The sequence below is a fragment of the Shimia sp. CNT1-13L.2 genome, assembly GCF_024331145.1.
Lineage (GTDB): Bacteria > Pseudomonadota > Alphaproteobacteria > Rhodobacterales > Rhodobacteraceae > Shimia.
Genome location: NZ_JANDJO010000003.1, coordinates 564,047 through 620,104 on the forward strand (window position 1 = coordinate 564,047; position 56,058 = coordinate 620,104).

Consider the following 56,058-nt stretch of genomic DNA (forward strand, 5'->3'; position numbering starts at 1 on the left):
CCTTAAGGATGTCGAAACGCTGTTCGAAATGGCGCCCGGCTCTTCCGGTGGCCGCCACTTCGGAAGCCGTATCGTCGAATCCCGTGAGGGCCACCTGTTCATCACCATCGGCGAACGCGGTGACCGGCCTTCGGCACAGGATCTCGCCTCGCACAACGGCGCGATTATCCGCCTGAACCGCGACGGATCTGTCCCGAGTGACAATCCCTTTGTCGGCCTCGAAGGCGCGCAACCGGAAATCTGGTCATACGGCCACCGCAACCCTCAGGGCGCAGCACTTGATCTTAGGGGGCAACTCTGGGCCGTCGAACACGGGGCCAAGGGCGGCGACGAGGTAAACCGAATTCGCAAGGGCGCCAACTATGGCTGGCCCATCATTGCCTACGGCCGCCACTATTCGGGGTTCAAGATCGGTGAGGGCACGGCCAAACCCGGCATGGAGCAGCCCGCCTTTTTCTGGGACCCGTCGATTGCGCCGTCCGGCATGATGATCTACTCGGGGCGTCTCTTCCCGGAATGGCGCGGAGATACCTTTATCGGAAGCTTGAAATATGATTATATTTCAAGGCTTTCAGGCGTTACTTTAAAAGAAGTGGAGCAACTGAAGAGCAATCGCACCGCGCGCGTTCGTGATATACGTGAGGCAGCGGACGGAAGCATTTGGTTTATCGCAGAAGATAACGGTTCGGTGTTCCGGATCACGCCCAAAAATTGAACGAAAAGGAGCTTTTGATGAAACTTGGAAAACTCGCCCTCGCGGCGCTTTTGCTGCCACTGCCAGCCCTCGCCGAGGATTCGGTTTTCGACAGCTACGACGCCTATGCAAATTACGTTGACGAAAGCATCATGAGCCGCGATTTTGTCCCATTGGTACAACAGCTTGGCGGGCGGGATGAATACACGCGCGAACAGTTGGCCGAAGTCAACGCCCAGCTTCTGCGCGCCATGCCCTTCGACTTTACCAAGATGGCCGTCCTCAAGCGCGAAGACTATGGCAACGGCTTTTCCAAGGAACTGCGCGCATATTGGAGCGAAGAGCTGAACTACAGCTACTTCTACGCCTTCCTGCATGATCGCGGCGACAAGATCATCGTCCTGCGCTTCGCGCTCAACACCAACGAAGAAGAACTGTTCAAACGGTTCTGAGGATCAGATCGACAGGCGCGTCGCTTGGGTGCCACGTTCGCGATAGGGCGTGGTGTCGTAATGCGCACGGTAGCATTTCGAAAAATGCGAGGGCGACGCAAAACCACAAGCCAGCGCAACGTTGATCACGCTCATGTCCGTCTGCATCAACAGGTTACGGGCCTTCTGCAGCCGCAATTCCATGTAATAGCGCTTGGGTGAACGGTTCAGGTAACGACGGAACAGACGTTCAAGCTGCCGTGTCGACATGCCGACATCCTTGGCCAGAATCGACGGGCTGATCGGTTCCTCGATGTTCTGTTCCATCATCTGGATAACCTGGCTCAGCTTCGGGTGGCGCACGCCAATCCGGGTCGGAACCGAAAGACGCTGGGTATCCTGATCGGTCCTGATCGAGGAATAGATCTGCTGATCGGCGACCCAGTTGGCCAGTTCCTCGCCGTGATCATCCGCGATAACCTGAAGGAACATGTCAATCGAGGAGGTGCCTCCCGCGGTGGTCATGCGCGTGCCGTCAATCGCGAACACCGACTTGCTGAGTTCGACCTCGGGGAATTCCTCGGCAAAACTGTCCTGATTCTCCCAGTGGATCGTGGCGCGTTTGCCATCCAGAAGGCCGGCCTTTGCCATGACGTAAGCTGCCGTGCACAAACCGCCGATTCTGATTCCCTTGCGCGCTTCGCGGCGCAGCCAGGCCAGAACCTTCTTGGTGGTGGCCGACTGGATGTCGAGTCCGCCACACAGGATCACCGTGTCATCGCGGTGCAGGTCGATCAGGTCATCGTCCAGCTTGAATGTCGTGTCGGTCGAGCAGGTCACCATATCACCGCCTTCACCGATCAGCTTCCACTCATAAAGCGGTGTGGTCGTGTGCCGATTGGCAAGCCGCAGGCAGTCCAAAGCCGAGGCAAAGGAAAGAAGCGTGAAATTTTCAAGCAAAACAAAGACAAACCGGCGCGTTTTCGCGTTCTGATCCAACGTGTTGCTGATCCGTTTCACCTGAGACATCTGGCGTGTTCCTGGGGTAGTTGGTTGTGGCCGGGCCGATAGGGTACAATCATAGCGCCAAATTGAACCAGCAGGTCAAGGCCCCTAATTCAGTTATGGCCCTTGCTCAAGTCCTTTTGTATAGAGGGGCTCGCAACTTTTGTTACCGGAGAAAGACAATGGCAGAATGGGTAAAATCTGGCTGGCGGAACAAACCGCGGATCCAGATGCCTGAATATACGGATGAGGACGCGCTGAAGGCCGTGGAAGCCCAGCTTGCCAGCTATCCGCCGCTGGTCTTTGCCGGTGAGGCGCGCCGTCTCAAGGAGAAGCTCGGGGCCGCCTCACGCGGCGAGGCGTTTTTGCTGCAAGGCGGCGATTGCGCCGAAAGCTTTGAGCAATTCAGCGCAGACGCGATCCGCGACACCTTCAAGGTGATGCTCCAGATGGCGATGGTCCTGACCTACGGTGCCAAGGTGCCCGTAGTCAAAGTTGGCCGCATGGCGGGCCAGTTCGCCAAACCGCGTTCGGCACCGACCGAAGTCGTGGATGGCGTGGAACTGCCCAGCTACCGTGGTGACATCATCAACGAGCTGGCCTTCACCGCGGATGCCCGAATCCCCGATCCCAAGAAGATGCTGCAGGCCTACACCCAGGCGGCCGCCACGCTGAACCTGCTGCGCGCCTTCTCGACCGGCGGCTATGCCGACGTTCACCAGGTACACGCCTGGACGCTGGGTTTCACCGAGGGCGAAAAGGCGGCCAAGTACCGTGACATGGCCAACCGCATCTCGAACGCGCTTGATTTCATGAACGCGGCCGGCGTCAACAGCTCGACCGCGCATGCCCTGCGCACCGTGGATTTCTACACCAGCCACGAAGGCCTACTGCTTGAGTATGAAGAAGCGCTGACCCGTCTTGATTCCACCTCCGGCAACTGGCTGGCCGGCTCCGGCCACATGATCTGGATCGGCGACCGCACCCGTCAACCCGACGGCGCACATGTAGAATTCTGCAGCGGTGTCCAGAACCCGATCGGCCTCAAGTGTGGTCCGACCACCACCGCCGAGGATCTCAAGGTTCTGATGGCCAAGCTGAACCCGGAAAACGAAGCGGGCCGTCTCACCCTGATCGCGCGTTTCGGTGCCGGCTCTGTGGGCGAACACCTGCCGCGTCTCATCAAGACCGTTCAGGAAGAGGGCGCCAACGTCCTGTGGACCTGCGATCCAATGCACGGCAACACCATCAAGTCGTCGAGCGGTTTCAAGACCCGCCCCTTCGACAGCGTACTGCGCGAAGTGCAAGAATTCTTCTCGGTCCACAAGGCCGAAGGAACCGTACCGGGCGGCGTCCACTTCGAGATGACTGGTCAGGACGTCACCGAATGCACCGGCGGTGTCCGTGCCGTGACCGACGAAGATCTCTCGTCGCGCTACCACACCGCCTGCGACCCGCGCCTGAACGCGTCGCAGTCGCTCGAACTGGCCTTCCTTGTTGCCGAGGAGCTGTCCTCGCTGCGCGACGAGCGCAAGAAGGAAGCGGTCTAAGGCTCTGACCTTAATGCGATTTCAGAAAGGGCAGCCCGCGCGGCTGCCCTTTTTCATGGGCGATTCACAACCAGCCTGAGATGCGGAACATGGGTGGCCTGCGTGCTGCCGCTCAAGGGCGTTTGCGAGGTGTTGATCGCCCGCCGCTCACTGTTGATCAGCCGCCACCTGTGACTGCGGGGCGCCTGTTCACCGCCAAAAGCAAGCCCGCCAAGGATACGCGTTGCAGCGCCGTCACGACCACCGGCCAGCGGCAGCAGGATCATCTCGCAGGGGCAGGGCGCCTTGCTCTCGTCCTCTAGCCAGAGCCGCGCCGTGACAGGTGCGTCGAACACATCCTTCAGAACATCCCCCATCAGGGCGCGTGACGTCATGCCAAAGCCGAAGGAAAACGGCAGACCCCTGGCCTCGGTCCCGAGGAACGTGTTCAGAACCTGCCCGCCAACCCGCACCCGCGCCACGCTCGGGGCGATCCGCTCAAGGACAAAAGCATGGCTCAGGGCGCGTTCAATCCCCGCCGGATCAACCTCTGCCCGCGCAGGCAGGCGATCCAGCCGGCACAGGCTTTCCCAATAGGTCTGAATATCCCGCAGTGGCTCAGGCAGCGGCGACTGCCCCATGATGCCCTCTGGTTTCCCTTGCCATTCCCCAAACATCCCGGCTCCTTTCCAACCCATCCGATGAACCCTCTCCAAATCATCTCACATTTTCTGCAATTGCCGCGAAAATTCGGATCAATTGGTTAACTCTTACCGGCGCTTGCGGCTGCAAGGCTTGCGCGAAACAGGACAATGGCTTTAGGTGGCGTACCAAGACAAAAGACGGGGGGATTGACGTGCTGCATTCGATGACAGGGTTTGCGTCGCTCAAAGGGGCGGCAATGGGCTTTAGCTGGGTCGCCGAACTGCGCAGCGTGAATTCCAAGGGGCTTGATCTACGCATTCGCGTGCCCGACTGGATCGACGGGCTCGAAGCCGCCCTGCGCACGGCCATTGGCAAATCCGTGAACCGCGGGTCGGCAACCTTTTCGCTACGCATCCAGCGCGACGAGGAAGAAGGTGTCCTGTCACTGAACCCGGCGCAGCTCTCCAATGTTCTCGACGCGCTTGGTACGGTGGAACAGGAAGCCATGGATCGCGGCCTGTCGCTTGCGCCCTCCAAGGCCAGCGACATTCTCGGGTTGCGCGGCGTTCTGGACGTGGCCACGTCTGAGACCGACACCAAGGCCCTGCGCGAGGCGATCATGGCCGACCTGCCGGGCCTGATCGACAGCTTTCTGGACATGCGCCGCAACGAAGGGCAGGCGCTGGATTCCCTGATGAAGGATCAATTGAAGCAGGTCGCCACCCTCACCGATAGCGCCGCCGCCATCGCTGAATCCCGCCGAGACGAGACCGCCGCCACCCTGCGCGCCAACCTCGCGCGCGTGCTGGAAAACACCGATGCCGTCGACGAAAGCCGCCTTGCACAGGAACTTGCCATGCTTGCGGTCAAGAACGACGTGACCGAAGAAATCGACCGCCTGCGCGCCCATGTCACCGCCGCGCGTGACCTTCTGGCCAACGGCAGCCCAGTAGGCCGCAAACTTGATTTCCTGATGCAGGAGTTCAACCGCGAGGCCAACACCCTGTGCTCAAAGTCGCAGTCTGTCGATCTCACCGCAATTGGCCTTGATCTCAAGGCGGTGATCGATCAGATGCGCGAACAGGTTCAAAACGTGGAATAAAGCATGACCGACATGACACAGCGCCGTGGTCTTCTCATCATCCTGTCCTCGCCGTCGGGGGCAGGTAAGTCGACCCTTGCCCGCCGCCTGATGCAATGGGACGAAGGCCTGCGTTTTTCGATCTCTGCCACCACCCGCGCGCCGCGTCCGGGAGAGGAACACGGGCGCGAGTATTTCTTTCTGAGCGTCGACGAGTTCAAAAAGCAGGTATCGGAAGGCGAAATGCTGGAACACGCCCACGTTTTCGGCAATTTCTACGGCTCGCCCACCGGTCCGGTCAAAGACACCATCAATGCCGGGGATGACGTGTTGTTCGACGTCGATTGGCAGGGCGAACAGCAGATCCGGAATTCCGACCTTGGCAAACACGCCTTGTCGATCTTTATCCTGCCACCCTCGATCACCGAACTGCACCGCCGCCTTGTCAGCCGGGGGCAGGACAGCGAAGACGTGATCGACAAGCGCATGCAGAAAAGCTGGGACGAGATCAGCCACTGGGGCGCCTATGACTATGTTCTGGTGAACGACGATCTCGACGCCACCGAAGCCCAACTCAAGACCATTATCACCGCAGAGCGCATGCGCCGCGAGCAACAACCCGCGCTGCAAACCCACGTCCGCACCCTGCAAGCCGAATTCGAGGAGATGTCCTAATGCCGCTTTATGAACTGGACGGGATTGCTCCCGAGATTGCCGAGGATTCCTGGGTCGCGCCGGATGCCAACGTGATCGGCAACGTGCGCGTGGAAGAGGGGGCCTCGGTCTGGTTCGGCACCACCATTCGCGGCGACAACGAACCGATCGTGATCGGCAAGGGATCGAACGTTCAGGAAAACACCGTGATGCACACCGATCCGGGCTGCCCGCTAACCATCGGCGAAGGCTGTACCATTGGTCACAAGGCCATGCTGCACGGCTGCACCATCGGTGAAAACAGCCTTGTCGGCATGGGCGCCACCATCCTGAACGGCGCCAAGATCGGCAAGAACTGCCTGATCGGGGCCGGGGCTCTGATCACCGAAGGCAAGGTCATTCCCGACGGCTCCCTCGTGATGGGCGCGCCGGGGAAAATCGTGCGCGAGCTTGATGAAAATGCCATCAATGGCCTGCGCGGCAGCGCCTTGCACTATCAGGAAAACATGCGCCGTTTCCGGAATGGCCTGAAAGAAATCTGAGCGCATCTTTTGATTTTACATTAGCACACCCAGGTATCCCGTTGTAATTGCGGGATACTTTTAATTGGCTATTTCTTTTTTCTTCCCAGTTTACAAATCGCAACTTCTCGGAAAGCTTTACGCAAAGCCATTCCAGGACGTTGCCCATGTCGACCGATCCGATCCAGTCGTTCCTTGATGCCATCCCGCTGCCTTCGGTTTTCGTGGGCAGGAACGCACGCATTGTTGCTGCCAATTCCCAGGCCAAGGCGCTCAATCCCAAGGCCGGTGAGACGCGCCCCTTCGTGCTGGTCTTTCGCCAGCCTGGGCTAACCGAAGCTCTGGACAAATGCCTTTCGACGCGCAAACCGCAGAAAGCCATCTATCACCACGCTGACGGCCCGCATAGCGTGCGCTATGACGTCACTGCCTCATGGGTCTCGGGTCAGGATTTCGAAGGCGTCCTCTTGTGCTTCACCGACGTCACACACCTTCAGCAGGCCGACCAGATGCGCCGCGACTTTGTCGCCAACGTCAGCCACGAATTGCGCACGCCGCTGACTGCGATCCTGGGGTTCATCGAAACCCTTCTTGGCCCGGCCAAGGGCGATCCCAAGGCCCAGGAACGTTTCCTGACCACCATGTCTGCCGAGGCCAGCCGGATGAACCGCCTCGTCGGCGATCTGCTGTCCCTGAGCCGCGTCGAAGAAGATGCCCGCATGCGTCCGACGACTACGACTGACCTCGATGCGCTGATCCGCTCGGTGATCCGCAACCTGTCGCCGGTGGCCGAGGAAAACGGCGCTACGCTGACATTCAACGTGCCCGACAAGGCGCCACTGGTGGTCGCGGATTCCGACCAGATGATGCAGGTGTTCACCAACCTGATCGAAAACGCGCTGAAATACGGCGGGCAGGGGACAAGCGTCACGATCTCGATCTCCGAATCCCCTCGCGATCATGTCCTGCGCGGTCCGGCCCTGCTGATTTCCATTGCGGACACCGGCCCCGGGATCGATCCGATTCACATTCCACGCCTGACCGAACGCTTTTACCGCATCGACTCACACCGCTCGCGCGAAATGGGCGGCACCGGTCTCGGTCTTGCGATCGTGAAACACATCCTGAATCGCCACCGCGGTCGCCTCAGGGTTGAAAGTGAACTGGGGCAGGGATCAACTTTCACGGTCATTCTCCCCAAAAAGTAGACAAATTCGAGATAAGTCTGCGGGGTTCATAAAACCGTTACATTGGTGTCACAAAAGCTTAGCGCGGAAGCCGTAGCACCCGGCTCCGAGACCGTCGACAAAGATGGTCAACACCAATGGAGTTAAAAACATGTCCGTTAAACTGACTGCCTCGGCGCTGGCCATCGTAGCCGCTGCCACCGCTGCCGACGCCCGTGATCAGCTGCAGATCAAAGGGTCGTCGACCGTTCTGCCCTACGCAACCATCGTTGCCGAAGCATTTGGCGAAAACTTCGACTTCCCGACCCCCGTTGTTGAGGGTGGCGGTTCGGGTGCCGGCCGCAAAGCCATGTGTGAAGGTGTTGGGGAGAACACCATCGACATCGCGAACTCGTCCTCGCGCATCAAGCAGTCGGACATCGACCTTTGCGCCTCGAACGGCGTAAACGAAATCATGGAAGTCCGCTTCGGTTATGACGGCATCGTCTTCGCGTCGGACATCAACGGCCCGTCGTTCGCCTTCACCCCGGCAGACTGGTTCTCGGCAATCGCCAAAGAAGTTGTTGTTGACGGCAAGCTGGTTGCCAACACCAACAAACAGTGGGCAGACGTAAACGCTGCTCTGCCGGCGCAAGACATCCTGGCCTTCATCCCGGGCACCAAGCACGGCACCCGCGAAGTCTTCGACAAGAAGGTTCTGGAAGCTGGCTGTAAAGCAACCGGCGCCTACGACATCTTCAAAGAAGCCAACGGCGGCGACAAGAAGAAAGCCAAGAAAGCCTGTCACGCCCTGCGCACCGACGGCGTTTCGGTCGACATCGACGGCGACTACACCGAGACCCTGGCGCGTCTGGCTGCCAACTCGCAAGCCATCGGCGTGTTCGGCCTGTCGTTCTACCAGAACAACACCGACAAGCTGGTTGTTGCCACCATGGACAACGTAACTCCCTCGACCGAAACCGTTGCTTCGGGTGAGTATCCGGTTTCGCGTCCGCTGTTCTTCTACGTGAAGAAAGCACACCTGGGTGTGATCCCCGGCCTGCAAGAATACATCGACTTCTTCGTGTCGGACGACATGGCAGGCCCCGACGGCCCGCTGGCTGAGTACGGTCTGGTTTCGGATCCGGAACTGGCCAAGACCCAGGACATGGTTGCAAACGGCGTCGCAATGGGCCCGCTGAACTAAGCCACTACCAATAGGGGTGGCGCCTGTTGTGGGCGCCACCTTTCCCTTTTCCGTCATCCAGTTGGATATCCCATGAGCGCCGGTCTCGTTATTCTTGCCGTGGTCGTCATTGCGACACTCGGTTTCTTCCTCGGCCGTTCGCGTGCAATCCGCTCCGCCGAGGGCGATGTTCGCAAACTGCACTCCCTTCCAAACTACTACGGCCAAACGGTTTTCCTGTTTTCCGCCGTACCCGCGCTTCTGGTAACTTTCGCTTGGCTGCTCTTGCAGCCGCTTTACGTTGAAAGCCAGGTCTCCGGCATGATCACCGCCTCGGACATTCCCGAAGGCGGTTCGCTCAGCCTCGTGATGGCCGACGTGCGCCGCATCTCGACCGGCCTTGATCTCGCCGTGTCCTCGGGCAACCTGACCGAAGGCCAATTCAGCGCCATGCGCGCCGATACAACCGACGTTCGTGCGAAATTGGGTGAACTCGGCGTAGCCGTGGCCTCTGAAGTCAAACAGAACGTCTTCGAGGCGGCCAAAGCCTACCGCGCTCAAACGGGCACCCTGCGCATGGCCATGACCGTGGTCGCACTGGTGCTGGCCCTGGGCGGCGCGCTTCTGGCGATGATGCGCATCACGCCCGAATTCCGCGCCCGCAACGTGTCCGAAGCCGCCGTCAAGGCGCTCCTGATCCTGTCGTCGATGGTCGCGATCCTGACCACCGTCGGGATCATCTTCTCGCTGCTGTTCGAAACCTCGAACTTCTTCCGCCTCTATCCGGCCAAGGATTTCTTCTTCAACCTCACCTGGAACCCGCAGTTCACCGGCGGCTCCGACCTCGGCATCGCGCCGCTTCTGTGGGGTACACTCTATGTCTCCTTCGTCGCACTGGTCTTCGCGGTTCCGATCGGCCTTCTGGTCGCGGTCTACCTTTCCGAATACGCCTCGCGGCGCGTGCGCTCTGTTGTCAAACCTGCCATCGAGGTTCTCGCCGGTATCCCGACCATCGTTTACGGTCTCTTCGCGCTGATCACCGTCGGCCCGCTTCTGCGCGACTACTTTGCCGAACCGCTGGGCCTTGGCACCTCGTCGTCCTCGGTGATGACCGCCGGTGTCGTCATGGGCATCATGCTGATCCCCTTCGTGTCCTCGCTGTCCGATGACGTGATCAACGCGGTGCCGCAGGCGATGCGCGATGGCTCTTACGGCCTTGGCGCGACCCAGTCGGAAACCGTGAAACAGGTGATCCTGCCGGCCGCACTGCCGGGCATCGTCGGCGCCATCCTTCTGGCCGCATCGCGTGCCATTGGGGAAACCATGATCGTGGTCATGGGGGCAGGGGCCGCCGCCAAGCTCAGCCTCAACCCCTTCGAGGCCATGACAACGATTACCGTTAAAATCGTCAGCCAGCTGACCGGTGACACGGAATTCGCCAGCCCCGAAACGCTCGTGGCCTTCGCCCTGGGCCTGTCCCTCTTTGTCGTCACCCTGGGTCTGAACATTCTGGCCCTGTATATCGTCCGTAAGTACCGGGAGCAGTACGAATGACCGACGCAACCTCGTCCAACATCCCATCGGGCAAGAAACACGCCACCTCGCTCGTGGCCCAGGATGCACGCACCAAGCGCCGCAACGCGGCCGAGGCTCGCTTCCGCGCCTACGGTGTCGCCGCCATCGTGGTTGCCATCCTCGCCCTGATCGGTCTGGTCAGCTCGATCCTCTACAACGGCTCGTCGGCCTTCCGTCAGACCTTCATCACCATGGAGGTCTACCTCGACCCGGCGAAACTCGACAAGGACGGCTCCGGTAACCTTGAAAAGATCGCCAAGGTCTCGACCTTTGGCTATGCGCCTCTGATCGCCAAGGGCTTCGAGAAAAAGTTCGAAGAAAACCCGAACCTCGTGGTTGAAGGCCTGAACGCCAAGAAGGCCGCCAAGATGATCTCCAAGGAAGGCCCTGCGGAACTGCGCCGCATGGTTCTGGCCAATCCGGCCCTGATCGGACAGACGGTCAAGGTCGAGTTCCTCGCAAACGGGCGGATTGACGGCTACTTCAAGGGCCGTGTAACCCCCGAGACCGCGAAGCTCGACAAGAACGTCTCGCCGGAACAGCTCATGCTGGCCGACAAGCTAAAAGAGGCCGGTCTGCTGAAGACGCGCTTCAACTTTGGCTTCCTGACCCGTGCTGACGCCTCCGAGAACCGCCCCGAAGCCGCCGGTCTTGGCGTCGCGATCCTCGGCTCGTTCTACATGATGCTGGTCGTCCTGTGCCTGACGCTGCCCATCGGCGTGGCCGCTTCGATCTATCTTGAGGAATTCGCTCCGAAAAACTGGATCACCGACATCGTCGAGGTGAACATCTCGAACCTTGCCGCGGTGCCCTCGATCGTCTTCGGTATCCTTGGTCTCGCGATCTTCATCAACTTCGCGGGCTTGCCGCAATCGGCACCCATCGTCGGTGGCCTCGTGCTGACCCTGATGACCCTGCCGACAATCATCATCGCCACCCGCGCATCGCTCAAGGCGGTTCCGCCGTCGATCCGCGACGCAGCGCTTGGGGTAGGGGCCTCGAAAATGCAGGCGGTCTTCCACCACGTCCTGCCGCTGGCCGCCCCCGGCATTCTGACCGGCACCATCATCGGTTTGGCCCAGGCACTTGGCGAAACCGCGCCGCTTCTGCTGATCGGCATGGTGGCCTTCGTGCGCGAATATCCGGCCGCCCCCCCCGAAGGCTTCTTCGATCCCGCCGCCGCGCTTCCGGTTCAGGTCTACAACTGGACCCAGCGTTCGGACCCGGCCTTCGTGGAACGCGCCTCGGGTGCCATCATCGTCCTCCTGGTGTTCCTGCTTGCCATGAACGCCATCGCAATCATCCTGCGCCGTCGCTTCGAGCGCCGCTGGTAAGTAGGAAAAGGTAGAGTAATATGTACGACGCACCGAAACTGGAGGCGAACGTGGAACAGAACGACATCAAAATTAACGCCAAGAATGTGCAGGTCTACTATGGCGCGACCCACGCCATCAAGGATGTGAACATCGACATCGAAGACAAGACCGTAACGGCGTTCATCGGCCCGTCGGGCTGTGGCAAGTCGACCTTCCTGCGCTGCCTCAACCGCATGAACGACACCATCGACGTCTGCCGCGTCGAAGGCGACATCCTGCTGGATGGCGAAGACATCTATGACAAGCGTGTCGATCCGGTTCAACTGCGCGCCAAGGTGGGCATGGTGTTCCAGAAGCCGAACCCGTTCCCCAAGTCGATCTACGACAATATCGCCTATGGCCCGCGCATCCACGGCCTTGCCAAGAACAAAGCTGATCTCGATGAAATCGTTGAGAAATCCCTGCGTCGCGGCGCGATCTGGAACGAGGTGAAAGACCGCCTTCACGAGCCCGGCACCGGCCTGTCCGGCGGTCAGCAACAGCGCCTGTGTATCGCCCGCGCCGTCGCCACGGAACCCGAGGTTCTGCTGATGGACGAACCGTGCTCGGCGCTTGACCCGATTGCCACTGCACAGGTCGAGGAACTGATCGACGAATTGCGCGGCCGCTACTCGGTCGTCATCGTGACCCACTCGATGCAACAGGCGGCCCGTGTCAGTCAGAAGACGGCCTTCTTCCACCTCGGCAACCTGGTGGAATACGACGATACCGCCACGATCTTTACCAACCCCAAAGACGAACGCACCGAAAGCTACATCACCGGCCGTATCGGCTAAGGGAGCAGGACCATGAACGATAAACACATTGTCTCGTCTTTCGATAGCGACCTCGAGCAGATCCAGGCGCATATCATGAAAATGGGCGGCCTCGTCGAAGAGGCCATCCTCGACGCCTCCAAATCGCTCAAGAACCGCGACGAGGAACTGGCGGAAATCGTCCGCAACAACGACAAGGCCATCGACCAGCTGGAACAACTGGTCAACGACGAATGCTTCAAGCTGATTGCCCTGCGCTCTCCCACCGCGATCGACCTGCGTGTCGTGCTGTCGGTGATGAAGATCGCCGGCAACCTCGAGCGTATCGGCGACTATGCCAAGAACATGGCCAAGCGGACCGGTGTTCTGGTGCACATGACACCCGTGGAAGGGGCCCGAGGTGCGCTGCGTCGTATGGCGCGCGAAGTCCAGTTGATGCTCAAGGATGCGCTTGATGCCTACATCCAGCGTGACGCCGAACTGGCGCAGGACATTCTCGAACGTGACCGCGACATCGACCAGATGTACAACGCCTTGTTCCGCGAATTCCTGACCTTCATGATGGAAGATCCGCGCTACATCACGCCCTGTATGCACCTGCATTTCATCGCCAAGAACACCGAGCGCATGGGCGACCATGTCACCTCGATCGCCGAACAGGTCATCTATCTCGTGACCGGCGAGTTGCCCGATGAAAATCGCCCGAAATCAGACCATTACGACCCGGCTCTGCATTCCGCAGAATAATTCGAAGCACCGATTATGGCTACAGATCACCCAACCGTTCTTGTCGTAGAAGACGAACCCGCACAGCGCGACGTGCTGTCCTACAACCTCGAGTCCGAAGGCTTCGAGGTGGTGTCCGCCGCGGATGGCGACGAGGCGCTTCTGCTGGTATCCGAAGTGATGCCCGACATCATCGTTCTCGACTGGATGCTGCCCGGCATTTCCGGCATCGAAATCTGCCGACGCCTCAAGACCCGCACGGAGACGGCGGGCATTCCTGTCATCATGCTGTCGGCGCGCTCGGAAGAGGTTGACCGGGTGAGGGGGCTTGAAACCGGCGCGGATGATTATGTCGTCAAACCCTATTCAGTTCTCGAACTGATGGCCCGTGTCCGCAGTCAGCTGCGCCGCGTCCGTCCTGCGTCCGTCGGTCAGCGCCTTGAATACGAAGGCATCGTGCTGGATGCGGAAACCCACCGTGTGACCCGCGACGAGAAGCCGCTCAAGCTTGGACCAACCGAATTCCGGCTCCTGTCGACCTTCATGGAAAAGCCGGGCCGGGTCTGGAGCCGGGAACAGCTTCTGGATCGGGTCTGGGGCCGCGACATCTATGTCGACAGCCGCACCGTCGACGTACACATCGGCCGTCTTCGCAAGGCGCTGTGCGTACATGGCGGCAATGATCCGCTGCGCACCGTTCGCGGGGCAGGCTACGCCCTCGGGTAAATTCAACGCGGCTTAGTGTTGTTCAAGTTACACAACGCGCCTCCAAACGAGGCGTGTTTCTTGTTTAAGGTCAACGCACTACAGAAACACATTGAACTAACACTCAGAGCTTCTCGGCAGGTCGCTTGATACTCCCATTCAGTACGCGCAGCGGCTCTGGCAGGGATGGCATTGCTCGGGCTATGCTGTCTCTATTACCTCAATCCAAATTTCCCATAATGAATATTATGTTATTATTTCATACTAACGATCACGATACCGTGAGCCCCAACGGCCTTTTTTACTAAATGGACGAATTTGCCTAACAAGTGCAACAAAATAAGCCATTTGTGCCGCTGAATGAAATCAGAATGACGCTAGACAGAGGCAATTCCCTGCCTGTAATGTCGATGGCAACATGGGGACAAAAATGAATTCAATACTCGTTTTGAACGGCCCGAATCTCAACTTGCTTGGGACTCGGCAGCCGGAGGTCTACGGATCGACAACGCTCAAGGACATCGAGGCCGCCTGTGTGGCCCGTGGCGAGGCGCTAGGCTGTGCCGTCACCTGCCAGCAAAGCAACCACGAAGGCGCGCTGGTGGATGCCATTCACGCCGCCAAGGGTGTTCATAACGGGATCATTCTCAACGCTGGGGCCTACACGCACACCTCGATTGCCCTGATGGATGCCATCGCCTCGGTCGAACTTCCGGTGATCGAACTGCATCTGTCGAACATCCACGCGCGTGAGGCCTTCCGCCACAAGTCCTACATCGCCCCTGTCGCGATTGGCCAGATCTGCGGCTTTGGCGCCAACGGTTACATGCTGGCGCTGGATGCCATGAAACAGTACCTGGGCTAACTGCATGTCACTGGATTACATCGAAGCCCTGACCAACGCGCATTCGCTCGAGGCCCTGTGGGACATGCACACGGCCTGCATGGCGGACTATGGCTTCGACCGGCTGATCTACGGCTACACGAATTTCCGCACCGATGCCTCGCTCGGCAGCGAAGACGATTTCATGGTGCTTTCCAACCATGACCGCGATTATCTCGATCGTTTCCTCGGCGATGGCCTGTATTTTTCCGGCCCGATGATGCGTTGGGCGCTCAACAACACCGGCGCCTGTAGCTGGTCCTGGGTGGCAGAACAGATCGAAAACGGCAGGCTCAGCGATCACGAGATGAAGGTGTTTCGCATCAACGCCGAAATGGGTGTGACTGCTGGCTATACAATCAGTTTCCCAACCATTTCCTCGCGCACCAAGGGCGCCATGGCGATGACCGCGCGGCGTGGCATGTCCCAAAAGGACGTCGATGACATCTGGGAGCGTGACGGACGGTTCATCGAGTTGATCAACAACATCGCACACCTCAAGATCCTCTCCCTGCCCTACGAATATCCGAAGCGCGCGCTCACCAAGCGCCAGCGCGAAGTGCTTGAATGGGTCGGAGACGGAAAAACGATCCAGGACATCGCGACGCTGATCGATCGCACCCCCGCGACCGTGGAAAAACACCTGCGTCTGGCCCGCGAAGCGCTGGATGTCGAGACCACGGCGCAGGCCCTGCTTAAAGCGTCGTTTTTGCACCAGATTTACAAACCAGAGAGCGAAGCCTGACGCAACTATGCGTCAAAAGTAGGGTTTACCTGACTTGTTTGACGCTGGGTAAATAAGGCATTGTTATAGTGTTCCGTGAGTGGTGGCTTTAGCCTTGGAACGTTCTGGTTGCTATCCCCGTAATACCGGGGCTCTTGTGGTCAGCCGGACAATCCGGATGCTGGTACCCAAGGCTTATTTCGGCCTTGGGGCTGGCTTTTTCGATTGGACGCCCCGTCATCCCCATGCACTTGGGGCGTACGTATCGAGCGGCGCTGTCTTTTCCCGGGCAGCGCCGCATTTTTTTGCGCACGCCCAATTCTTGAGAAACCGATCAAAAAGAAAACGCCGCCTGCGATGCAGACGGCGCTTCCAATTCAGATATCGAAAGAGCGATTAGCCCTGAGCTGCCTTTGCAACTTCTGCGGCGAAATCTTCTTCTTTCTTCTCGATGCCTTCGCCCACTTCCATGCGGACATAGCCAACGATCTCTGCACCGGCTTCCTTGGCCGCGGCTTCCACGGTCAGGTCGGGGTTGATGACAAAGCTCTGGCCCAGCAGGGTCACTTCGGCCATGAACTTCTTCATGCGGCCAACGATCATCTTCTCGATCACTTGCTCGGGCTTGCCCGATTCACGTGCGATCTCGATCTGAACGTTTTTCTCTTTTTCAACAACGGCCGGGTCCAGGTCAGCTTCCGAAAGCGACTGCGGGTTGGCTGCTGCGATGTGCATTGCAACCTGCTTGCCGAAGGCTTCGTCGCCACCGTTCAGGGCAACCAGAACGCCGATCTTGCCCATGCCGTCTACGGCCGGGTTGTGGACGTAGGACACAACGGTTTCGCCAGCAACCGACGCCATGCGACGGACCGACATGTTTTCACCGATGGTGGCAACCGCGTCGGTGACAACTTCCGAAACCGGCTTGCCGCCCATGTCGGCCGCCAGCAGGGCTTCGGTGTCTTCAACGGTCAGCGCTACGTCGGCGATACCGCCAACCATCGCCTGGAAGTCAGCGTTCTTGCCAACAAAGTCGGTTTCCGAGTTCACTTCAACCGCTACACCTTTGCCACCGTCAACCTTAACGGCCACCAGGCCCTCGGCTGCGATACGGCCGGCTTTCTTGGCCGCTTTGGCCAGACCTTTGGTGCGCAGCCAGTCGATTGCCGCTTCCTGGTCACCGTCGGTCTCGGTCAGGGCTTTCTTTGCGTCCATCATGCCTGCGCCGGTCATTTCGCGCAGTTCTTTCACCATTGCTGCTGTGATCGCCATCTTGGCTCTCCTCATCTCTCTATAGGCGCGATGCTGACAAGGGTCAGGGCACCAAAGGGTGCGATCGCGCGGGGTATTCGGAAAATGTATCCGGGGGCGGGCTTACCCTGCCCCCGTGAAAGAAATGTAACGCTTACGCGTCGGCAGCGGCTTCTTCTGCTACTGCTTCTTCGGCCGGTGCTTCTTCCATTGCACCCAGGTCGATGCCTGCCGCGCCCAGCTGAGCCGACATGCCGTCCAGAGCGGCGCGCGAAGCCAGATCGCAGTACAGCGAGATGGCGCGTGCAGCGTCGTCGTTGCCCGGGATGATGTAATCAACGCCGTCGGGCGAGCAGTTGGTGTCGACAACAGCCACAACCGGGATACCCAGCTTGTTGGCTTCTGCGATGGCCAGAGCTTCTTTTTTCACGTCGATGACGAAGAGAAGATCCGGAACGCCGCCCATTTCACGGATACCGCCCAGCGAAGCTTGCAGCTTCTCGAGGTCGCGCTCCATGTTCAGGCGCTCTTTCTTGGTCAGGCCTTCTGCGCCCGAAGCCATTTTCTCGTCGATCTCTTTCAGACGGTTGATCGACTGCGAAACGGTTTTCCAGTTGGTGAGCGTGCCGCCCAGCCAGCGGTGGTTCATGTAGTACTGTGCGCACTTCTCAGCGGCGTCTGCAACCGGCGCAGCGGCCTGACGCTTGGTGCCAACAAACAGAACGCGGCCGCCCTTGGCGACGGTTTCACGGATCACGTTCAGGGCCGCGTCCAGCATCGGAACGGTCTGGGTGAGGTCCATGATGTGGATGCCATTGCGCGAGCCGTAGATGAACGGCGACATGCGCGGGTTCCAACGTTGGGTTTGGTGACCAAAGTGTACGCCTGCTTCCAGCAGCTGGCGCATGGTGAACTCGGGAAGAGCCATGCTAGTTTTCCTTTTCCGGTTTACGCCTTGGTGGGGAGAAGTGATCCCGACGTTTTCGGGACAACCGGCGGACTGTCCGGGATGTCTCCCCGGAGCAACCCAAACCCCACCTGCGGGTTTGAATGCGCGCGCATATATCGAACCCCTGCCCCCTTGGCAACCCCTGCAATAGGGTCTCCAGAAAATTCTTGGCAAACAACAGTGTCTTTGCTCTGAATGGCCGAAAGATTCGATGTCTGGCGCTGCCCGACGATTTACCGCCAATTGATTGCAAGGACCACATATGATCCCGTTTCGCCGCACGTTTTTCGCCCTCGCGACCACCCTTCTCGCCTGCACCACTGCCCAAGCCGACCAGAAACCGATCTGGGGCCTTCAGGCCTATGGCGATATCTGCCGCGTGAAGTTCGGGCAGAAGGAAATCAAACCGGGCGTCTGGCGTCTTATCAAGGTCGACAAGGGCTGCGATATCGCCAACTTCAAGGGCTATGCCATGCACGGCGACAGCCACATCCGCTTCTACGGCAAACAGAACAGCCTGATCGCCTCGGCCGACAAGGGGGCCGACGGGCAATGGCGCGGTGTGATCGGTGACGGTGATCCCTTCGAAATGGTCTATTTCGGCCCGGCAAAGGGCAATAAACCTGCCAAGACCACCACCAACACCCAAACCTCTGCCGCCGTCGGCAAATGCGTGACCTACATCAACGCCAAGAAGCGTTGTGCCTCTCCCGAAGACACCACCTACAAAGCGTTCGAGACCATCGCGCTCCAGCCCCTCGCCCCGCTCAACCTCTATTTCATGCCCGATGCCGCATCGCGCGTGCAATCCGTGACACCCCGCAACATCTGTTTCCAGGATGTTCGCCACTGCACCGAACGCTACTTTGAAAAGGAAATCTGGTGTCAGGTGCGTGTCGGCAATGAAAGCGGTTGGATCCTGCGCAAGGATGCCAATCACGTCTATGCCTCCAAGGGCTGCGGCTAAGCGCGCGGATTTTCTGTCACCATGCCGTTTTCGGGCCTTCCCTTGAGAAAATTCTCAGGCAAAGTCGTCAGCACAACCTGACTGGAAACCGACGATGCCAGAAAAGTGGCACACCCCGACATTTGCCTCCGTGGCGGTCTTTCTGGCCGCCGCCTTCTGGGGACTCTACTGGATTCCGCTGCGCTATATCGAAGACCTCGGCATCAACGGGACATGGCCTGTTATTTTCCTGAACCTGCCGGCGGCCCTGGCGCTGGGTGGCTATATCCTGGTGCACTGGGAACGCCATCGCCGCCACATGCCGCGCGCCATCCTGATCGGCATCTTCACCGGCGCGGGCTATGGCCTGTTCTCCGTCGGCCTGCTCTACTCCTCGGTCGTGCGCGTCACGCTCCTGTTCTACCTCACACCGATCTGGGGCACGCTGATTGGCATCGTCTGGCTTGGCGATCGCGCCGGCTGGTCGCGCTGGCTGGCAATTGGCGGCGGACTGGCTGGCATGGGCCTACTGTTGTCTGGCGGCGGCTCTGTACCACTAAACATCGGCGATCTGATGGGGTTTGTCTCAGGTGTGGCCTGGGCCATCGGTGGCGCGCTGGTGATGCGCTACGGGGAAATCCCGGTCGCCGCCTCGACGTTCAGCCAGATGCTGATGACAAGCCTTCTGGCGCTGCTCACGGGCCTGTTGGTCGGCGGCATGACAGCCCCCACCCTGCCCCAGATCGCAAGCGCCCTGCCGGTGTCGCTTGTCATGGCCTTCTTCATGATCATCCCGACCCTTCTGGTGGTATTCTGGGCCCAGAAAATCCTGTTTCCCGGTCGGCTCGGCCTCTTGATGATGGCCGAGGTCATGCTGACCGTCCTCAGCGCCAGCATTCTCCTACCCGAAGAAGCCATGTCCCTCGTGGAATGGGGCGGCGCCATCCTGATCGTTGGTGCCTGCCTGATCGAAGTTCTGGCAACGCCGTCCGACGCGAAAAACACTCACGCCTGAAGCAGTGAATGCCCGCCCCGCACCTCAGCCTCGCAATGCGCGGCCAGCGTCTTGCGGTCGGGAAAGTCCGAAACCTTGACCGGCGCATGGTAGATCAATTCGATCCGCCCCTGTTTGCCCGAGGCCAGAACCTTCAGCAGATGGCCGCCGAAATCCATGTCTCCCCACCAGCCATAGAACCGGGAATCAGCCCCATCCGGGGCGTGATACAGCACGGTTACCGGCTGAACCCACAGTTTTTCGCGCAACTCTTCTGTAAAGAAAGCCGCGAAAAGCGTTGTTTTAAATGGCAAAACCCTGATCGCGTCGGTGCTGGTCCCTTCCGGAAAGAACAACAGCTTGTGCCCCGCCAGAAGCCGTTTCTCGAAGACCTGCTTCTGCTTTGCCGCCTCGCGACGGTCGCGATTGATGAACACCGTGCCCGTCGCTTTGGCCAGCCATCCGATCCCGGGCCAGTTCGCAACCTCGGCCTTGGAGACAAAATAGATGCGTTTCCGGGCGTTTAGAGCGAAAATATCAAGCCATGAACTATGGTTCGCCACCACCGCGCCCCGCTCTTTCATCAGGGTGCCCCGCGACGAAAACGGAATGCCCAGAATGCGAAAGGCATTGCGACAGACGAACTGTGTGATCCACGGCGTCCACGGGCGATGCACCCCGTGAATGGGCTTTTCGATCAACCGCACCAGCAGCAGGATACCAAGACAGCCAAACACCAGGGTGCCAAGCACCAGTCCACGCAGCACCACACGCAGCCATCCCATGGGACCAATCTTCTTGTCCTCGGGATAGTCACCATCCCCGCTCCAGGTTGCGCTCATGATTGCAAGCCCTTGGTATAAATCGCTTTTTGTTTTGCGTTCAGGCGTTCGGTATCCATGATCAGACAGACATCCGTCGTGTTGAACGCATGATCCACATAGGCGCCATCCCCGACAAAGCCTCCCAGACGCAGATAGGCCTTGATCAGCGCCGGCACCTCAAGCATCGCTTTGCGCCGGTCGATCTCGCCCTCATCCACAAGGTTCATGCTCTGGTAATGCGCGCTCTGCGCACGCGCCCGCAAATCCTCAGGCGCCAGATGCCGATGATGCAACAGCGACAACGGCTGTTTCAAAGCCTCCACATCCGTGCCATGGAAGCTGGCCACTCCGAACAGGATTTCTATTTCGTGTTCAAAAACATATGCCGCCAAACCGTTCCAAAGGTGGAACATGGCCGATCCCCCGCGATACGCCGGCAACAGGCAGCTGCGCCCAAGTTCAAGCAACTTCCGACCGCTGGCCTTCAGCACCGACAGGTCATATTCGTCTTCCGAATAGAACTGGCCAATCTCTGCCGCCTTGTCATCGCGCAACAGACGATAGACCCCAACCACCCGGTCCATCGGATCGCACTCCAGCGCGTTGTCGATCAGGACAAGGTGGTCGAAAAACGGATCGAACCGGTCTTTCTCAAGCCGCGCCGCATGATCGACAAGCGCCCCGCCGCCCCCCAGTTCCTCCACGAAAACGCGATAGCGCAACCGCTGTGCGGCGGCCAGTTCTTCGGGGGTTTCGACAAGTTTCAGGGTGAAGTCTGGGTCCACGTGCGCCATCTGCTCGGTCTGTTTATGCCATTTCCGGGGTTTTACGTCGCACCAGAAAAATTGGCAACATTGATGCTGGTCAACGTCAGATCACCGCACTACCATTAGTTGTATGAATCACAGTTCACAAACTCATTGATCAAACACTGGAATGAGGACCACCCGAGACCCGTTGATGACAACTTTGCCCGCCTCGCGAAAGTTCACGGTGATCTTGCCACCGATATTGGATTGCACCTGCCCGGTGCCCCAATCCGGTTGCTCCGGGTGCTGCACCAACATGCCAGGTTCGAGGAATGCGTTGAGATCGTCCATAGCTGTTCTTTCAGAAGGGAGTCGCCATGCCCATGTCTAATACGGAAATCGCCGCTCTGGTAGGGTCCCGCATCTGTCATGATCTGATCAGCCCAGTGGGCGCCATCGGCAACGGTGTAGAACTGCTTGGCATGTCAGGTGGCATGACCGGCCCCGAAATGGCCCTGATCACCCAAAGCGTCGGCAACGCCAGTGCGCGCATCCGCTTTTTCCGCATTGCCTTTGGCCTCGCCGGAGACAGTCAGATCGTCAGCGAAGCCGACATACGATCGATCCTGACCGACATCTCCACGGGCAACCGCATCACCATCCTCTGGGAGGTCGAAGGCGGCGTGCCCCGCCCTGTCCTGCGCAAACTGTTCCTCGCGCTTTTATGCGGCGAAACCGCGCTTGGTCACGGCGGCACCCTGCGGGTTGGTGAGGATGAAAACGGCTGGATCATCAGCGCCACATCCGACCGTCTTCACCTCGAAGAGGGGCTTTGGAACGATCTGGCCACGGGGGACACCACGCAGGAGATCGAAGCCAACCGCGTGCAGTTCGCGCTGCTGCCCCGCTTCCTTTCTGAAACGGGACAGGCGCTGTCGATTACCCGCAATGAAACGCAGGTTGAGATGCGCTTTTAGGCGCGGGTGGTGCCTTCGCCAACCACGAGGTACTTGAAGCTGGTCAGCTGCGCCGCCCCCACCGGGCCACGCGCGTGCATCTTGCCGGTGGCAATGCCGATCTCTGCCCCCATCCCGAATTCGCCACCATCGGCAAACTGGGTCGAGGCATTGCGCATCAGGATCGCGCTGTCGAGACGTTCAAAGAACCGCTCGGCGGTGGCATCATCCTCGGTGATGATACAGTCGGTGTGATCCGAGCCGAACTGGCGAATATGGGCAATCGCGCCATCCACGTCATCCACCACTTTCGCGGCGATATCCATGTCGAGGTATTCCTTGCCCCAATCGTCAGAGGTCGCCGCAACGGTGCCCTCAATCTTGGCCGCGATGGTCTCGTCCGCGTGCACCTCGACCCCGGCATCGACCAGCGCGCGCAACACGCCCTGGCCCACGGTGTCCAGAACGTCACGATGCACCAGAAGACACTCGGCCGCGCCGCAGATTCCCGTCCGACGGGTCTTGGCGTTCAGCACCACGTCCAGCGCCTTCACGGGATCGGCAGCCGCATCAAGGAAGATGTGCACGATGCCCTCAAGGTGGGCGAACACAGGCACCCGCGCCTCGCGTTGCACGAGACCCACAAGGCCCTTGCCACCGCGCGGCACGATCACGTCGACGGTATCGACCATCGTCAAAAGCTCCTGAACCGCCGCGCGGTCACGGGTGGGAACCAGCTGGATCGCATGTTCCGGCAGTCCGGCCTCTTTCAGACCGTCCACGAGACAGGCATGGATCGCGCCCGAAGAATGGAAGCTTTCCGAGCCACCACGCAGGATCACCGCATTGCCCGATTTCAGGCAGAGCGCGCCGGCATCGGCGGTCACGTTGGGGCGACTTTCATAGATCACGCCGACCACACCCAGGGGCGTGCGCACACGGCGGATGTTGAGACCGGTGGGACGGTCCCATTCCTCGAGAACTTCGCCAACCGGATCGGCCTGACCGGCCACCGCACGCAGGCCGTCCACAATGCCCTGAATACGCGCTTCATCCAGCATCAGGCGATCCATCATCGCCGCCGAAAGCCCTTTTTCGCGGCCGAATTCCATGTCCTTGCCGTTGGCTTCGATGATCTCGGCCCGACGCGCCCAGACCGCATCGGCGGCGGCGTTCAGCGCCTTTTCCTTGGCCTCGGCTGGGGCAAAGGCCAGCTCCGCGCTTGCGGCTTTGGCGTTTGCGCCAATCTCGGCCATCAGGGCGGGGATGTCTGCGATGTCTTTCATCAGCTCTGTCCTTTGCTTTCGTGTCAGATGCCGGAGGCCTCCGGCGGGAGTCTTTCTAGTGCATTGAAGCCTGAAGCGCCATGTCGTCGCGGTGGATCAGCGCGGTTCGGCCAGTATAGCCGAGGATCGCCTCGGTCTCGGAAGAATGCCGCCCCTTGATGGCGCGGGTTTCTTCGGCCGTGTAGGCGCAAAGCCCCTGCCCCAGTTTGTGCGCATCCGGCCCCAGAATCTCGACCGGATCGCCACGGCCGAAATCACCCGATACCTCAGCCACGCCCGCGCCCAGCAGGCTCTTGCCCGCCTTAAGCGCCTTGACGGCACCGGCATCAAGCGTCACCGCGCCCTGCGGCTTCATCGACCCGATCCAGCGTTTGCGGGCCAGCTGCGGCGTGCCCTGTGCCGTGAACCATGTCGCGTTCGCACCGTTTTCCAGCGCCGTCAGGGGGCGCATCACGCTGCCTTCGGTGATCGCCATCGCGCAGCCGCCCATGGTGGCGGTCTTGGCGGCGAACAGCTTGGTGATCATGCCGCCCTTGGACAGGCCCGAGGTGCCCTCGCCGGCCATCGCCTCGATCTCGGGGGTGATTTCCTCGACCACGTCATAGCGGTGCGCATCCGGGTTTGTCATCGGGTTGTCGGAATAGAACCCGTCCACATCCGACAACAGGATCAGCATATCCGCACCGGTTGTCAGCGCCACCTGCGCCGCGAGGCGATCATTGTCTCCATAGCGGATTTCGTCCGTCGCGACGGTGTCGTTCTCGTTCACGATCGGCACAACCCCAAGGCCCAGCAACGTGGCCATCGTGGCGCGCGAATTGAGATAGCGGCGGCGGTTGGCGCTGTCTTCCAGCGTCACCAGAACCTGTGCCGTCTTGATCTCGTAGGGTGCGAGCGCCTCTTCGTAGGCGCGTGCCAGACGGATTTGTCCGACGGCCGCTGCCGCCTGCGACTGTTCAAGCGGCAGCTCGGCCCGCGGCAGGCCCAGAACCCCACGCCCAAGCGCAATCGAGCCCGAAGACACCAGAACAACATCCGTGCCCTGCCCCTTGAGCCAGGCCACATCCTCGGCCAGCCCCAGAAGCCAGTCACGGCGCAGATCACCCGTCTCGCGATCCACCAGCAAGGCGGACCCGATCTTGATCACAACGCGTTTTGCACCTTTCAGGGTTGCCACGCTTCAGGCTCCTCGTCGCCGATCTTCTGGCGCAGGCGATCCTCGTCGATCTGGGCCCGCAGGGCGCGCAGCACATCGGTCACGCCTTCACGGCTGATGCCCGACATCAACATCACGCGGGTGCCCGTCGCCGCTTCGATCTCGTCGCGGATGAACTCGCGCTCTTCTTCGTCCAGCGTGTCGATCTTGTTCAGAACCGTCACACGGGGCTTGTCGGCAAGGAAGCCGCCGTAATTCTCGACCTCGCGCACGATGGTCTGCATGTCTTCGACCGGCGTACCGGACGTGCCGTCTATCAGGTGCAGCAGCACAGAGCAGCGTTCCACGTGGCCAAGGAACAGGTCGCCCAGGCCACGGCCTTCGCTGGCGCCTTCGATCAGACCGGGAATGTCGGCAACCACGAACTCCACCTCGTCGACACCCACAACCCCAAGGTTCGGGTGCAGCGTGGTAAAGGGATAATCGGCAATCTTGGGCCGCGCATTCGAGGTCGAGGCCAGGAAGGTCGATTTGCCCGCATTGGGCAGACCCAAGAGGCCCACATCGGCAATCAGCTTGAGACGCAGCCAGATCGTGCGCTCCACCCCCGGCAGGCCCGGATTGGCCCGGCGCGGCGCCTGGTTGGTGGCCGATTTGAAGTGCAGGTTGCCAAAGCCGCCATTGCCGCCCTTGGCCAACTGAACACGCTGCCCGACCTCGGTCAGGTCGGCGATCAGCGTCTCCTGATCCTCGTCAAGGATCTCGGTGCCCACGGGCACGCGCAGCACGATGTCGTCACCACTTGCGCCGGTGCGCTGCTGGCCGCGACCGGGCTGGCCGTTCTTGGCGAAAAAGTGCTGCTGGTAGCGGAAATCGATGAGGGTGTTCAGCCCCTCGACCGCTTCGGCCCAGACAGAACCACCGTTCCCACCGTCGCCGCCATCGGGGCCGCCGTATTCGATGTATTTCTCACGACGGAACGACACACAGCCGCCACCGCCGCCGCCCGAGCGGATATATACCTTTGCAAGGTCCAGGAATTTCATGATTTCATCCTTTTCGGGCGGTGTCTGCCCCGCCTGATAACGCCAAGCGGGGCAAGCCTCAATCCAATTTCAGCGAATAGGTCCAGGTCGGCACCGTCGCATCGCGTGCCACCGAGAAGCTCTCGGCGTCTCCAAGGTACTGGAAGCCGCAATTCGTCAGCACCCGTGCCGAGGCCGGGTTGTCCTGAAAGACGCTGGCATAAAGCGTGTCCGAACCCATCGGGTTGGCCGCGATCATCGCGCGCACCGCTTCCGACGCCAGACCGGTGTTCCAGAATGCCGGCGCGACCCAATAGCCCACCTCGACCTTGCCCACATCCACGCGCTTGAGGCCGATGATCCCCATCACCTCGGCGCCGTTGTCGGCGGTGCCATCCATCACCCAGACATCCTCGAGCCGGTCTTCGGCCTGCGAACGGGTGATAAACGCCTCGACACTGCCCGGCGGCAGCGGATGCGGAATGGACGTGGTGTTGCGCGCAACCTGCTCGTCGCCTGCATACATCTCGATCAGCCCCTGGTCCGAACGGCGCAGGGGACGCAAAACAAATCTGTCCGCGTCGATAACGGGTTGGTTCACGATCGTGTCGTGTTTCATATGCCTGTCCTCCTCAAAACAGAACATAGAGAACCGAAGCGACGGTCAAAGCCGCCAGGGTGCCCATCAAATACTTCTCGGCGGGTTTTCCCGCCACGAAACGCGCGATCCGGTCTCCTCCAAAAGTCCAGATCGGGTGAAAAACCGCCTGACACGCCAATAAACAGATGGCGATTGTTGCAGTCGCCTGCAAGGCGGGGGTGCCCGGTGTCACGAAACTGGTAAATCCCGTGATGATCATCGCCCAGGCCTTGGGATTGAGCGGATGCACGACCAGACCGGCGAAAAAGCCGGGGGCCTTGTCCACTTTGGCGCCATCCGGTGACAGGCGCAGGTTTGCCACCCGCCATGCCAGCCAGCAGATATAGACCACGCTGGCCCATTTCAGCACCTCGAACAGCCAGGGCGCGCTGCCGGCAAGCGACATCAGCCCGAACCCGATTGGCCAGATGATCAGCTGTTTGCCAAGCGCCACACCGGCCACGAAGGGCAAGGCAGCCCGAAAGCCGAACCGCGCCCCTGTCGCCAGAAGCGCCATGTTCGCCGGGCCGGGGGTTGCCACCTGGCTGGCCGCGAAGGCACTGAAACTGATCACTGCAACGGGCATTTCCGCTGCTCCTGAATACCCAAAAATGAAAAGGGACCGGCCTTCTCAGCCGGTCCCCTAAATGTCTCATAACCTTTAAGGTCGGCTTACTCTGCGGCCTCCGCCACTGGCAGGACCGAAATAAAGGTACGGCCCTTGAGGCCCTTGTGGAACTTCACGTTGCCTTCGACGGTTGCAAAGATGGTGTGATCCTTGCCCATGCCAACGCCTTCGCCCGGCCACATCTTGGTGCCGCGCTGACGCATGATGATGTTGCCAGGAATTACAGCTTCGCCGCCGTATTTCTTGACGCCAAGACGACGACCCGCGGAGTCGCGACCGTTACGGGAGCTACCGCCAGCTTTTTTGTGTGCCATATCGCTTTTCTCCTACTTCAGTGGATTAGTTAGCCAGTTCTTTGGCTTGTTCAACCCACTCGGGTTTCACTTTGACGGCGTCGAAGGTTTCGACGTCGACGGCGGCCAGCTGAGCGAAGCTGGTGATGCCAGCGTCAGCCAGTTTCTTGGCAGCTGCGGGACCAACGCCGTTGATGGCGGTCAGGTCGTCAGCACCGGCAGCGGCAGGAGCCTCGGCCTTGGCAGCAGCTTTCTTCGGAGCGGCAGCAGCAGGAGCCGATGCAACCGAACCCGCGCCAACAGCAGCTTTGACGCCCGATGCGTCTGCGCCCGAGGCCAGGATGTCGGTTACGCGAACCAGGGTCAGTTTCTGACGGTGACCAACGGTACGCTTCGACGAGTGCTTACGACGACGCTTGACGAACTTGATGACCTTCTCGCCTTTGATCTGGTCGATCACTTCCGCCTGAACGGCCGCGCCTTCAACGAGAGGTGCGCCAACAACGGTGTTGTCACCGCCCAGCATCAGAACTTCGTTGAATTGAACTTTTTCGCCAGCGTCTGCAGCCAGTTTTTCAACGCGGAGCACATCGCCCGATTGAACCTTGTACTGTTTGCCGCCGGTCTTGAGGACTGCGAACATGTCCTATTCCTTCGATTTATCCGCGTTCTGTGGCCCCCTTTCGGGTGTTTGTGGCAGGGGCTCACCCTGACCGCCTCGAACCGCGCACCCCTCTCGGGGCGTTGTTACAACAAAACACGGCGCAAGGAGAGCCTTACGCCGGATTTGGGGCTTATCGGGGGATTTAGGGTATTAGTCAAGGGATATGTTTCTCGCAGTCCAAGAAACTTCCGCGCGCCTCGCACGCCTATAACGCCCGTATTACACGACAGGGGTTCCCGGCTGCAAACACGTTTTCGGGCACCGACGATGTCACCACCGCCCCTGCCCCGATGGTCGTACCATCACCGATCGTCACCCCCGGCAGAATGATCGCGCCGCCGCCGATCCAGACATGCCTGCCAATGGTCACAGGCGCTGCCGTGGTGTGATAGCCCGGCATGCCATCGCGGTCATAGATACGATCCCCCGCCGCCAGGGGATGCGAGGTCGCATATATCTGCACGCCCGGCCCCAGCAAGGTGCCCTCGCCGATCTCGACCCGCGCACCGTCCAGCACCGTGCAGTTGAAGTTCAGGAAAACACCCGCGCCCAGAAAGATATTCTCGCCATAGTCACAAAAGAACGGCGGCTCGATCCAGGTGCCCTGCCCGACCCGCCCTAGCAACTTGGACAGCACCTCGGCCCGCGTCTCGCCCGCATCCGACGGCGTCTCATTGTAGCGTCGCAACAAACGCCGCGTGCGGTGGTGCTTTTCCATCAGGTCCGCACCGCGCGTATCAAATTCGTACATGTCTGCCTGAACCACCCGTTCCCGTTCCGTCGCCCGTCACAGCTCCTGGCTTGGCTGCACCTGCCCCAGCTTCGTCGCCAGCGCCTCGAAACGGTTCATCATCACGTCGAAATGCACCGCGTTCATCAATTCATAGACCACCTGCATATCCGGATGCTCAAGCGCATCCGCATAGGCCACAACCTCTTCGTCGGTGAAATCCTGATAGGTATAGGCCGCATTCGCCAGCGCCGAGGCCGCCATGTCGCGCCGCAGTGCCCCTTCGTTCTCGGCCAGAACCGCCCGCAACTGCGCCTCATCGACCCGCAGTTCGATCACCCCCGCATAAGAGGCCGCGAGGATAAACCGGATCTGGATTTCCTGAATGGCTTTCGGCCCGATGTCATTGGGGTCGATGGCGTGGTTCATCCGGCGAAACGCCTCGATCCGCGCACTCGCCTCCTGCACCATATCCGCCACCAGCGCCCGGCCTTCGTCCTGCTTCAGGGTGTCATCCGCGAAATGTGAGTCATTCTCGGCCGCAACAAGCCGCATCCCGAGGTCCGAGGCATAAAACGCCGCCGCGTGGTCCAGAAGATCGTCCTCCAGCGTCGCCTCGAGAATATCCAGCGCCCGCGCCCGCATCAGCGCCACGTCAAAGACCTGCTCCGCCGTGCGCCGCCACTCATAACCGAACGCGCCGGAATCAACGCCAAGCATATCCGGCGCGGATTCTGCCGAGAGCGCGATGGAATCGATGGCCACATCAAAGCCCGTGACCTTCAAAAACGCCTCGACACGCGCCCGATCCGCCGCCTGCGCCGCACCGGACACGATCCAGACCACACCCAGTGTCAGAAAAATCCCGCAGGCCAGTTTTCGCAAAACCCCAGTCATCCTTGATCCTTCCCCGCGTTCAGGCTCCGTTTTCAACAGCCTACTCCAAAAGATTTCACAAACAATTCAAATCGCCTCTTGCACCCCTCCGGAATCATCATTAAACGACGCCCTCACCAAGACCCCCGCGGAGAGGTGCCGGAGTGGTCGAACGGGGCGGTCTCGAAAACCGTTGTCCCTTCACGGGGACCCAGGGTTCGAATCCCTGTCTCTCCGCCACTATTCCCCTAGATGTGTTTGAAAATCAAAGAAACACAGTGGGTTGTGGCCCTGATACACTCAACAGAAAAAACATGCTCTGAAGACCGATCACTTCATCGGCTTTAAGATCATAGTTGCTGGCAAACCATCAAACGAAGCACTCCACGATCAAGGCTCGCCAGCGTTTCCCAAGCAAGTTGAATTTAACAAATTGCGAGCCTCCGACATTGAGAACCGCCCTGCTGAGGCTTGCGCTTAGGTACACCTAGTTCGCGTGTCTCTTCCCATTTATGCACATGGCGCACAGGGTTATCTTTGAGGCAACTTGGAATTTTGGAATAGAAAAGAAGTTGAATGACAACACGTCTAAGCACGGACAAACAACGTATTACCAGGCTCCGATTGTGCTACATGTCGCCCCACAGCTATCATCGTCAAGCAGTCTAATGGTGAAAAGCCCAATGGAAAGCGCTCACTCAAAACCCCCTCAGAAGCTCAACATATTGAACATCGAGACACCCCCACAACTTTACCCACAAAGTTTAACACTGGCTTTCCACAAGTCTATCACCTTGGACGAATAGCATCATGTGTGAGAGATTGAATTTGCGGCTTGGGTGGAGCACCCCAATAACTAAAAAGAGGTGCTCCAAAAGCCGCTGGTGAGCCCCCGAGGCCCGCCTTGCGCAGCTTGGTCTAGCATCCACAGCATATGCACAGGGCGGGCCGACTCGCAATAGCCCGCTACCTTGGGTCGTGCATCGCATTGATCTTTCTTCGGGAACTGGAAACCTATTTTCAGGCCTCTAGTCAGCCTGCTACCCCCCCTTGATCCGCATCATCAGGAACACTTCCGCCTCCGGATCAAGTACGTGATTGCGCCCCGAACCAAGGAATGTCCCGTCCACGGTCAGACCCGCGCCGGCCTCGATGGCGGGCGCGAGGCCGGGATGGGCAGCGGCAAGGTTCTTCAGAACCTCGCCAACCGTCTTGCCCTCGATCTCGACACTCTCCTGCCCGTCCGCAAAGCGGCGCAGGCTGGACCAGAGATGCACCTCGACCATGCCTAGCCTTTCATCGCCTTGAGGATACGCGGCGGCGACATCGGCAGGCTGCGCAGGCGCGCACCGGTCGCTTCGGCCACCGCGTTGGCAATCGCTGGCAACGGCGGGGTGATGCCGGTCTCGCCAACCCCACGCACCCCATAAGGGTGGCCGGGGTTCGGCACTTCCACGATCACCGTATCGATCATCGGCAGGTCCGAGGCCACGGGAACGCGATAGTCAAGGAACACGGTGTTCTGCAAACGCCCGTCCTCGCCATAGATGTATTCCTCGTTCAGCGCCCAGCCGATGCCCTGTGCGGCCCCGCCCTGGAACTGCCCCTCGACATAGGCCGGATGGATCGCCTTGCCCGCGTCCTGTACCACGGTATAGCGCAGAACGGTGGTGCGGCCGGTTTCCGGATCCACCTCGACATCCACGATATGGGTACCAAAGCTGCCACCATAACCGTTCGGCGTAGCTTCGAAATGGCCCGAGATCGGCCCGCCGGTCGATCCCATCTCGGCACAGATCTCGCCAATGCTCATCGGCGGGAATTCCCCGGCATTGGGGCCCGACGGTTTCGCATGTCCGTCTTCCCAGACCACGGCCTCGGCATCGATGCCCCAGGCATCCGCCGCCCGCTGGCACAGCTTGCCGATCGCCTCGTTGGCCGCCTTGATGGTGGCCAGGCCGCTGGCAAAGGTGGCACGGCTGCCGTGGGTCGGCTCGTTAACGCCAAGCGCCCCGGTCTCGACCACGTTCACCCGCACGTCCTCGTAAGCGATGCCCATCGCCTCTGCCGCCATCATGGCAATCGAGGCCCGCGAGCCGCCAATATCGGGCGTCCCCACCGAAACCGTCACCGATCCGTCTTCGGACAGCGCCAGAGAAACCGAGGTCTCACCACCCCAGTTCATCCAGTAACCCGAGGCAACACCGCGACCCTGGTTCGGCCCCAGCGGTGCGCTGTAATGGTCATGCGCCTTGGCCGCCTCCAGCGTCTCGACAAGGCCGATCCGCGGATAGGTCGGGCCGCTCGACGATTTCGTGCCTTCCTTGGCCGCGTTCATCAAACGCACCTCGATCGGATCAAGCGACAGCTCGCGGCACATCTCGTCCACAAGGCTTTCCACCGCGAACGCCGCCATCGGTGATCCCGGCGCACGATAGGCCGCGTTCTTGGGCCGGTTCGACATCACGTCATAGCCCTCGTGCTGGACGTTCTCGATGTCATAGCAGGCAAAGGCACAGGCCAGCGCGGAATCCACCGGCGCCAGCGGAAACGCCCCGCCCTGCATCCGGAACACCGCTTTGCCCGCGGTCATCTTGCCGTCCTTGGTCATGCCGATCTTCACGTCCATCGACGCCGACGCCGTCGGCCCTGTCGCCCGCAGCACCTCGGAGCGGGTCATCACCATCTTCACCGGCCGGTTCGCCTTGCGGCTCAGTGCCAGCGCGACAGGTTCGATGAACACCGTGGTCTTGCCGCCAAAACCGCCGCCGATTTCCGAAGGCGTCACCCGCAGCTTGGACACCTCTATGCCAAGACAAACTGCCGACATCCGGCGAATGAACCAGTGGCCCTGGGTACAGACCCACATCTCGCCACGCCCGTCCGAGCCCATCTGCGCCAGACAGGCATGCGGTTCGATATAACCCTGGTGGGTGGCCTCGGTGGCATAGGTCTGTTCGCGCACGACATCCGCCGCCTCAAACCCCTTCTCCAGATCGCCATGGCCGAACTCGATATAGCGCACAACGTTCGGGTGCATGCCGTCCGGCACCGAGTAATCCGCCGCGCCCTCACGAATGACCGGCGCGCCCTCGGTCATCGCCGCGTTCACCTCGGTCACATGTGGCAGAACCTCGTATTCCACCTCGACCAGCTTGGCCGCATCCCGCGCAATCAGCGCCGAAGTCGCCGCAACCGCGGCCACCGCATGGCCGTCATAAAGCGCCTTTTCGCCCGCCATGCAGTTTTCCATGACGTTCCAGTCCTCACCGGTCTGGCCATCGGCGAAATCCGCCCGCGTCACCACGGCCTTCACACCCTTCATCGCCAGCGCCTTCGAGGCGTCGATCTTCACGATCCGCGCATGGGCGTGCGGGCTGCGCACGATCACCCCATGCAGCATCCCCGGAATATAGGCATCCGCACCATAGCGCGCCTTGCCGGTTACCTTGTCGAGACCGTCAGGACGATCCGGTCGGGTGCCAAGAACCTTGAAGTCCTGCTTCTGTTCGTCAAATGCCATCACGAGGCCTCCCGCATCTCTGCCGCCGCATCCATCACGGCGCGAATGATCTTGTCATATCCGGTGCAGCGGCACAGGTTGCCCGCCAGCCAGTACCGAAGCTCCTCTTCGCTGGGATCGGGGTTCTTCTCGAGCAACGCTTTCGACGCCACCAGAATACCCGGCGTACAGATACCGCACTGCAGCGCGGCGTGTTCAATGAACTTGCGCTGCAACGGGTGCAGCTCCTCACCCTCCGACATGCCTTCGATCGTCGCGATCTCCTTGCCCTCGGCCTCAACGCCCAGCACCAGGCAGGAACAGACAAGCCGCCCATCCAGCGTCACCGAACAGGCCCCGCAGTCACCGGTGCCACAGCCTTCCTTGGCGCCGGTAAAGCCCAGCTTGTCGCGCAGGCAGTCCAGCAGCGTCTCGCGCGGATCACACAGGAACTCCGCCTCGTCACCGTTCACGGTGGTGGTTACATGCACGTTGCTCATTGTGCCTCTCCCTTCGCGCGCGCATAGGCGATTTTCGCAGCCCTTTGTGCCAGCACGCCGGCCACTTCGGTGCGGAACTCGATGGTGCCGCGCTTGTCGTCAATCGGATTACAAGCCGCTTCCGCCGCCTTGGCCAGATTGGCCAGCGCTGCCTCGTCCAGCGTGCTGCCGACAATGGCATCCGCCGCCTCCTGAACCAGCAAAGCCGTCGGCGCCACCGCCCCGAGGCTCACACGGGCCTCGACAATCACGTCTCCGTCCAGACGCAGGTTCACGCCACAGCCCACCACGGCAATGTCCATCTCGGTGCGCGGAATGAACCGCAAATAGGCATCGCCCCCGTGGTCGCCCCGCGCCGGAACATGCACCGCCGAGACCACCTCGCCCTTGGCAAGGGATGTCCGCCCCGGTCCGATCGGAATATCCTCAACCGCGACCTCGCGGCTGCCATCAGGGCCGGTCACCGTCAGCGTGACACCCGCCGCAATCATCGCGGGCACCGAATCCGCCGCCGGCGATCCATTGCACAGGTTGCCGACAAGCGTCGCCCGCCCCTGCACCTGCGTCGAACCAATCAGGTCCATACCTTCCACGATGCCCGGCCACTCGCGGCCCAACTCGCCATGTTCGCTCATCTCGGCACCCGCAACCGCAACGCCGATATCCCAGCCGCCATCCGCACGGCGAGTAATCTCACGCACACCGGCAATGTGTTTCACGTCAATCAGGTCATCCGGCGTCACAATATCCGAGCGCATCTGCACCAGAACGTCTGTCCCTCCCGCCAGGAAACGGGTGGTTCCGCTGGCTTGGTGGGCAATGGCTACGGCATCCTCAAAGGACGCCGGTGTGTGATAGCGCATGTCGCCTCCTTGCTATGTCTTGGCCGTGGTCGGCCCTTGTCATTGGTATGGGACGTTAACGCCCCGTTCGCGATTTGCCGAGGGGGAGAATGCGTTTTCGAATCCACCCCGCCTCACCTGTTTGCGACCCCGATGTCGTATCCGAACGACCCGCCGCAATCTTTGGATTTTCCCTGAAATCGGCCCGGGTGGGGCCGATTTTCGCCCAGATTTAAAGCGATCTTCACGCTTGGGAGCAGAAGCTCTCCCCCAAACTCTGCTGCCAAAGAGTCTTCAATGCAATATGTCCCAAAAGAGCGCTTCTTCACGCCCGCCCGTCCGCGTCATGCACGTCTGTTTGAACTCATCCGTCAGGATCACCGCCGTCTTGCGGCCCCGTGCGCCGAAACGCAGGGCAGTGCCGAAGAAAACACGGCCGACTTCGTGATCGCAGCTGAAGCCTTCCGCGCCCTCGCCTGCAAATCGCTGCGCTATTAACCCCGAAACCCGGTCGCGACGACGAATTTTTCGGAACTGTCCGACCGACTTGACGGCGGTTTCATGTTCACGACCTTGGTGAACTTCTGCTTCAAGAGCTTCTGAAGATCGCCCTCTGCGCCCCCGGCAAGAACCTTGGCCACAAAGGTGCCGCCCTCGTCCAGTACATCAAAGGCGAAATAGGCTGCCGCCTCGCAAAGCGAAATGATCCGCAGGTGGTCAGTCTGCTTGTGACCGGACGATGCCGCCGCCATGTCCGACATGACCACATCGGCCTTGCCACCAAGCCACTCTTTCACCTTTACATCCGCATCGTCTTCCATGAAGTCGAGTTGCTCGAACCGCGCCCCGGCCAGCGATTCAACCTCCTGAAGGTCCACGCCCAGATAGGTGCCCACCTTCTTGCCCGACTTTTCACCAAGCGCGTTGATGCGCGGCACGGCCACCTGCGCCCAGCCTCCGGGAGCACAGCCCAGATCGACAACCCGCGCCCCGTTCACGAGGAACCGATACTTGTCGTCCAACTCCATGATCTTGAAAGCCGCGCGCCCGCGATAACCCTCGGCCTTGGCGCGCTGCACATAAGGGTCGTTCAACTGCCGCTGCAACCAGCGCGTTGACGACAGCTTGCGCCCGCGCGCCGTCTTGACCTTGATCGTCAGATCACGCTGTCCGCGCCCGGATGTATTTTTGCCCGTCGGTTTCTTCGCCATCTTCTTAGATCCTCAGCCCTTGCAGCCCCGTGTGCATAGGATTTTCTCGAAAATCCTACCCGAAGGAAATTCTTCTAGAAGAATTTCCCCGCGCGTCCAGCCCAATTTAATAAGGCACGTCGTCCAGAACGCCATCCGCGCTCATCTGGGCATAAAGCAACCCCTCGCGCAGCCCTCGATCCGCGACCGACAGACGGTTGGTCGGCCAGCACCGCAACAGCGCCTGCAGGATCGCCGATCCGGACATGATCAGTGCCTGACGGTCCTGCCCGATGCGGGGATCGCGCCGCCGTCCGACGGGGCCAAGATCAAGATACCCACGGATCACCTTGTCGATCTGCTCCGTCGTCATCCGCAACCCGTCCACCTTGGTGCGATCATAGCGCCGCAACCCAAGGTGCGAGGCCGCCACCGTGGTCACCGTGCCGCTGGTACCGATGATCTGGAAGCCTTCGCTCGGCGGCGCATCTTTATAAGGCGCGAACTCCGCAAGGTTCTCTTCAAAGAACCAGCTCATCAGCGCAAAACGCGCCGCATCGTCTTCCACGTCAAAGAACTGGTCCCGCAGCGTCGCCACACCCAAAGGCACGGAAATCCAGTCCACAACCTTTGCCGCCGGAAACGGGCTCTCAAGGTCATGAAATCCCGCATGCAACCGCATGATCGCGCTCGGCCGGTCGCGCGCCGGAACCGAGGTCAGGTCGATCCACACAAGTTCCGTGGACCCGCCGCCGATATCCACCACCAGCAACTGTTCCGTCTTGGTGCTCACCAGCGGCGCACAGGAGATCACCGCTAGCCGCGCTTCTTCCTCGGGCTTGATGATCTCGAGCTGCAACCCGGTCTCGCGCCGCACCTGCCGGATGAAATCCTTGGCATTGCGCGCCCGACGGCACGCCTCGGTCGCCACAAGGCGCATACGCTTGACCCTGTGCCGCTTCAGCTTCTGCTGGCAAATCCGCAGGGCCTGCACCGTCCGGCGCATCGACCCCCGCGACAATCGACCCGTGCTTTCCAGACCGGCCCCCAACTGGACCGATTTCGAAAAACTGTCGACCACGTGGAACTGGTTGCCCTTCGGCTGGGCAATCAGCATGCGGCAACTGTTTGTACCCAGATCCAGCGCGGCATAAAGCTCGCTCGGATCGGGCGGTTTCGGCGCGGGGCTCTCAACCGGTTTCGGGAACGCGCCCGCACCTTTGGGACGCTTGGGCGCCATCTGTCACGCCCTCCATTTCGAGTTACCTTCAACCTAAGTGCTGAATGCAGAACGCGCAATCCCCATCGATACGCGGCGGTGCACCGCCTGCGACTCATCAAGATCATGAAGAGTATGCGTGTGCATACCGCAGGCACAGTCGCTACAAGCCAATTGGTCGCTGAAAGAAGCCGTTCTGTCGAAAACGTACATAAGGCAGGTCGCATCCTGCCCTACCAAGGGTCTACTCAAACCGGAGGAATCAAACATGCCCGACGTCACCATCGTCTACTGGCGTGACATCCCCGCCCAGGTCATCGTGGGCAAGGGTCGCCGTGGTTCAAAGATCCAGCTCACCGAGCGGTTCGAACAGGCCATCGACCGTGCTGCGATGAAAGTGGGCGCAAAGGATGCAGACGCGTACCTGGCCGAGTGGCGCAAGGCTGATCCCTATCCGGTTGAAGGCGAGACCTCGGAAGTGGCCAAGGCCGAAGCCGATCGTCTTGAGGCAGAATATGATCAGGACCGTCTGAAGACCCTGGTCGCGAATGAAGGCTGGGCATGACCCGCGCGTCACTATGGGAGGCCGCCATGGCTTTGTTGAATTTCCGCAAGAAGACGGAAGACGTGAAAACCGTCACCCCCGAAGTTGAAGCCTTTCTGAAAGGCTATTCCATCGAAGTCATGCCGCGCACCGCGGCCAAGGTGGAAGACTTCCGCGCGCTGCTGCCCGAAGGCACCCGCGTCTACATCGCCCACATCGAAGGCACCCCGATCGAGGACATGGTCGCCACCGCCAAACGCCTGAACGAAGAAGGCTACCCGGTGATGCCGCACTTCCCGGCGCGGATCATCAAGGATCAGGCGACGCTGGAAAACTGGATCAACATGTACCAGGGCGAAGCCGACGTGAAACAGGCGCTCCTGCTGGCAGGTGGCGTTGAAAAACCGCACGGCGACTATCACTGCTCGATGCAGCTTCTGGAAACCGGCTTGTTCGACAAGGCGGGCTTCACCAACCTGCACGTGGCCGGCCACCCCGAGCCCAACCTCGACATCGACCCCGATGGCTCGCGCACCAACACCTTCGCCGCTCTGGACTGGAAACAGGCCTTCAACGAGCGCACCGACGCAGACATGGCGCTTGCCACCCAGTTCTGCTTCGAGGCCCAGCCGGTCATCGACTGGTGCAACATGCTCACCGAACGTGGCGTGAACATTCCGGTCCACATCGGCATCGCCGGTCCGGCCAAGCTGCAAACCATGATCAAGTTCGCCATCGCCTGCGGTGTCGGCCCGTCGCTCAAGGTTCTGCAGAAACGCGCCAAGGACGTCTCCAAGCTGCTGCTGCCGCACGAGCCGACCGAAGTCATCGCCGATCTGGCCGCCCACAAGGCCGCCAACCCGGACTTCAACATCGAGAAAGTCCACTTCTTCCCGCTCGGCGGCATCAAGACCAACGCCACCTGGGCGATCGAAAACGGCGGCGCCTCGGCTGCGCCCGCAAAAGCATAAGAACAAGGATCAAACATGACCCGTACCATCATCGAGTCCAAGACCAAGACCACCATCATGGGGTTCGACCAGCCGTTCACCGTTATCGGTGAGCGCATCAACCCCACGGGCCGCAAGATCCTGAACGCCGAACTCGAAGCCGGTGACTTCAGCCGCGTTGAATCCGACGCGCTGGCACAGGTTGCGGCCGGCGCCACCGTGCTCGACATCAACTCGGGCGCCGTCTTCTCCAACAAGATGGCAGAAGACCCGCGCTACGCCGACAACAACTTTGTCGAGCCCGACCTGATGCGCGAACTGGTGAAACGTGTTCAGGCCATCACCGACTGCCCGCTCTGCATCGACTCCTCGGTTCCCGGCGCTCTCGAAGCAGGCCTGGAAGCCGCCGAAGGCCGCCCGCTGCTGAACTCGGTCACCGGCGAAGAAGAGCGTCTCGAAGTGGTTCTGCCGCTGGTCAAGAAATACAACGTTCCGGTTGTGGCCATCTCGAACGACGACACCGGCATCTCGGAAGACCCCGAAGTGCGTTTCGCCGTTGCCAAGAAAATCGTGGAACGCGCTGCCGACTTCGGCATCCCGGCACACGACATCGTGGTTGACCCGCTGGTCATGCCGATCGGCGCCATGGGCACCGCCGGCCTTCAGGTGTTCGAACTGAACCGCCGTCTGCGCAACGAACTGGGTGTGAACACCACCTGTGGTGCCTCGAACATCTCGTTCGGCCTGCCGAACCGTCACGGCATCAACAACGCCTTCCTGCCGATGGCAATGGCCACCGGTATGACCTCGGCGATCATGAACCCCGTTGCCCTGCCCGTCGGCCCCAAGAAGCTGGCCGAGAAAAAGGCAGAAGTCGAAGCCGCGGGCATTGTCCTGCCGGCCGACATGGACGACGAGGCCTTCTGCAAGATGTTCGGCCTCGGCTCGACCAAGCCGCGTGCAGGCAAGGAAATGGAAGCCATCCGCGCAGCCAACTTCCTGACCAACAACGACGCCGGTGGTGCCGAGTGGATCAAGTTCAACAAGGATCCCTCCGAAGCCGCAGCCGGTGGTCGTGGTGGCCGTCGCCGTCGCCGCGCCTGATCCCGCGCTAGGACAGTGTTAACCCAGACGGGGGCAGAGTGGTCAGATGACCGCCCTGCCCCCTTCTTCTTTTCCGCGCCCCACCGGGCGCGACTGGCTTGATCAGCTGTTTCGCGCCAGAAGCGCGCGCACCGGCGGTGTGGTACGGCCTGACATCTCGGATGTGGAACGTGAAATCGGCCTGAACGCGCTTGAGGTCGAAGTCCGCCGCCGTGGCTTTCACATGCTGATCGCGGGTCGTCAGGTGGCCATCCTCTGCGCCCCAAGCCACTTCACCATCATCTGCTAGAAATTCTTCTCGAAGAATTTCCCGCCCCACGTTTTTCTGGAAAAACGTGGGCCCACCTCTTCATATCCCGTTAACCACCGTGCGCGGCCTTAAGGCGGCAGATGCCGTTGCCCGCACCGTCGCAATACCGACGTAATACCGACGTGGCACCGACACCACGTTTTGGCGCATCCAACGCCGTTAACCACGTCACCCGCGCTTCTTGCGGGCCCTGAAATCCAAGGCACCCTCGGTTGGGTTCTGCCCCTCGCCAAACAGGGCATGCTTCTGGATCTTCTGCGTCCCGGTCACCGGAATTTCCTCTACAAACCGGATCCATCCCGGCGCCTTGTAGTAGGCCAAGCGTTTGAAACTCCACTGGAAAAGCTCTTCGGCCAAAGCCTCTCCCGCGCGATCCGAGGTGATGCAGGCCATCACCTCCTCGTCGCGCAAGGCGTCTTCCACCGCGATCACGGCCACCCGATCCACCGCCTCATGCTCCTGCAAACAGGCCTCGATCTCGGCGGCAGCAATATTTTCACCACTGCGTCGTATGATGTTTTTCTTGCGGTCGACAAAGTAGATCATGTCGCCCTCATCCATCATCACCGTATCACCGGTGTGAAACCACCCGCCGCGCCAGGCTTCTTCCGTGGCCTCCGGCAGGTTCAGATAGCCCGAGAACGCCCCTTTGCGGGGTGTCGCCTCGGAATGCCGCAGAACCATCTCGCCGGGCGTGCCGCGCGGGACCTCCTGGTCATTGCCATCCACCACCCGAACCTCAAGCCCCGGACCAGGCCGCCCAATCGCCCGCGTCTCAATCTGGCGCGGTTCCTCATGCGCGGTCAGAAGGCGGCACATCTCGGTCATGCCCCAGGCCTCGACCAGCGGAAATCCGAACCTCTCTTCGAAGGGCCCGTGCAACGTCGGCTCCACCCCCGCCCCAAGACCCAGACGCACCTTGTGGCGATGCTGCCATTCCGTGTCCGGCATGTTCATCAGGGCCGGGATCACAATGCCAAGGTAATGCGCTACCGTCGCCCCCGTCTCGGCCAGGTCACGCCACCAGGCATTGGCGCTGAATCGCTCTGGCACAATCAGGCAGTTGCCCTTATCCATGATGCCAAAAAACGTGAGAATAGCGGCATTTACGTGGAAAAGCGGAAGTGGATTGTAGATCCTGTCCGTACCCTCCTCAAAGGTCATCATACCGCCGCGGCTGGCGTACCACGCCCCCATCTCGATCTCGTAGGCATGGCTCAGCATGCATCCCTTGGGCCGCCCGGTCGTCCCGGAAGTATAGATCAGGCTCGCCTCATCCTCCCGCACCACCTCCCGCGCCTGCGCACCGGAAACCCTGGGCACCTCCGGCAGGTCCGTCTCCATCACACGCAACGGAACGCCGGTGCCACTATCCGCGATGCCGGCCTGCATCAGGTCCTCGAACTCCGGCGCAGCAATCGCCAGAACGGCTGCACTGTCCTGAAGCAGATAAGCCACCTCGTTGGGCCGGTAGTCCGGATTGACCGGCACCCAGCTCACGCCCAACCCGTTCAACGCAAGCTTCAACAGCATCATTTCAGGCCGGTTGCCCAACAACGCCGCCACCCGCAGCCCAGGGCCAAAACCTGCCGCTGCCAGCCGCGCTTGCCAGTCCGAAACCGTCCGATGCGCCTCTGCATAGGTGATTTCATAGCCCTCGGGATAATAGGCGCGCCCCTGCGACGCAGGTACCGCCAGAAACCCGTTTTCGGGATACGCTGTTGATTTTTCGTTGAAATACTGCCCGATTGTCCCGGTCATCTCGATCCTCCCATCACTCCGGCGTCGAGAGTATCAGGCCGCCAGAAAGACAAAAGACGGAAATTACGGGTCTCCCTTGTGCCGTCGCGTCTGTTGGGCAATTTCGCCAAGGCGCGCATTGTATTCTGCGCCAAGAACGAAGACCGCCGCCATGAGATACATGAAAACCAAGGCCGCAATCACACCGGCCAAGCCGGCGTAAGTCACAGAATACGTTGGGAAGTTCCGCACGTAGAACTCGAACCCGCGGGCGATCGCCATCCATAGCACCAGCGTTAAAAGGATGCCCGGCAACAACGCCCGCACCGGCCTGACGACACCCGACAACCACTTGTGACAGGCCACCAACCCAAACAGCGGCACAAAGGTTGTGACCAGCACACCCACCGTCCTGTGCGAGTCGAACGTGAACGGCAGGTCCGGAAGAACCTCCGCCGCATAACGCAGGTAGACCGGGATCAGCACCCCGAACACCCCCGTCGCCGCCACCGCCAGCGCCCCGCCGATGGCAAAGCTCACAGCGATCAGCCGCTGCTTCCAGACCGGCCGCGGATCGCTGTCGTGGTAGGCCTCCGACACCGCAATCCGCATCGCGTCAAACCCATTGGAGGCAAAGAAGATCGTTAGTACGGCCCCCACCGTGATGGTCGAGCCCCCACTGCTTTCCAGAACTGCCCGCACCTCGCTCTCGATCGGGCCGGCAATGGCATCGGGCCAGGCGCCGAACACGGCCGTCAGCACCTCGCCCAGATCAGCCTGCGAACTTGTCAGACCCGTCATCGACACCAGTGCGGCAACAGATAAGGCCAACATACAAAAGGGAAAAATCGCGAGCATCATCGACAAGGCCACATGGCTGGCCCGCACGGTGCCCCCCTTGGTGAGAAACCGTCTCAACGCATCCAGAAACGCCTGCCAGAAAATCATTTTCAAACCCCGCGAAAGCGACCTGACCGACAGGGCCATATCGTACAAGAAAACAACACGCCTAATATCGGGGTCGCGCCGCGCCTTCGCAACCTGCAAAACCTCACCACCCTTGAAGTGCCCGTAAAAAAGGCCACCCGAAGGCAGCCTTTCTTTTAGGAGATAGGTCCAGTGAGGATCAGACGATGAACTCGAAGTTGTCGAGCACGAGGTGCTGTCCGCCACTGTTGATAACAAGTTGGTCAATCACTCCCCAGTCGACATCGAATTCCGTCACCGAGTTTTGGTAGATTGTCCCACTTGTCTGGCCAACCAGAACTCCGTTGTTGTATCCGCTGATCGTTGCACTGGTGGAACTTGTCCAGGCAGAGGTCAACTCAACGGAGAGGAACTCAAAGTCCTGTCCATTCGATTTGGCGATTGTCGCAGGCTTGGCTGCATAGGGTGTATAGGCAACTTGCGTCCCGGCGGTGTTATACCCGCTACTTCCGTAGCTATCTCCATTGAGAGTGTAGAGGTTGTAGCTGGATCCAGAGTCCCAGTTGAAGCCCATGTAGCCGTCAGGCAACTGTCCGCCGTTGTGGTTTTCAAAATCGACAAACAGGTTGGCGACGGCCGCGTCATCCACGCCATTCACGGTGACATCTACGTTTGCAGTCGTGACCCCGCCGTTGCCATCGTCGACATTGAAGACAAAGCTGTCCACAACCGCGTCGCCGGTGTTCAGCGCCTGAACATTGGCCGCACCGTTATTGAGCGCGTATGTCCAGTTGCCGTTCGCATCAACGGTCATCGTGCCATAGGTGCCATTTCCACCACCCTGCACCGCAAAGTTGTGCGTGTCAGTGGTATCCGGATCGCTGACGCCAATTGTACCGTTTGCAATCAAAGTGCCATCTTCGGTCACGGACCCGGAACCACCGGTTGCCGTTGGCGCATCATTGGCCCCGTTGATGGTGATCTCTGCGGTTGCCGAGACTGCCTCGGGTGTCACGTCAAGCGATACCCCATCGAACAACGGCGTGGTGAAGCCACCCGATTGATCAAGGTTGTCAAAGACATAGGTGTGTACCGCGTCACCGCAATCGTCGTCTTCAAACGGAATCTGCACAACCAGATCAAGATCAGAGAAGGACGACTGGAACTGTTTGAACAGCCCGCCGCCACCGATGATCTCGGTCCCGGTATAGCCCTGCAAGACGATATTGGAGGCATCCACGATCGTGGTCACACCATTCAGCACCTGCTTGGCCGACACCGCAGCACCTGTGCTGTTGCCGTCAACCAGAACCGAGCTGCCGTTGGTCACGCCAGCATTGGCCAGGGCCTGCTCATGGGTCAGGACGCTTGCAGTACGCTTCACACGGACCATGCTTCCGGTATCGTTGTCGGCGATAAAGAAGGTGCCCGCATTGTCGAGAACCTCACCACCCAAGCCATCGGCATAGGCGCGATCCTCTTCGATCACGTCATAGGACACCGTTACAACTTCGCTTTCACCTACCGCCAGATCGTTGAAATCGTTCGGGTTGAGGATCAGCTCACCAGTGGACGGGTTGACCACCACAGTGACCGTGCGCCCGACATTGTCGGACACTGCCGTGACGTTGCGCACGGCAAGGTTATCGCCCTCCGCATCCGTCGCATTTGCCAGAAGATCCCCCGACAAGGGCGCATCGTCTTCGCTGGCGCTATCAAGGACAGGGCCCGAGATCACCGGCAGGTCGTTGATCCCTTCCACAACCAAAGTGGCCGTGTTCTGGATCGTCGCGCCCTGATCATCCACGATGTCATAGGTGATCGTGACCGTGGCTTCCTCATCGCAAGCAAGGTGGTTGAAGGCACTTGGATCAATCGTGATTTCCCCGGTTTCGGTATCCACCACGGGGGTCACCGTGGTGCCATCCGACGCCGTGGCCACGACATTGGCGACATCAAGGTCCGAGTTGTCATCCACGTCGTTTGCCGTCGCCAGAAGATCGAACACGAAGGGCGCTGCATCTTCATTGGTGCTGCCTGCGTCAATCGCGCTTGCGGTCGGCGCCTCGTTCAGACCTTCCACCGTGATGGTCACGGTCTGCGTATCCGTGCCGCCATTGCCATCGTTCACCGTCACGTCGTACTCGATCGTCAGGCTTTGGCCGACGCCAAGGTAGTCGAACAGCGACGGATCGTTGGCAAAGCTCCAGTCCACGCTCCCCGGCGCACTCAGCGCATCCGACGTCACGCCCAGACCCAGCAGCCCCGCGACAGAGGCCGCCGTAAGCGTTCCGGTCGTGCCGGATATCCGCGTGTCGGTCACGCTGGCAGTATGCACATCGCTGACATCCACATCGTTGAAATTCAGCGTACCATCTGCCGTGCGCTGCTGGACCTGCAAGTCATAGCTGAGGCTTACATAGTTCGACGTCTCGCCGGTCTGGTCATTGGCCAGGATCAGATCGAGGCCCAACGACGGATCAAGGTGATCCGAGGCATCGCCCGAAATGTTGTAGGTCTGCGTCCCGCCATCCGACACCAGCGTGATCACGTCATTGGCCAGATCAAGGCGGATTTCCACCTCGAAACTTGCCAGCTCGGGAACGCCGCTCAGCAAGGTGCGATCATTGGTCGGGTTCTCGGGGAAGGCCACGCCAAGCTCTCCTCCCGCCAGAATGGCGTCGCTGAACAACGCACCACCTGTGCCGTCGGTCGAGAACATGGACATGTGGTTGACACCGTCCGAGACTCCGAACAGCACGTCCTGGTCTCCGCTGGTGCGCAGCACCTCACCGTTGATGGTGATGACAACGATATCGTCGCTTTCCAACGCGCCGGCTTCGACAAGGTCAATGGTGGTATGCGGCGTGCGCAACTGGCCCGTTTGCGTGACCTGATGCACCTGCGTGCCGCCAATGGTGGTCAGGCTGCCAACCGACACCCCACCGCCATCATAAGCCGCCGACAGCGCCGCTGCGTCCAGGTTGTCCGACACGTTCAGCGCCCCGGAATCCAGCCCGGCGCGAACCGTGGCCCCGGTGCTGCCACCCGTGAACTCAGGCGCATCATTGGTGCCCGTTACAGTGACCGTCACGTCGTTGACCGCCGACGCACCATGCGCATCCGTCGCGGTAACCTGAACCACCACGTCACGCGTCTCACCAACCGCAAGGTCCTGGAAATCACTGCCGGGATCGAAAGTCAGGGTTGTCCCCGTGATCGAGGCCGAACCTTCTGACGGAGTGCCGGTCACCGTATAGGTCAGGGTCGACCCATCGTCGTCGCTGTCGACGTCATCGCCAAGTGGGGCAAGCGCCACGTCGACGGTCGGGCCGTCCTCGACAGCATTGCCAACGCCTGCCGCCAAGGTCGGCGCGTCATTGGTGCCGGTCACGGTGACCGTGACGTTGTTGACCGCCGTCGCGCCATGCGCATCCGTCGCGGTAACCTGAACCACCACGTCCCGTGTCTCGCCAACCGCAAGATCCTGAAAATCGCTGCCGGGATCGAAGGTCAGGGTTGTGCCCGTGATCGACGCCGAGCCTTCCGACGGAGTGCCGGTGACCGAGTAGGTCAGGGTCGCCCCATCGTCGTCGCTGTCGACATCATCGCCAAGCGGTGCAAGTGCCACGTCGACGGTCGGGCCGTCCTCGGTGGCATTGCCAACACCCGCCGCCAAGGTCGGCGCGTCATTGGTGCCGGTCACGGTGACCGTGACGTTGTTGACCGCCGTCGCACCATGCGCATCCGTCGCGGTGACCTGAACGACCACGTCGCGTGTCTCGCCAACCGCAAGATCCTGGAAATCGCTGCCGGGATCGAAGGTCAGGGTTGTGCCCGTGATCGAGGCCGAGCCTTCCGACGGAGTGCCGGTGATGCTGTAGGTCAGGGTTGTGCCGTCATTGTCGCTGTCCACATCATCACCCAGCACCGACAGATCGACATCAACGCTCGGACCATCCTCAACCGCGTTTCCCAGACCCGCCATGAGTGTCGGCGCGTCGTTCTTGCCGGTCACGGTGATCGTCGCGGTTTCGGTGTCTGTCCCGCCGTTGCCGTCATCCACCGTGTAGGTGAAGGTGTCGGTGGTCGTCTCACCCTCGGCCAACCCTTCGAACTGGCCATTGGCGTCATAGGTGAAGGTGCCGTCGCCATTGTTGGTCACGCTGCCAAGGGTGCCCGTGTCGTCCACGCTGAAAGTATGCGTGTCCGTGACATCCACATCGCTGAAGTCCGCCGCGACTGTCACCACGTCCGCCGGATCGGTCACCGTCGCGCTGAAGGAAACCGCGCCCACAAGCAGGTCGTCGGTAGAGTTCACCTCATAATCGATGTCATTGGCTTCAAACGACAATTCGATTGTCCGACCATCCGACAGCGTAAACGGCGCAAGGCTCACGGCGATCTGGTCCACGGCCTTGTTGTTGTCCTCGAAGTAGATCACCTCGGACAGGGTTGGCGTGTAGGGTTGCAGAATGCCGCCACCGCTGGTGTCGGTGACCGAATATTCGGAGGCATCCATCAGGCTTTCGACACCATCGTCGAACAGGGCCGTAGCCGCCCCCCAGCCCGAGTTGTTCGGGTTGAGTGTCAGGATCACGCCGTTGCCCGCCGAGAGATAGGTCGCGGCCACCTGCGCAAAGGTGTTGTTGGCCCCGCCGTCACGCGGCACGGTTACCGCCGTGCCGGTGTCGAAGTCAAAGATATAGTAGCGCCCGATATTCTGGATCGCCGTGCCCGGTGCAATGCCGTCTGACAATTGCGTCTCGACCGGGTTCTCGCAGACGTCCCCGGCAATGGCCTGCGCCACGGGCGCGTCATTGGTTCCGGTCACGGTGATCGTCACGTCGTTGACCGCCGTCGCACCATGCGCATCCGTCGCGGTGACCTGAACCACCACGTCCCGTGTCTCGCCAACCGCAAGATCCTGGAAATCACTGCCGGGATCGAAAGTCAGGGTTGTGCCCGTGATCGAGGCCGAACCTTCCGACGGAGTGCCGGTGATGCTGTAGGTCAGGGTCGACCCATTGTCGTCGCTGTCGACATCATCGCCAAGCGGTGCAAGTGCCACGTCGACCGTCGGCCCATCCTCAACAGCATTGCCAACACCCGCCGCCAAGGTCGGCGCGTCATTGGTGCCAGTCACGGTGATGGTCACGTTGTTGACCGCCGTCGCACCGTGGGCATCCGTGGCCGTGACCTCGATCACAACGTCCTGCGTTTCACCTAGCGCAAGGCCTTGGAAATCCGCGCCCGGATCAAAGGTCAGTGTGGTCCCGGTGATCGAGGCAGTGCCCTCACCCGCACCCGGCGCGCCGGTGATGCTGTAGGTCAGGGTCGACCCATTGTCGTCGCTGTCCACATCATCGCCAAGCGGTGCAAGTGCCACGTCGACGGTCGGCCCGTCCTCGACAGCATTGCCAACACCCGCCGCCAAGGTCGGCGCGTCGTTGTTACCGGTCACGGTAATTGTGACAGTCGCCTGATCGGTGTCACCATTGGCGTCTTCGACCTCGTAAACAAAGGTCACATCGCGGGTTTCCCCTTCTGCGAGATCTTCGAAATCGCCATTGGGATCAAAGGAGAAGCTCCCGTCAGGTGCGCCCGGCGTCCCCTCGTTGAAGGTCAGAACCCCCTCGGCGGTGGTCGAAATCAGGCGCACCGCATAGACAAGGTCCGGAACGTTGTCATTGTCGAGAACCGAACCTGCAAAAACGGTGTTGCCGTCATCCTCTTGCACGCCCATTGAATCGTTGATCGCATCCGCCGGGTCATCCGCGGGGTCAAGTTCAACGCCATCCACGAAGACACGCAGGTTCTCGAATTCCCGGGCGCTCAGATCAAAGGCCGTAAACTGGAAGACATTCGAATTCGCTTCACCCGAGACCGGATCGGTGTTGGCCTGGATAAAGGCAAGGTAATTTGCAATATCCGCTTGGACATCCGGCTGGAACCATTCGGCCAGCGTAAAATTCAGCGTCAGCGTGTCGATGCCGTGACCGCCACGGTAGTCGTCTGTAGCACCCGCGTTTTCGGACATGGTGTAAACAGCTTCATCGTCGCCTCCACCGGCAAGAACGATGTCATTGCCTGCGCCACCATCAAGGTAGTCATTGAAACCTGCGGCCTGACCGCTGCCAGATCCGCTTCCACAGAAACCTCCGGACCCGCTTCCCGATCCGCTGCCGCTGCCGCGACCACGTTTGCCACGCCCGCCGCCAGAACCACTGCCACCGCCGCGCAGCCAATTCCCGAGACCCGAGCCAGACCCATTGCCATCCCCAACCAGGATGTCATCGCCTTCTCCGCCAAGAACCGTATCTTCACCGCGACCACCAATCAGGAAATCATTGCCGGCACCACCATCAAGGTAATCGTTGAACGTGCCAAAGGCACCGCTTCCAGAACCGCTTGCCGAGCCCGATCCATCCCCGATCAGGATATCGTTGCCAAGGCCCCCAAGTAGCGTGTCATTACCCTCTCCGCCGTCGAGCCTGTCGTTGCCCTCGCCGCCATCCAGCAGATCGTTTCCGGATTTGCCTTTCAGTCGATCGTGGCCAAGACCGCCATAGACGCTGTCGTTGCCCTTGCCGCCATCGAGATCATCACAGCCCTCGCCGCCATCAAGAACGTCATCGCCCTTGTCGCCTCTCAGCTTGTCGTTGCCGGTGCCGCCCAGAATGCTGTCATTGCCATCACCGCCGTAAATCTTGTCGTCGCCGCCCTGACCATCCAGCGTATCATCGCCGTCCCGTCCGTAGATTTTGTCTTTACGAGAAGTACCGGAAAAAACGTCACTACCATTGGAACCACGAAATCTGGCCATAAAACTATCCCCCCAAGGAAAGGCGGCATTCGCCGCAAAAAAGACATATTTTTTTACATATTTGGAATTCCGAAGGCGTTCTGTGTCAAGAAAATTACCCTAACGTAAACCCGCGAACCTCACAGGGAAGTGAACTTTTTTAATGAATACAGACGGTTAAGAGTGAAAAATATTTTTACCGATTGGTCCGCGGAAAACTTGAAGGGAAACAATCGTTTCCATCCACTCACAAAGTGCTTTCGACGCGAACAATGAGTCGCTCACAGTTGCGACGCGAAGGCGTGAACTCCTCTTAGAAACGGAACCAGCGCCGCAAGATCATCGTAGTTTCCGGCCCAGACCGAAGCCCGTTTCGCAACTCGCGTGACATGTGCAAGGCTGACACCAATCCGGTCGTTCTGAAGGGCCTCCTGCACCGACCACCAGGGCCCATCGCCCTTGCGATCAAGGATCAGAGAGAGCCTGATCACGCTGTGCATGACCGCCTTGTAATGGAACCGCTGTGCCAGATCAGACCCTGTCTCCCGTTCGAGGTCTTGTAGAAGAGTCTCTTCTGCCACCGCGCTGATCGGGCACCATTCATCCGCCAGCAACCAGACAAGATCATCTTCCACCGAACCGACACCGCAATGCTCCCAATCGAACCAGACGACGCCGCCCTTGTCGGTCACCAGGGCATTCCCCGGCCGGGCATCCCATTTGACGAATCCCCTGTAGCGAGGGCGGATGATCTCGGCCACGGCCTGCGGGTCGTAGCCTTCTAGGGCGACATTCGTCATCTCGGCCAGACGCAGCGGTACGTTGGCCATGTCTTCCGCCCACCCGCTGCGTATCCCGATGTCCGGCGCCATGTCTTCCAGACCGGTATCCCGCGCCTGCCGACGCAACCGAAACAAGGACTGCGCCGCCTCGATCAACATACGGTCACGTCCGGTACGATCCGCCAGTTCTAGAGCTTCGGAAAGCCGCTGTCCGTCAATGGCCTGCTGAACAACAACATCGCCCTTGCTGTACAACAGGTTTGGAACCGCCCCCGTATCCGACAGCCGCAACAGGACTTCGCGTTCCAACTGGGCCCGCCCCATACTGCTGCGTCTGGAAACCGCGAAAGACCCGCTTTCGAAATGCACAAATGCCGTCTTGCGCCCCTCACCTCCGGGAAAAGACACCGCATCGGGCGACCGCTGCCAGACCTGCTGGCAAATCGCTTCGATGTACTCGGCTGTCAACTTCTCTGCCATGAGTATCCGATTGCCCTTCGCCTACTTGTTATTCGCCGAATAGTAATAGGCAATTGCCTGAGACCGGTTCTTCACCGACAGTTTCTCATAGATGTTCGACAGATGGAACTTCACCGTGTTCGTTGAAATCTCGAGGTTTTTCGACAATTCCTTATTTGACATACCCTTCGCCAGCGCTTCGAGGATAGCACGTTCCTTGCGTGACAGGGTATGGATCGGGTCCTGCTGCATCTGCCGTACGTCAATGAATGGAAAGACCATCTTGCCAGAGGCAACTTCGGCGCAGGTTTCCAGAAGTCCACTAACGTCCCCCGAACGTGCTGCGAAACCGGCCGCCCCGGCCTGCATCGCAAGGCGGGGATGGTCGCCCGTGTCGTCGCCATAGACCACGATGCGCGGCGCGTTCTCATGTTCCCGCAGAACTTCGATAAGCTTTGCAGCCCCAAGGACCGGCAGGTTCCAGTTGATCACCCCAACCTTGACCGGCACCCGCATGACCGTTCCCAGAAACCCTTCTGCGGTCGCTGACGTTGCAACCAGAGAGAATCGGGGGTCCCGTTCAAAAATCTCTGACATGGCCGACAACACCAGCGAATTGCTGTTGGCGAGCATGATGTCGATCGGCGCCTCTTTTTGGCCAAGCATATGAATTCACGTCCCTTTTCGAAATAAACTACCCATTTGGGTGGGGTCAATTCCGGTATACTTCGGTATTCTTACACCTTTGGGTAGGTATTTACCCACCCAATTAGATACCCAAAAGCAGTAGTTCCTTACGTTGCGGGATGCAACAAGGTTCGATTTTCTCTTCCTCAACACATGATACCACGGCCTGCGGGCCACTACTGGCGAGGAAGCCCCGAGATGAGTTTTGATATCTTCCCCCCTCTCGAAATCCCCGAAACCCTTGCTGCGGGTCCGGGCCCCGGCAATACAGACGCCCGCGTATTGCAGGCTTTCGCCCGCGCTGGCGTTGCCGATCACATGCAGGGTGACGTGCTGCGTGGCATGATCGAATGCAAGCAGATGCTACGCGAAATCTGGGGCACCAGGAACACATACACCTTTGCCGTAGCTGGCACCGGCTGGAGCGCGCTCGACACCATGTTCGCCGCCGTCATGCCCGGTGACAAGGTTGTCGCCTTCAACAATGGCACCTTCTCGGGCATCGATACGCTCACCCTGCGCATCAAGGCGGCGACCTCTGCAGAACACGCCGCCAACCCGCAGGACCCGCAGGCCGCCAGCGTTGTCGTGATCGACGTGCCGCACGGCACCTCCGTGACCGAGGAAATGGTCGAAGCGGCATTGACGGAACATAAACCCAAGTGGGCCTTCATGGCGCACTGGGAAACCGGTTCCGGCCGTATCAACGACCTGCGCGGCTTCTCGGACGCCTGCGAACGCCACGGTGCCATGGGTTTGATCGATGCGGTGTCTTCGCTCGGCGTCGAAGATTTCTCGATCGACGAATTCCCCGGCATCGCGGGCTGGGCCTCCTGCCCCCAGAAGGGTCTCTGCTGCCTGCCCCTCACCTATGCTCCGGTGAGCTTTACCGACAGCTACATCGACAGCCTGAAGACCAGCGGCGCCTACACCTATGTTCACAACCCGCTGTTCGAAGCCCGTCACTGGGGCATCGTCGAGGGTCAGGACGTCGAAAAAGGCACCTACCACCGCACCCATTCGGGCTATGCCGTGGCAGCCTTTCATGAATCGCTGCGCCTGACGCTGCAAGAAGGGCTTGCCGCCCGCGCCGCCGCTTATCGCAAGCACGAAGCCGCCCTGCGCGACGCCGTCGCCGCCATGGGCTGTGACGTCACTTCGAACATGACCAGTCTTGTTGTTCTCAACCTGCCGGGCGACCTCGCCGGCCGTGAAATGGAACTGGTACAGAACTGCCGCGCCGCCGGCTTTGGCATCTGGCCCACCCTGTCCCAGCCCGTACAGGTGCGCATCGGCATTCTGAACCAGCTGACCGAAGCCGCCATTCGCGACATCGTTGCCCGCTTTGCAGACGCCATGCGCGACATGGGCGCCACGCTCGACCAGCCGCTGATCGAGGCCACCCTCGACAAACACTACGCCGAGGCCATCGCCGCACAATAATCACCATCGTCCAGGCATTAGCCGCTCAACAGGGAGGAGCAAATGGACATCCACGAATATCAAGCCAAGGAAATTCTCGCGAATTTCGGCGTCGACGTGCCCAAGGGCGCGCTCGCATACAGCCCCGAACAGGCGGCCTATCGCGCGCGTGAACTTGGTGGCGACAAATGGATCGTCAAGGCACAGGTCCATGCAGGCGGTCGCGGCAAGGCTGGCGGCGTCAAGCTCTGCGACAGCGAGAACGAGATCTACGACGCCTGTGACGACATGTTCGGCCGCAAGCTGGTCACCCACCAGACCGGACCGGAAGGCAAAGGCATCTACCGCGTCTACGTGGAATCCGCCGTCCAGATCGACCGCGAAATCTATCTCGGTTTCGTTCTCGACCGCTCCTCGCAACGCGTCATGATCGTGGCCTCTTCCGAAGGCGGCATGGAAATCGAGGAAATCTCGGCCGAACGTCCCGACAGCATCGTGCGCTCCACCGTGGAACCCGCGGTTGGCCTGCAAGAGTTCCAGGCCCGCGAGATCGCCTTCAAACTTGGTCTTGAACCGTCTCTGACCCAGCACATGGTCCGCACCCTGCAGGGCTGCTATCAGGCGTTCCGCGACCTCGACGCCACCATGGTCGAGATCAACCCCCTCGTCATCACCGGCGACAACCGCGTTCTCGCGCTGGATGCCAAGATGAGCTTTGACGACAACGCCCTGTTCCGTCACCCGCAGATCGCAGAACTGCGCGACAAGAGCCAGGAAGACCCGCGCGAAAGCCGTGCAGCTGATCGCGGCCTCTCTTATGTCGGTCTTGATGGCAACATCGGCTGTATCGTGAACGGCGCAGGCCTCGCGATGGCGACGATGGACACCATCAAGCTCGCCGGTGGCGAGCCAGCCAACTTCCTCGACATCGGCGGCGGCGCCTCACCGGAACGCGTGACCAAGGCTTTCCGTCTGGTCCTCTCCGACACCAACGTGCAGGCGATCCTGGTCAACATTTTCGCGGGCATCAACCGCTGCGACTGGGTGGCCGAAGGCGTCGTTCAGGCGCTCAGGGAACTGGACATCGACCTTCCCGTTGTTGTGCGCCTTGCCGGCACCAACGTCGAGGAAGGCCAGAAAATCCTTGCCCAGTCGGGCCTACCGATCATCCGCGCCACTACGCTGATGGAAGCCGCCGAACGCGCCGTGGGCGCATGGCAAAACGACCTTACCCAAGGCACCAAGATGAGGGCCGTACAATGAGCATTCTGCTGGATCGCAACTCTCGCGTCATCGTTCAGGGCATCACCGGCCGCATGGCACGCTTCCACACCAAGGACATGCTGGAATACGGCACAAACGTCGTCGGCGGCGTGGTCCCGGGCAAAGGCGGTGAAACCGTCGAAGGCGTGCCGGTGTTCAACACCGTCAAGGAAGCCGTCGACGCAACCGGCGCAGACGCCTCGCTGGTCTTCGTGCCGCCGCCGTTCGCGGCCGACTCGATCATGGAAGCCGCCGACGGTGGCATCCGCTACTGTGTCTGCATCACCGACGGCATTCCGGCGCAGGACATGATCCGCGTCAAGCGCTACATGTACCGCTACCCCAAGGACAAGCGCATGGTGCTGACCGGCCCCAACTGTGCGGGCACGATCTCGCCAGGCAAAGCGCTTCTGGGCATCATGCCCGGTCACATCTACCTGCCCGGCAATGTCGGCATCATCGGTCGCTCCGGCACCCTCGGCTACGAGGCCGCGGCCCAGCTCAAAGAGCGTGGCATCGGTGTCTCGACCAGCGTCGGCATCGGCGGTGACCCGATCAACGGCTCGTCGTTCAAGGACATCCTCGAGCGGTTCGAACAGGACGAGGATACCCACGTGATCGCCATGATCGGCGAGATCGGCGGCCCGCAAGAGGCGGAAGCTGCGGACTACATCCGCAACAACATCTCGAAACCCGTGATCGCCTACGTTGCCGGTCTGACTGCTCCGAAAGGCCGCACGATGGGCCACGCGGGCGCGATCATTTCGGCTTTCGGGGAATCTGCGTCGGAAAAGGTAGAAATCCTATCGGCGGCTGGCGTTACCGTCGCTGAAAACCCGGCGGTGATCGGAGAGACCATCGCCCGTGTCATGGGAAAGGCAGCGTGATGATCAAACCTTCGGTCTTTGTCACCCGTCGTTGGCCCGCCGCCGTCGAGGCGAAACTGGCCGAGGACTACAATGTTGTACTCAACACAGGCGACAAACCCTTGTCGCCTGCCGAGATCCGCGAGTCGATCAAGACATACGACGCGGTTCTGCCGACGGTCACCGACACCCTCAACGCCGAAGCGCTGGACGTGCCCAAGGCACAGGCGCGGATCCTCGGCAACTACGGTGTCGGCTACAGCCACATCTGCGAGTCGTCTGCCCGCACCCTTGGCCTGACCGTCACCAACACGCCCGACGTCCTGTCCGAGTGTACTGCCGATATCGCCATGACGCTCTTGCTGATGGTGGCGCGTCGCGCCGGTGAAGGCGAACGCGAGGTCCGCGCCGGCCAGTGGACCGGCTGGCGGCCGACACACCTGATCGGAACCAAGGTCAGCGGCAAGACGCTCGGCATCATCGGCTATGGTCGTATCGGTCAGGAAATGGCCCGCCGTGCCCATCATGGCTTCGGCATGGACATCCTGGTCTACAACCGCAGCCAGGTCGCCCCCGAGGTTCTGGCCCAGTGCAACGCCACCCAGGTTGCCTCGGTCGATGACCTCCTGCCACAGTGCGATTTCGTCTCGCTGCACTGCCCCGGTGGCGCCGCGAACCGTCACCTGATCAACGCCCGTCGTCTCGATCTGATGAAACAGGATGCCTTCCTCATCAACACCGCACGCGGCGAGGTGGTGGATGACAAGGCCCTTGCCCAGGCGCTGATGTTCGACATGATCGGCGGCGCCGGCCTTGACGTCTTTGACGGAGAACCGCGCATCAATCCGGACCTGATGCAATGCGACAACGTCGTGATGCTGCCCCACCTCGGCAGCGCCACGCGCGAGGCACGCGAAGCGATGGGCTTCCGCGTCCTCGACAATCTCAGTGACTTTTTCGAAGGGCGAACACCCCGCGATCAAGTCATCTGAAACCGTTGCCCGTGCAGACCTCTCCCATCTCACACCATCCAACTTGCACGGGCAACGGACCAAATTCCTGAAAATGTCACCGGCCTGAATGGCCATCCGAAGCGGAGCTCTGATCATGAACGCCCACCACCGTCCCGATGGTTTCTTCACCGAATCCCTGGCCACCCGTGACCCCGAGCTGTTTGGAGCGATCACCGATGAGCTGGGTCGCCAGCGCGACGAGATCGAGCTGATCGCCTCGGAAAACATCGTGTCCGCCGCGGTGATGGAAGCGCAGGGCTCGGTTCTGACCAACAAATACGCCGAAGGCTACCCGGGCCGTCGCTACTAT

The 56,058-nt window shown here is 60.3% G+C and carries 54 protein-coding genes, 1 tRNA gene and 1 pseudogene (1 of these 56 running past the window's edge); 29 read left to right on the forward strand and 27 right to left on the reverse strand.

Going from position 1 to position 56,058, the window contains the following annotated elements; genetic code table 11:
- Both NNA36_RS09530 and NNA36_RS09535 read left to right on the forward strand, forming a co-directional pair.
- A protein-coding gene (locus NNA36_RS09530) for a PQQ-dependent sugar dehydrogenase (RefSeq protein WP_255106715.1) crosses the window boundary here: on the forward strand, positions 1-715 show its 3' portion. 386 nt of this gene lie to the left of the window's left edge; 715 of the gene's 1,101 nt are visible here — the last part of the coding sequence; the start codon falls outside the window, past its left edge; its stop codon occupies positions 713-715.
- A gap of 17 nt (positions 716-732) precedes the next feature.
- Positions 733-1,146, forward strand: coding sequence for a hypothetical protein (locus NNA36_RS09535; RefSeq protein WP_255106717.1), 414 nt, complete (start codon positions 733-735; stop codon positions 1,144-1,146).
- Between the two features lie 3 nt (positions 1,147-1,149).
- On the opposite strand, the gene NNA36_RS09540 is transcribed toward NNA36_RS09535, so the two are convergent.
- Positions 1,150-2,154: a GlxA family transcriptional regulator gene (locus tag NNA36_RS09540; protein ID WP_255106719.1), complete on the reverse strand. Its 1,005-nt coding sequence runs from the start codon at positions 2,152-2,154 to the stop codon at positions 1,150-1,152.
- A 158-nt stretch (positions 2,155-2,312) separates the two neighbouring features.
- Here NNA36_RS09540 and NNA36_RS09545 point away from each other — a divergent pair, with 158 nt between their 5' ends.
- Complete coding sequence (locus NNA36_RS09545) at positions 2,313-3,680, forward strand: class II 3-deoxy-7-phosphoheptulonate synthase (protein WP_255106721.1); 1,368 nt, start codon at positions 2,313-2,315, stop codon at positions 3,678-3,680.
- A 53-nt stretch (positions 3,681-3,733) separates the two neighbouring features.
- On the opposite strand, the gene NNA36_RS09550 is transcribed toward NNA36_RS09545, so the two are convergent.
- Positions 3,734-4,300 (reverse strand): PAS domain-containing protein, encoded by a 567-nt coding sequence (locus NNA36_RS09550; protein WP_255106723.1) that lies wholly within the window; start codon positions 4,298-4,300, stop codon positions 3,734-3,736.
- Between the two features lie 227 nt (positions 4,301-4,527).
- Between NNA36_RS09550 and NNA36_RS09555 the strand changes: the two genes are divergently transcribed.
- The 12 genes from NNA36_RS09555 to NNA36_RS09610 all read left to right on the forward strand — a co-directional run bounded on the left by NNA36_RS09555 (position 4,528) and on the right by NNA36_RS09610 (position 15,677).
- Positions 4,528-5,406, forward strand: coding sequence for a YicC/YloC family endoribonuclease (locus tag NNA36_RS09555; protein ID WP_255106842.1), 879 nt, complete (start codon positions 4,528-4,530; stop codon positions 5,404-5,406).
- A gap of 12 nt (positions 5,407-5,418) precedes the next feature.
- Entirely contained in the window at positions 5,419-6,060 is a 642-nt protein-coding gene (gene gmk / locus NNA36_RS09560) for a guanylate kinase (RefSeq protein ID WP_255106843.1), read from the forward strand.
- Entirely contained in the window at positions 6,060-6,581 is a 522-nt protein-coding gene (locus NNA36_RS09565; RefSeq protein ID WP_255106724.1) for a gamma carbonic anhydrase family protein, read from the forward strand. Before gmk ends, NNA36_RS09565 begins: the two co-directional genes overlap by 1 nt.
- A gap of 146 nt (positions 6,582-6,727) precedes the next feature.
- Positions 6,728-7,768: an ATP-binding protein gene (locus tag NNA36_RS09570; protein ID WP_255106726.1), complete on the forward strand. Its 1,041-nt coding sequence runs from the start codon at positions 6,728-6,730 to the stop codon at positions 7,766-7,768.
- A 130-nt stretch (positions 7,769-7,898) separates the two neighbouring features.
- Positions 7,899-8,933, forward strand: a complete 1,035-nt coding sequence (locus NNA36_RS09575; protein ID WP_255106728.1) for a PstS family phosphate ABC transporter substrate-binding protein — start codon at positions 7,899-7,901, stop codon at positions 8,931-8,933.
- 72 nt (positions 8,934-9,005) lie between these two features.
- Positions 9,006-10,466: a phosphate ABC transporter permease subunit PstC gene (gene pstC, locus NNA36_RS09580; protein WP_255106730.1), complete on the forward strand. Its 1,461-nt coding sequence runs from the start codon at positions 9,006-9,008 to the stop codon at positions 10,464-10,466.
- Entirely contained in the window at positions 10,463-11,821 is a 1,359-nt protein-coding gene (pstA, locus tag NNA36_RS09585; RefSeq protein ID WP_255106732.1) for a phosphate ABC transporter permease PstA, read from the forward strand. The genes pstC and pstA overlap by 4 nt, the downstream gene beginning before the upstream one ends.
- A gap of 20 nt (positions 11,822-11,841) precedes the next feature.
- Positions 11,842-12,639: a phosphate ABC transporter ATP-binding protein PstB gene (pstB, locus tag NNA36_RS09590; protein ID WP_255106735.1), complete on the forward strand. Its 798-nt coding sequence runs from the start codon at positions 11,842-11,844 to the stop codon at positions 12,637-12,639.
- A gap of 12 nt (positions 12,640-12,651) precedes the next feature.
- The gene (gene phoU / locus NNA36_RS09595; RefSeq protein WP_255106737.1) at positions 12,652-13,365 is read left to right on the forward strand and encodes a phosphate signaling complex protein PhoU; all 714 of its coding nucleotides are present in this window, start codon (positions 12,652-12,654) and stop codon (positions 13,363-13,365) included.
- A 15-nt stretch (positions 13,366-13,380) separates the two neighbouring features.
- Positions 13,381-14,070: a phosphate regulon transcriptional regulator PhoB gene (phoB, locus tag NNA36_RS09600; RefSeq protein WP_255106739.1), complete on the forward strand. Its 690-nt coding sequence runs from the start codon at positions 13,381-13,383 to the stop codon at positions 14,068-14,070.
- 409 nt (positions 14,071-14,479) lie between these two features.
- On the forward strand, positions 14,480-14,914 hold the full coding sequence (gene aroQ / locus NNA36_RS09605) for a type II 3-dehydroquinate dehydratase (RefSeq protein ID WP_255106741.1): 435 nt from the start codon (positions 14,480-14,482) through the stop codon (positions 14,912-14,914).
- A gap of 4 nt (positions 14,915-14,918) precedes the next feature.
- Complete coding sequence (locus NNA36_RS09610) at positions 14,919-15,677, forward strand: LuxR family transcriptional regulator (protein WP_255106743.1); 759 nt, start codon at positions 14,919-14,921, stop codon at positions 15,675-15,677.
- A gap of 375 nt (positions 15,678-16,052) precedes the next feature.
- On the opposite strand, the gene tsf is transcribed toward NNA36_RS09610, so the two are convergent.
- Together tsf and rpsB are read right to left on the reverse strand one after the other, a co-directional pair.
- Positions 16,053-16,928, reverse strand: a complete 876-nt coding sequence (tsf, locus tag NNA36_RS09615; protein ID WP_255106745.1) for a translation elongation factor Ts — start codon at positions 16,926-16,928, stop codon at positions 16,053-16,055.
- A gap of 133 nt (positions 16,929-17,061) precedes the next feature.
- Positions 17,062-17,835 (reverse strand): 30S ribosomal protein S2, encoded by a 774-nt coding sequence (gene rpsB, locus NNA36_RS09620; RefSeq protein ID WP_255106747.1) that lies wholly within the window; start codon positions 17,833-17,835, stop codon positions 17,062-17,064.
- A 283-nt stretch (positions 17,836-18,118) separates the two neighbouring features.
- Here rpsB and NNA36_RS09625 point away from each other — a divergent pair, with 283 nt between their 5' ends.
- Together NNA36_RS09625 and NNA36_RS09630 are read left to right on the forward strand one after the other, a co-directional pair.
- Entirely contained in the window at positions 18,119-18,823 is a 705-nt protein-coding gene (locus NNA36_RS09625) for a hypothetical protein (RefSeq protein WP_255106749.1), read from the forward strand.
- A gap of 94 nt (positions 18,824-18,917) precedes the next feature.
- Entirely contained in the window at positions 18,918-19,817 is a 900-nt protein-coding gene (locus NNA36_RS09630) for a DMT family transporter (protein ID WP_255106751.1), read from the forward strand.
- Here NNA36_RS09630 and NNA36_RS09635 read toward each other — a convergent pair.
- The 3 genes from NNA36_RS09635 to NNA36_RS09645 form a co-directional block, all read right to left on the reverse strand.
- Entirely contained in the window at positions 19,808-20,638 is an 831-nt protein-coding gene (locus NNA36_RS09635; RefSeq protein WP_255106753.1) for a 1-acyl-sn-glycerol-3-phosphate acyltransferase, read from the reverse strand. The two genes, NNA36_RS09630 and NNA36_RS09635, sit on opposite strands and share 10 nt — an antisense overlap.
- Positions 20,635-21,414 (reverse strand): GNAT family N-acetyltransferase, encoded by a 780-nt coding sequence (locus tag NNA36_RS09640; protein ID WP_255106755.1) that lies wholly within the window; start codon positions 21,412-21,414, stop codon positions 20,635-20,637. Before NNA36_RS09640 ends, NNA36_RS09635 begins: the two co-directional genes overlap by 4 nt.
- 123 nt (positions 21,415-21,537) lie before the next feature.
- Positions 21,538-21,720, reverse strand: coding sequence for a DUF3553 domain-containing protein (locus tag NNA36_RS09645; protein WP_255106757.1), 183 nt, complete (start codon positions 21,718-21,720; stop codon positions 21,538-21,540).
- 32 nt (positions 21,721-21,752) lie between these two features.
- On the opposite strand from NNA36_RS09645, the gene NNA36_RS09650 reads away from it, so the two are divergent.
- Complete coding sequence (locus NNA36_RS09650) at positions 21,753-22,346, forward strand: histidine phosphotransferase family protein (RefSeq protein WP_255106759.1); 594 nt, start codon at positions 21,753-21,755, stop codon at positions 22,344-22,346.
- Here the strand turns inward: NNA36_RS09650 and NNA36_RS09655 are convergent.
- From NNA36_RS09655 to NNA36_RS09695, 9 genes are all read right to left on the reverse strand, one after another.
- A complete protein-coding gene (locus NNA36_RS09655) occupies positions 22,343-23,611 on the reverse strand; it encodes a glutamate-5-semialdehyde dehydrogenase (RefSeq protein ID WP_255106761.1) in 1,269 nt (422 codons plus the stop codon). The genes NNA36_RS09650 and NNA36_RS09655 overlap by 4 nt on opposite strands.
- 55 nt (positions 23,612-23,666) lie before the next feature.
- Positions 23,667-24,788, reverse strand: a complete 1,122-nt coding sequence (gene proB / locus NNA36_RS09660) for a glutamate 5-kinase (RefSeq protein ID WP_255106763.1) — start codon at positions 24,786-24,788, stop codon at positions 23,667-23,669.
- On the reverse strand, positions 24,776-25,813 hold the full coding sequence (gene obgE, locus NNA36_RS09665; protein ID WP_255106765.1) for a GTPase ObgE: 1,038 nt from the start codon (positions 25,811-25,813) through the stop codon (positions 24,776-24,778). The genes proB and obgE overlap by 13 nt, the downstream gene beginning before the upstream one ends.
- 58 nt (positions 25,814-25,871) lie before the next feature.
- Positions 25,872-26,411: a GNAT family N-acetyltransferase gene (locus NNA36_RS09670; RefSeq protein WP_255106767.1), complete on the reverse strand. Its 540-nt coding sequence runs from the start codon at positions 26,409-26,411 to the stop codon at positions 25,872-25,874.
- A 13-nt stretch (positions 26,412-26,424) separates the two neighbouring features.
- Positions 26,425-27,018 (reverse strand): LysE family translocator, encoded by a 594-nt coding sequence (locus NNA36_RS09675; protein WP_255106769.1) that lies wholly within the window; start codon positions 27,016-27,018, stop codon positions 26,425-26,427.
- A gap of 86 nt (positions 27,019-27,104) precedes the next feature.
- Positions 27,105-27,374, reverse strand: a complete 270-nt coding sequence (gene rpmA, locus NNA36_RS09680; protein WP_255106771.1) for a 50S ribosomal protein L27 — start codon at positions 27,372-27,374, stop codon at positions 27,105-27,107.
- A gap of 25 nt (positions 27,375-27,399) precedes the next feature.
- Positions 27,400-27,996, reverse strand: coding sequence for a 50S ribosomal protein L21 (locus NNA36_RS09685; RefSeq protein ID WP_255106772.1), 597 nt, complete (start codon positions 27,994-27,996; stop codon positions 27,400-27,402).
- 226 nt (positions 27,997-28,222) lie between these two features.
- Positions 28,223-28,768: a sugar O-acetyltransferase gene (locus NNA36_RS09690; RefSeq protein WP_255106774.1), complete on the reverse strand. Its 546-nt coding sequence runs from the start codon at positions 28,766-28,768 to the stop codon at positions 28,223-28,225.
- 36 nt (positions 28,769-28,804) lie between these two features.
- On the reverse strand, positions 28,805-29,644 hold the full coding sequence (locus NNA36_RS09695) for a DUF2059 domain-containing protein (protein ID WP_255106776.1): 840 nt from the start codon (positions 29,642-29,644) through the stop codon (positions 28,805-28,807).
- Between the two features lie 129 nt (positions 29,645-29,773).
- Between NNA36_RS09695 and NNA36_RS09700 the strand changes: the two genes are divergently transcribed.
- Positions 29,774-29,863: transfer RNA gene (locus NNA36_RS09700), tRNA-Ser, on the forward strand.
- 800 nt (positions 29,864-30,663) lie between these two features.
- Here the strand turns inward: NNA36_RS09700 and NNA36_RS09705 are convergent.
- The 4 genes from NNA36_RS09705 to NNA36_RS09720 are packed head-to-tail and all read right to left on the reverse strand — an operon-like array spanning position 30,664 to position 34,488.
- The gene (locus NNA36_RS09705; RefSeq protein ID WP_255106778.1) at positions 30,664-30,909 is read right to left on the reverse strand and encodes a MoaD/ThiS family protein; all 246 of its coding nucleotides are present in this window, start codon (positions 30,907-30,909) and stop codon (positions 30,664-30,666) included.
- Between the two features lie 2 nt (positions 30,910-30,911).
- Positions 30,912-33,146: a xanthine dehydrogenase family protein molybdopterin-binding subunit gene (locus tag NNA36_RS09710; protein ID WP_255106780.1), complete on the reverse strand. Its 2,235-nt coding sequence runs from the start codon at positions 33,144-33,146 to the stop codon at positions 30,912-30,914.
- Entirely contained in the window at positions 33,146-33,625 is a 480-nt protein-coding gene (locus tag NNA36_RS09715) for a (2Fe-2S)-binding protein (protein ID WP_255106782.1), read from the reverse strand. Before NNA36_RS09715 ends, NNA36_RS09710 begins: the two co-directional genes overlap by 1 nt.
- On the reverse strand, positions 33,622-34,488 hold the full coding sequence (locus NNA36_RS09720; RefSeq protein WP_255106784.1) for a xanthine dehydrogenase family protein subunit M: 867 nt from the start codon (positions 34,486-34,488) through the stop codon (positions 33,622-33,624). The genes NNA36_RS09715 and NNA36_RS09720 overlap by 4 nt, the downstream gene beginning before the upstream one ends.
- Before the next feature lie 276 nt (positions 34,489-34,764).
- Here NNA36_RS09720 and NNA36_RS09725 point away from each other — a divergent pair, with 276 nt between their 5' ends.
- The gene (locus NNA36_RS09725; protein ID WP_255106786.1) at positions 34,765-34,965 is read left to right on the forward strand and encodes a hypothetical protein; all 201 of its coding nucleotides are present in this window, start codon (positions 34,765-34,767) and stop codon (positions 34,963-34,965) included.
- Here the strand turns inward: NNA36_RS09725 and NNA36_RS09730 are convergent.
- Entirely contained in the window at positions 34,962-35,678 is a 717-nt protein-coding gene (locus NNA36_RS09730) for an RlmE family RNA methyltransferase (RefSeq protein ID WP_255106810.1), read from the reverse strand. The two genes, NNA36_RS09725 and NNA36_RS09730, sit on opposite strands and share 4 nt — an antisense overlap.
- 106 nt (positions 35,679-35,784) lie before the next feature.
- Positions 35,785-36,897, reverse strand: a complete 1,113-nt coding sequence (locus NNA36_RS09735; RefSeq protein WP_255106812.1) for a Ppx/GppA phosphatase family protein — start codon at positions 36,895-36,897, stop codon at positions 35,785-35,787.
- A gap of 247 nt (positions 36,898-37,144) precedes the next feature.
- Here NNA36_RS09735 and NNA36_RS09740 point away from each other — a divergent pair, with 247 nt between their 5' ends.
- The 4 genes from NNA36_RS09740 to NNA36_RS09755 are packed head-to-tail and all read left to right on the forward strand — an operon-like array spanning position 37,145 to position 39,763.
- The gene (locus NNA36_RS09740; protein ID WP_255106814.1) at positions 37,145-37,441 is read left to right on the forward strand and encodes a virulence factor; all 297 of its coding nucleotides are present in this window, start codon (positions 37,145-37,147) and stop codon (positions 37,439-37,441) included.
- 26 nt (positions 37,442-37,467) lie between these two features.
- Complete coding sequence (locus NNA36_RS09745; protein ID WP_255106816.1) at positions 37,468-38,391, forward strand: methylenetetrahydrofolate reductase; 924 nt, start codon at positions 37,468-37,470, stop codon at positions 38,389-38,391.
- A gap of 15 nt (positions 38,392-38,406) precedes the next feature.
- A complete protein-coding gene (locus NNA36_RS09750) occupies positions 38,407-39,474 on the forward strand; it encodes a methyltetrahydrofolate cobalamin methyltransferase (protein ID WP_255106817.1) in 1,068 nt (355 codons plus the stop codon).
- A gap of 46 nt (positions 39,475-39,520) precedes the next feature.
- Complete coding sequence (locus tag NNA36_RS09755) at positions 39,521-39,763, forward strand: N-(5'-phosphoribosyl)anthranilate isomerase (RefSeq protein WP_255106818.1); 243 nt, start codon at positions 39,521-39,523, stop codon at positions 39,761-39,763.
- Between the two features lie 189 nt (positions 39,764-39,952).
- On the opposite strand, the gene NNA36_RS09760 is transcribed toward NNA36_RS09755, so the two are convergent.
- The 5 genes from NNA36_RS09760 to NNA36_RS09785 all read right to left on the reverse strand — a co-directional run bounded on the left by NNA36_RS09760 (position 39,953) and on the right by NNA36_RS09785 (position 51,163).
- Positions 39,953-41,545 (reverse strand): AMP-binding protein, encoded by a 1,593-nt coding sequence (locus NNA36_RS09760; RefSeq protein WP_255106819.1) that lies wholly within the window; start codon positions 41,543-41,545, stop codon positions 39,953-39,955.
- 63 nt (positions 41,546-41,608) lie between these two features.
- The gene (locus NNA36_RS09765) at positions 41,609-42,472 is read right to left on the reverse strand and encodes a YihY/virulence factor BrkB family protein (RefSeq protein WP_255106820.1); all 864 of its coding nucleotides are present in this window, start codon (positions 42,470-42,472) and stop codon (positions 41,609-41,611) included.
- A gap of 178 nt (positions 42,473-42,650) precedes the next feature.
- Positions 42,651-49,277 (reverse strand): Ig-like domain-containing protein, encoded by a 6,627-nt coding sequence (locus NNA36_RS09770; protein ID WP_303623692.1) that lies wholly within the window; start codon positions 49,275-49,277, stop codon positions 42,651-42,653.
- A gap of 260 nt (positions 49,278-49,537) precedes the next feature.
- Positions 49,538-50,518: a phosphotransferase gene (locus tag NNA36_RS09780; RefSeq protein ID WP_255106821.1), complete on the reverse strand. Its 981-nt coding sequence runs from the start codon at positions 50,516-50,518 to the stop codon at positions 49,538-49,540.
- Positions 50,519-50,539: 21 nt separating this feature from the next.
- A complete protein-coding gene (locus tag NNA36_RS09785) occupies positions 50,540-51,163 on the reverse strand; it encodes a response regulator transcription factor (RefSeq protein WP_255106822.1) in 624 nt (207 codons plus the stop codon).
- 219 nt (positions 51,164-51,382) lie between these two features.
- On the opposite strand from NNA36_RS09785, the gene NNA36_RS09790 reads away from it, so the two are divergent.
- The 5 genes and pseudogenes from NNA36_RS09790 to glyA form a co-directional block, all read left to right on the forward strand.
- Positions 51,383-52,627, forward strand: a complete 1,245-nt coding sequence (locus NNA36_RS09790) for an aminotransferase class V-fold PLP-dependent enzyme (RefSeq protein WP_255106823.1) — start codon at positions 51,383-51,385, stop codon at positions 52,625-52,627.
- Positions 52,628-52,669: 42 nt separating this feature from the next.
- Positions 52,670-53,869 (forward strand): malate--CoA ligase subunit beta, encoded by a 1,200-nt coding sequence (locus tag NNA36_RS09795; protein WP_255106824.1) that lies wholly within the window; start codon positions 52,670-52,672, stop codon positions 53,867-53,869.
- Positions 53,866-54,756 (forward strand): succinate--CoA ligase subunit alpha, encoded by an 891-nt coding sequence (gene sucD / locus NNA36_RS09800; protein ID WP_255106825.1) that lies wholly within the window; start codon positions 53,866-53,868, stop codon positions 54,754-54,756. The genes NNA36_RS09795 and sucD overlap by 4 nt, the downstream gene beginning before the upstream one ends.
- Positions 54,756-55,727, forward strand: coding sequence for a D-glycerate dehydrogenase (locus NNA36_RS09805; protein WP_255106845.1), 972 nt, complete (start codon positions 54,756-54,758; stop codon positions 55,725-55,727). The genes sucD and NNA36_RS09805 overlap by 1 nt, the downstream gene beginning before the upstream one ends.
- Positions 55,728-55,842: 115 nt before the next feature.
- A pseudogene (gene glyA, locus NNA36_RS09810) lies at positions 55,843-56,058 on the forward strand (serine hydroxymethyltransferase); the annotation flags it as partial.

Coding starts and splice junctions, on each gene's coding strand:
- NNA36_RS09650 (WP_255106759.1), top strand. CDS start 21,753: ATGTCTAATACGGAAATCGCCGCTCTGGTAGGGTCCCGCATCTGTCAT.
- pstA (WP_255106732.1), top strand. CDS start 10,463: ATGACCGACGCAACCTCGTCCAACATCCCATCGGGCAAGAAACACGCC.
- NNA36_RS09570 (WP_255106726.1), top strand. CDS start 6,728: ATGTCGACCGATCCGATCCAGTCGTTCCTTGATGCCATCCCGCTGCCT.
- NNA36_RS09535 (WP_255106717.1), top strand. CDS start 733: ATGAAACTTGGAAAACTCGCCCTCGCGGCGCTTTTGCTGCCACTGCCA.
- NNA36_RS09760 (WP_255106819.1), bottom strand. CDS start 41,545: ATGACCGGGACAATCGGGCAGTATTTCAACGAAAAATCAACAGCGTAT.
- NNA36_RS09610 (WP_255106743.1), top strand. CDS start 14,919: ATGTCACTGGATTACATCGAAGCCCTGACCAACGCGCATTCGCTCGAG.
- NNA36_RS09745 (WP_255106816.1), top strand. CDS start 37,468: ATGGCTTTGTTGAATTTCCGCAAGAAGACGGAAGACGTGAAAACCGTC.
- NNA36_RS09805 (WP_255106845.1), top strand. CDS start 54,756: ATGATCAAACCTTCGGTCTTTGTCACCCGTCGTTGGCCCGCCGCCGTC.
- pstC (WP_255106730.1), top strand. CDS start 9,006: ATGAGCGCCGGTCTCGTTATTCTTGCCGTGGTCGTCATTGCGACACTC.
- NNA36_RS09720 (WP_255106784.1), bottom strand. CDS start 34,488: ATGCGCTATCACACACCGGCGTCCTTTGAGGATGCCGTAGCCATTGCC.
- NNA36_RS09795 (WP_255106824.1), top strand. CDS start 52,670: ATGGACATCCACGAATATCAAGCCAAGGAAATTCTCGCGAATTTCGGC.
- NNA36_RS09790 (WP_255106823.1), top strand. CDS start 51,383: ATGAGTTTTGATATCTTCCCCCCTCTCGAAATCCCCGAAACCCTTGCT.
- NNA36_RS09555 (WP_255106842.1), top strand. CDS start 4,528: ATGACAGGGTTTGCGTCGCTCAAAGGGGCGGCAATGGGCTTTAGCTGG.
- NNA36_RS09575 (WP_255106728.1), top strand. CDS start 7,899: ATGTCCGTTAAACTGACTGCCTCGGCGCTGGCCATCGTAGCCGCTGCC.
- NNA36_RS09765 (WP_255106820.1), bottom strand. CDS start 42,472: ATGATTTTCTGGCAGGCGTTTCTGGATGCGTTGAGACGGTTTCTCACC.
- NNA36_RS09640 (WP_255106755.1), bottom strand. CDS start 21,414: ATGGCGCACGTGGACCCAGACTTCACCCTGAAACTTGTCGAAACCCCC.
- NNA36_RS09565 (WP_255106724.1), top strand. CDS start 6,060: ATGCCGCTTTATGAACTGGACGGGATTGCTCCCGAGATTGCCGAGGAT.
- NNA36_RS09750 (WP_255106817.1), top strand. CDS start 38,407: ATGACCCGTACCATCATCGAGTCCAAGACCAAGACCACCATCATGGGG.
- gmk (WP_255106843.1), top strand. CDS start 5,419: ATGACACAGCGCCGTGGTCTTCTCATCATCCTGTCCTCGCCGTCGGGG.
- NNA36_RS09710 (WP_255106780.1), bottom strand. CDS start 33,146: ATGGCATTTGACGAACAGAAGCAGGACTTCAAGGTTCTTGGCACCCGA.
- NNA36_RS09670 (WP_255106767.1), bottom strand. CDS start 26,411: ATGAAACACGACACGATCGTGAACCAACCCGTTATCGACGCGGACAGA.
- NNA36_RS09540 (WP_255106719.1), bottom strand. CDS start 2,154: ATGTCTCAGGTGAAACGGATCAGCAACACGTTGGATCAGAACGCGAAA.
- NNA36_RS09625 (WP_255106749.1), top strand. CDS start 18,119: ATGATCCCGTTTCGCCGCACGTTTTTCGCCCTCGCGACCACCCTTCTC.
- NNA36_RS09645 (WP_255106757.1), bottom strand. CDS start 21,720: ATGGACGATCTCAACGCATTCCTCGAACCTGGCATGTTGGTGCAGCAC.
- NNA36_RS09780 (WP_255106821.1), bottom strand. CDS start 50,518: ATGGCAGAGAAGTTGACAGCCGAGTACATCGAAGCGATTTGCCAGCAG.
- NNA36_RS09695 (WP_255106776.1), bottom strand. CDS start 29,644: ATGACTGGGGTTTTGCGAAAACTGGCCTGCGGGATTTTTCTGACACTG.
- NNA36_RS09655 (WP_255106761.1), bottom strand. CDS start 23,611: ATGAAAGACATCGCAGACATCCCCGCCCTGATGGCCGAGATTGGCGCA.
- NNA36_RS09690 (WP_255106774.1), bottom strand. CDS start 28,768: ATGTACGAATTTGATACGCGCGGTGCGGACCTGATGGAAAAGCACCAC.
- NNA36_RS09770 (WP_303623692.1), bottom strand. CDS start 49,277: ATGGCCAGATTTCGTGGTTCCAATGGTAGTGACGTTTTTTCCGGTACT.
- phoB (WP_255106739.1), top strand. CDS start 13,381: ATGGCTACAGATCACCCAACCGTTCTTGTCGTAGAAGACGAACCCGCA.
- NNA36_RS09550 (WP_255106723.1), bottom strand. CDS start 4,300: ATGGGGCAGTCGCCGCTGCCTGAGCCACTGCGGGATATTCAGACCTAT.
- NNA36_RS09730 (WP_255106810.1), bottom strand. CDS start 35,678: ATGGCGAAGAAACCGACGGGCAAAAATACATCCGGGCGCGGACAGCGT.
- tsf (WP_255106745.1), bottom strand. CDS start 16,928: ATGGCGATCACAGCAGCAATGGTGAAAGAACTGCGCGAAATGACCGGC.
- NNA36_RS09725 (WP_255106786.1), top strand. CDS start 34,765: ATGCAATATGTCCCAAAAGAGCGCTTCTTCACGCCCGCCCGTCCGCGT.
- NNA36_RS09635 (WP_255106753.1), bottom strand. CDS start 20,638: ATGAGCGCAACCTGGAGCGGGGATGGTGACTATCCCGAGGACAAGAAG.
- NNA36_RS09630 (WP_255106751.1), top strand. CDS start 18,918: ATGCCAGAAAAGTGGCACACCCCGACATTTGCCTCCGTGGCGGTCTTT.
- phoU (WP_255106737.1), top strand. CDS start 12,652: ATGAACGATAAACACATTGTCTCGTCTTTCGATAGCGACCTCGAGCAG.
- sucD (WP_255106825.1), top strand. CDS start 53,866: ATGAGCATTCTGCTGGATCGCAACTCTCGCGTCATCGTTCAGGGCATC.
- obgE (WP_255106765.1), bottom strand. CDS start 25,813: ATGAAATTCCTGGACCTTGCAAAGGTATATATCCGCTCGGGCGGCGGC.
- NNA36_RS09685 (WP_255106772.1), bottom strand. CDS start 27,996: ATGTTCGCAGTCCTCAAGACCGGCGGCAAACAGTACAAGGTTCAATCG.
- NNA36_RS09755 (WP_255106818.1), top strand. CDS start 39,521: ATGACCGCCCTGCCCCCTTCTTCTTTTCCGCGCCCCACCGGGCGCGAC.
- rpmA (WP_255106771.1), bottom strand. CDS start 27,374: ATGGCACACAAAAAAGCTGGCGGTAGCTCCCGTAACGGTCGCGACTCC.
- aroQ (WP_255106741.1), top strand. CDS start 14,480: ATGAATTCAATACTCGTTTTGAACGGCCCGAATCTCAACTTGCTTGGG.
- NNA36_RS09715 (WP_255106782.1), bottom strand. CDS start 33,625: ATGAGCAACGTGCATGTAACCACCACCGTGAACGGTGACGAGGCGGAG.
- NNA36_RS09705 (WP_255106778.1), bottom strand. CDS start 30,909: ATGGTCGAGGTGCATCTCTGGTCCAGCCTGCGCCGCTTTGCGGACGGG.
- NNA36_RS09675 (WP_255106769.1), bottom strand. CDS start 27,018: ATGCCCGTTGCAGTGATCAGTTTCAGTGCCTTCGCGGCCAGCCAGGTG.
- NNA36_RS09545 (WP_255106721.1), top strand. CDS start 2,313: ATGGCAGAATGGGTAAAATCTGGCTGGCGGAACAAACCGCGGATCCAG.
- NNA36_RS09735 (WP_255106812.1), bottom strand. CDS start 36,897: ATGGCGCCCAAGCGTCCCAAAGGTGCGGGCGCGTTCCCGAAACCGGTT.
- NNA36_RS09740 (WP_255106814.1), top strand. CDS start 37,145: ATGCCCGACGTCACCATCGTCTACTGGCGTGACATCCCCGCCCAGGTC.
- rpsB (WP_255106747.1), bottom strand. CDS start 17,835: ATGGCTCTTCCCGAGTTCACCATGCGCCAGCTGCTGGAAGCAGGCGTA.
- pstB (WP_255106735.1), top strand. CDS start 11,842: ATGTACGACGCACCGAAACTGGAGGCGAACGTGGAACAGAACGACATC.
- NNA36_RS09785 (WP_255106822.1), bottom strand. CDS start 51,163: ATGCTTGGCCAAAAAGAGGCGCCGATCGACATCATGCTCGCCAACAGC.